A 57671-nucleotide genomic window follows, 5' to 3' on the forward strand; every position below is an offset into this window, starting at 1 on the left:
CGTGGCCATGTCGCCCTCCCGTATTCCTGTGGTTCTGCGGGTCGGCGAGCGGTCCCCTCGTGGACCGTCTTGCGCCGATGCCGCCACCCACACGGATGCTCGCGCCATCCGGTTCAGGGCAAGTTCGAATCCGTCCGGGCTGTCCGTCGCGGTACGGCGATGAACCGATTCGGTACGGCGTCCGTGTGGGTGCCGGACCTGTGCACGAGCCCGGTCCACACCGAATACGAGGTGGAGCGAACATGGTGCAGAGAGCGCGGATCGCGATCGCGGTGATCGGCCTGGCGGCGCTGACCGCGTGCGGGGAGGCCACGGGGGCGGGCGGCACCGCGAGCGCGCCGACCCAGGGGGCGTCCGTGGCCGCGTCGGTCACCGCGACCGCGGACCCGGGCCCGCAGGTCATCGAGGTCAGCCCGGTGCCGCCGCCGACCGTGGCGAAGACGCAGCGCCGCGTCCAGATCTTCAGCGGGCGGTCCGACGTCCCCGTCTCCGGTAGCCCGGACCGCGGTCAGGGCAGCAACGTGGTGGCGTTGCGGGCCATGGAGCAGCCTGACATCGGCACGTACGTCGCGGACGGCCAGGGCAGGACGCTCTACCGGTTCGACAAGGACTCGGCGAAGCCACCGAAGGCGACCTGCGCGGGTGACTGCGCCAGGACCTGGCCCCCGTTGCTCATCTCGTCACCCGGCCGGATCTATCCCGACGGCGTCGACCCCCAACTCGTCGGGTACGTCGAGCGCGCCGACGGCACCTGCCAGGTGACCGTCGGCGGCTGGCCGGTCTACCTGTTCGCCAAGGACACCGCGCCCGGCGAGATCCGGGGCCAGGGAGTCGGCGGCACCTGGTTCGCGGTCGCCCCGACCGGCGCGAAGACGAAGCCGCTACCGGAGGTCGTCACCGTGCCCACCCCCACCGCCCGCTGAGATCGTGGAGTCGACGATGAGCCCGGACGGCGCGTCCGACAGCCCGGCGGTCACCGGCGCGGGGGCAGCCCTGCGGGCACCCCGCTGGAAGCCGGCTCCTGGGCCGCAGTGGGGGCCGGCGGCGACCGTGCCGACGGCGAGACGCTGGCGGCCCGCTCCGAAACTCGTGGTGGCCGTCGCGGTTCCGGTCGTCCTCCTGGTCGTCGCGGGGACGGTCGTGGCCGTGACCCGGCCCGACCTCCCGCGACAGAAGGTCCTCGACACGGCCGCCCTGCAACGCCAGGTGCTGACCGTGCTCCGGGCCGACTACGGGCTGAACGCGGACACCGTCGCCTGCCCGGTCGACCAGCCGGTCATCGAGGGCCACCGGTTCACCTGCACCGCCGAGGTGGACGGGGCTACCGTCACGACCTGGGTGACGGTCCGGTCCACGGGCCAGTTGGAGGTCGCGCGCCCGAAGTAGCCGGCCAGGGCGGGCGGGTTCGCTGCCGGGCCGGCCGGGTCGGTAAGAGTTCGTCACGAGGCTGGTAACTGGCCGACCGTAGCGTCGGGGCCGGGCCGATCGCCGGTTGCCGGACGTGCCGGTGGCGGGCCCGCTCGTAGACCAGCTCGTTAAGGACCAGGCACCAGCGATGACAACGGCTCCCCACACCTGTGCGGCGTCCGCCCGGACTCCCGCGCTTGACGAGTTGATGGCCGAGAACTTCGGGCCGCTGCTCACCTTCGTCGAGAGGCTCGTGGTGGACCACCACCTCGCCGAGGACATCGTGCAGGAGACGTTCATCCACGCCTGGCAGAAGGGCGCCCGCCTCCGCCCCATCGAGGTCCCGATCGGCGACTGGTTGATGACGGTGGCGCGTGACCTGGCCGTCGCGTCGCTGCGGGAGGTCGCCGTCGGGCGGGAGAGGATCGAGCCGGAGGTCGACGCTGCCCAACCGGACCACGCGGACGCCGCCGTCGCCGCGGCCGAGGCGGTCTCGATGCTGCGCCGGCTGTCCGTCGAGCACCGCGCGGTGCTGCTGCACACCTACCTGGCGGGACGGACCACCCACCAGACGGCCCGTGCGCTGGGCGTCCCGGTCCGGACCGTCCGTTCCCGGCATCAGGACGCGCTCCACACCCTGCGGACGAGCCGCCCGGCGGCCTGACCGGGCCGGTTCGCCCGCCAGCTCAGGCGGGGGAGCGCAACCGCGAACCGGAGGCGTCAACGATCCGTTTCGCGCCGTGCACGGTGACCCCGGTCAGCCGGATGCCCCCCAACGTCTCGGGGATGTGCGGATCGGTGGCGAGGACGCCGTCGCGGACGTCGAGCCCGAGCATCGTCCGCAGGAAGAGCAGGGGCGCCCCGCTGGCCCACGCCTGGGGGTTGCAGGCGGTGGGGTAGGGCACGGGTCGTCGGCCCAGTGACCGGTCGTACCCGGAGAACGCCTCGGGCAGGCGGTAGTCGAAGTGGGCCGCCGCTTCGAGCAACGCCATCGCGATGCGGTTGGCCTCGTGCCGGTGGCCGTACCGGGCGAGCCCGGCGGCGATGATCGAATTGTCGTGCGGCCACACGGTCCCGAGGTGGTAGCCGATCGGGTTGTACCCCACGTCCGTGGTCGACAGCGTCCGTACGCCCCAGCCGGAGAACATCTCGTCGGACATCAGCTGCCGCGCCACCAGGGCCGCCCGCTCGGGCGGAACGATCCCACTCCACAGCAGGTGGCCCATGTTCGAGGTCATCGAGTCGATGGGGCGTTTCTCCGCGTCCAGGCCGATCGCGTAGTAGCCACCGCGCTGTGGCAGCCAGTAGTCACGGTTGAACCGCTCCCGCAGATCGGCGGCCTCGGTCCGCAGCCGTCGCGCCAACGGGGCGTCGGCCCACGGCCCGTCGGCGAGTTCCGCGGCGCGTACCTTCGCGTCGTAGGTGTAGCCCTGGATCTCGCAGGTGGCGACCGGCAGGTCGGGGAGCCTGCTGTCGGCGAACTGCACGCCGTCCGGCGAGTCGCGCCAACACTGGTTGCGCATGCCGTTCGGAGAGCGCGTGCCGTACTCGACGTACCCGTCACCGTCGCGGTCCCCGAACTCGTCGATCCACCGCAGCGCCGCGTCGGCGTTGGGCCGCAACTGCCGCACCAACGCGTCGTCGCCGGTCCACCGCCAGTACTCGGAGAGCAGGATCAGCCAGAGCTGGGTGGTGTCGGCAGCGCCGAAGCAGGGGCCGTAGGGCTCGATGCCGAGCTGCGTCAGCTCACCGGAGCGGAACTCGTGCAGGATCTTGCCGGGGTCCTGGTCGCTGAAGTCGTCGACGACGGTGCCCTGGTGCGCGGCGAGAGCGACCAGCGCCCCGCGCGCGACGTCCGGACCGCAGGTGATGCTCTGGTACGCCGTGATCAGCGTGTCCCGGCCGAACAGAGTCAGGAACCAGGGCATGCCGGCGGCCAGCAGCACGACCTTCTGGCCGTTGATCTCCTTGACGATGCGCATCGACACCAGGTCGACGGCCGTCTTGTGGTAGACGTTGCGCAACAGCTCCGAATCCGCGCTGAGATCCGGTTTGTTGGTCGTCCACCGCGATGCCACGTCGTCGGGGTCGGTGGCGTGTGCCTCGCCGAAGACACGGCTGGTCGGCTGGAAGTCCGTACCCTGACAGTTCAGCAGCACGCGCACCTCGCACCCCCAGGTGTCGCCGCGCTCCAGGCGCACTTCCCAGGCCAGCGAGTCGCCCTCGACCCGGTCGGCCGGGGGACTGGCCTCGACGGTGGTGCCGGCCGACCAGCCCGAGTTCCGGTAGGAGAAGAGCAGGGCGGAGCCGTCCCGCCGGTGGTTCCGTCGGATATCGGCGAGCCGGCTCCGCCCCGCTCGCTTGATTTCGAAGAGGTCGGCGAAGTCCACGCCGACATCCAGCCGCAGGCGTACGGAGACCGGTTCGACGCCGAAGTACTGCAACTCGATCCGCTCGTACATGCCGTCCCCGACGAACCGCTCCCGGCGCAGCCCGATGCCGTTCGCCCGCAGGTTCGGTAGCTCCGGGTTGGCGAGGAAGAAGGCCGCGGAGTAGGCGTCGACGGTGCTGGCGCTGAGCACCAGCGGGGCGTGTCCGTCGAGCGTCATCTCCCAACGGCTGAGGTAACGGGTGTCGTCGTGCACCAGTCCCGCAATGGAATCGGCGGGCACGTCGCCGACAGCATTGGACAACATGAAGGTTCGGCCCTCGAATATGCCAACGGAATCGGAGCCGAGTTCCGGAGGCATGTCACGGTTGGCTCCGCCGTGAGGGCGTTCCTGCTGTTTCGTCGGCCGAGAATTCATGGCACCCGCACCTCCCCGTTGGCAGGGGCGGCCCCGCCGTACACGCTCGCAGTCTAGGAGCCGAAAGGGCAGTCTCGCGGCCGTATCGCCTGGAATCCACGGAGTCGGCGAAAAAGCGACGAACGGCGTCGGAGAGGCCCTGCCTCGTGTATTCCGCGCAGTGACATTTCTATTGTCGGGTGCCGTGCTCCACCGTTTCGTCCGGATCGCGTCTCGGTGACGGGTCGTCCTCGGCCGCGCACCCGTAGACTGGCAAGCTCGGTGGTGGCGGCGGGTACGGCGAAACAGGAGATTGAATTGTCGATTTCGACCGATGCCCGCCACGGAGAAGACGGACCCCGGCCGACCGACGGCAGCCTGCGTTTCGAGATCCTGGGTCCCCTGCGACTGTGGCGTGACGGTGTCGAGGTGGACGTCGGCCCCCGACAGCAGGGCCGCCTGCTGGCCCTGCTCCTCGCCCGCGCGGGGCGACCGGTCAGCGCGACCGACCTCATCGAACTGGTCTGGGGTGAGGACGCTCCGGCCAGCGCCACGAACGTCATCCACAAGTACGTCGGCGCGCTGCGGCGGCTGATGGAACCCTCGCTCCCGCTGCGCGCTTCCGGCACGTACCTGCGGCGGCACGGTAGTGGCTACCTCTTCGCGCCCGCGCCCGGCTCGCTGGACCTGTTCCGCTTCCGTGAGCTCGTCGGGGCCGCCCGCGCCAAGCTCACGGCCGGCGACCGTCACGCGGCGCTGGATCGGTACGCCCAGGCCCTGGGGCTGTGGCGCGGGCCCGCCGGTGACACGTACGCCCACGGCACCACCTCGATGTCGATCTTCGCGGCGCTCGATCAGGAATTCCTCGACGGGTGCGTGCCGGCGGCCGAACTCGCCATGTCACTGGACCGGCCGACGCGGTTGCTCCGGCCCCTCCGGCTGGCCGCCTCGATGGCGCCGTTCCACGAGCCGGTGCAGGCGAGTCTCATCGCCACGCTCGGGGCGAGCGGCCACCAGGCCGAGGCGCTGGGGCTCTTCCGGACCGTCCGCACCCGTCTCGTCGAGGAGCTGGGCATCGATCCGGGCGAGGCGCTCCAGGCCGCGCACCGGCGCGTCCTGGCGGGGACGGCGACCTCGGTGCCGAACGGCCAGACCGGCCCAGAGACGCGGCGGCGCGACCGCTCGTGGCCGGTGCCGCTGGTGCGTCCGGCGCAGCTCCCACCCGATCTCCCCGCCTTCGTCGGACGTACCGCCGAACTCGCGACTCTCGCCGGAATGTGCGAGTACACGGCCGACGCGCGCGGGACGGGTCCGCTGGTTGTCGCACTCGACGGAATGGGCGGCGTGGGCAAGTCCACGCTGGCCGCGCACTTCGCCCACCTGGTCGCCGGGGAGTTCACCGACGGCCAGCTCTACCTCGACCTGCGCGCGGAGCAGCCCGAGACCGACAGCCTCTCGGCCAGCGATGCGCTCGGATCCCTGCTGTCGTCGCAGGGTTTCCACATGTCCAGCGTCCCGGAGACGCTCGCCGCACGGGTCGGCATCTACCGGAGCCTCACCGCCGGCCGGAAGTTGCTCGTGTTCCTCGACAACGCGCTCGACGCCGCCCAGGTGCGCCCCTTGCTGCCCAACTCCCCGGAGTGTCTGGTTCTGGTGACCAGCCGCAGTCCGCTCGTCGATCTCGCCGTCCGCGACGGAGCCCACCTGCTGCATCTCGATCCTCCGGACATGCCGACCGCCCGAAGGCTGGTCCAGCGCCGGCTGAAGGACGCGCCGAACCGCTCCCCGGCGGGCAGCGCTGAGGTGTCCGACACCCTCGACGAGATCATCGAGATGTGTGGGCGCCTGCCCCTCGCGTTGGCGATCCTGGCCGGCCGGTTGAGCGCGCGTCCGCGACTCGCTCTGGAGGACGTCGCCGCGGAACTCCGGGACGGCGCGCGGCGACTCACCGCCTTCTCCGGCAACCACGGCGGATGCGATCCGCGTGCCGCCTTCGCCTGGTCGTACCGTCAGCTCAGCCCGGACGCGGCACGGCTCTTCCGGCTGTCCTCCGCGGCCATGGCGGCCGGCGTTTCGGCCGAGGCCTTCGCCAGCATGTCCCAGACCCCGCTGGAGCAGACGCGGGCCATGGTGCGCGAACTCGCCGAGGCGGCCCTGCTCGACGAGGACGACCGGGGCCGGTTCACCTCGCACGTCCTCGTCCGGGCGTACGCGCAGGAGCTGATCCTGGCGGCGGAGTCGGTCCGCGACCGGGAGGCGGCGATCGACCGACTTCTGCACCACTACCTGCACAGCAGCCACCAGGCCGCGCTGCGGCTGGTACCGACGAGCCCGGCGGCTGCCCCCACTCCGGCCCCGGCCGGCGTCATCGCCGAGCGACCCGGTTCGTACGAGGCCGCGATGCGGTGGTTCGACGATCACCGGGAGGTCCTGTTCGAGGCGGTTCGCCGTGCGGCGGAGGGCGACTTCGGTGTCCCACCCTGGCGGCTGGCTCTCACCATCTGGCCGTGGTTGCGGCTCACCGGGCGGTTCCACGACTGGCAGGACGTGATGCGGGTGGCTCTGCGGGCTGCCAACGGCAGCGGGGATGACCTGGGTGCGGCCCACGCTATGTGGAGTCTGGCCGATTCCTGCTTCCACTTCGCCAGCTACGACGAGGCACTCGACCTGCTCACCCGCGCCCGAGAGATCTTCACCGAGCGCGGCATGATCGCGGAGTTGGGCGGCGTCCACAGTGCCCTGCACCGGATCCACAGTCAGCTCGGCCGGCACGAGCGGGCACTCGCGGAGAACGAGCGAGCACTGTCCCTCTACCGGGCCGCCGGCTTCGAGCAGGGCGAGATCTGGGCGTGCGTGGCCCGGGGCCGGACATTGGTCCGACTCGGTGCTCCCGGCGAGGCCATGGGGTGCCTCGACGAGGCGCTGGCCCAGAGCGAGAAGGTCGGACCAGGGACGGACGAACCGGCGATCCGCATTCTGATCGCCGAGTGCCTGGCGTTGCTGGGGCACCAGAGCCACGCTCGGGACCAGCTCGAGCAGGGCCTCCGAGCGGCCGTCGAGGCGCACAGTCGGATCGACGTCTTCGAGGCGTCCGCCCAGCTCTGCGGGACCCTGCTGGATCTCGACGATGTGCCCGGCGCCTGTCAGGCCTGGCGGGGGGCCTGCGACGCCATGCACGCCATGCAGAACGGCGGGACCCGTCGCATGCGGGACACGGTCTGCGACCTGGGGGACAGGCTCCTCGAGGTCACCCCCTTCGCCTCGCGATCCGAGGACACGCAGCGGTGACGCGTGTTCCCGGGGATGGGCGTGCCGCTCTGCGGTCGACCGCCTGACCAGGGCTTTAATGGGTCGGACCGACCATGTCGGTCGATTGCGCGGCACTCGGTCGGTTGAGCGTGTTATCGATAACATGCTATGTTCCGGCGCGGGGAGTGAAGGGCACGCTCCCAGTCACTGCAGTCAGTCGGCGCAGGCATGCCGAGGGCCCGCCCTCCCGCCGCCGCACCGATCGGTGACCAGTCCGGGCCGCTCCGCCACTGCCAGGCGACCGCGCGGTCGTCGGACGCCCCCCCGGTCCGGCCGCATTCCCCGCATTCCATGCCCCGTCGCGGACAACCCGGCAGCGACGGTACGGCCCGTACACCACCCGTGTACGCCGCACCGGCCGCACGAGCACGTCGGCCCGCAACGGAAGGACGTCCTGTCACGGCACCTCGTCGGTCGGCCCTCGTCCCGCCCGCGCGGGCGAGCACCCCACCCGGCACGAACCGGCTCGAGGTGCATGTCGTACGCACGATCAACGGCAAGGAGTCGAGCAATGGTCAGACGGAGACAACTACTGACGTTCGTCGCGGCCGCGGCGGTTCTCGTCGTGGCTACCGGCGGCGCGTTGACCGCCGGGTTCCGCGGCGAGGCGGCGGCTGCCACGAACGGCACCCTGGCGGCGACCGCGGGCTGCGGTAAGGCGCCCACCCTCACCAACGGGACACGCACGATCACCAGCAGCGGCCAGAGCCGCACCTACATCCTCCAGATCCCGAGCGGTTACGACCGGAACCGCCAGTACCGCCTGGTCTTCGGTTTCCACTGGCTGAACGGATCGGCCAACAACGTCGCCTCGGCCGGCTACTACGGCCTCGCGCCGCTGTCGAACAACAGCACGATCTTCGTCGCGCCGCAGGGCATCAACGCCGGGTGGGCCAACACCAACGGGCGGGACCTGACCCTCTTCGACGACATCTCCAGGCAGGTCGAGAACGACCTCTGCGTCGACACGACGCAGCGTTTCGCCCTGGGCTGGAGCTACGGCGGGGCCATGAGTTACGCGGTGGCCTGTGCCCGACCCAACGTCATCCGCGCGGTCGCGGTGCTCTCCGGCGCGAACCTCAGCGGCTGTAGCGGCGGCACCCAGCCGGTTCCGTACTTCGGCATCCACGGCATCCACGACAGCGTGCTCAACATCTCGCAGGGTCGGGCTTTGCGCGACACGTTCGTGCGGAACAACGGCTGCACGGCACAGAGCCCACGCGAGCCCAGCCAGGGCAGCCTGACCCACATCACCACCACCTACTCCGGCTGCCGCTCGGGGTACCCGGTGCAGTGGGCCGCGTTCGACGGCGACCACACCCCGAGCCCGGTCGACGGGTCGGGCAGCCCCAACGACTCGCGGACCTGGACCTCGGGTGAGATCTGGCGGTTCTTCAGCCAGTTCCAGTCGACGACTCCGCCCACCACGCCGCCGCCGACCACGCCCCCGCCCACGACGCCGCCGCCGACCACCCCGCCGCCGACGACGCCGCCGCCGACCACCCCGCCGCCGACCGGTGAGCCGGGCACCTGCGCCGCCACCTATCGGGCGATCAACAGCTGGCCGGGCGGGTTCCAGGGCGAGTTCACCGTCACCAACGGGACGTCCGGCACGATCAACGGCTGGACGGTGCGCCTGACCCTGGCCAATGGCCAGGCCATCAGCAGCCTCTGGAGCGGTGTCAACACCGGGACCACCGGCAACGTCACCGTGCGCAACGCCGACTACAACGGCACGCTCGCGCCGAACGCCTCGACGACCTTCGGATTCACCGCCACCGGAGACGGCGCCACCCCGCCCGGCAACGTCACCTGCACCAGCCCCTGAGCACGGATGCCCGGGCCGGGAGTCACCGACTCCGGGCCTGGGCACCGGGGCGGGCGCGGCCGGCAGTCCGTCGATGAATCCTCGCGAGCACGGCTGCGGCAGCGGGGAAGACGCGGCGCTTTATGCGCGAATGTCGATGTTAGCGTCAGTCATTCTGGGTTGCCGAGTACGTCGGCCCGGGTTGTCGGGCGGTGGGTGGCCGGGCAGCAGGCGTGCGACCGGCGTCAATGGTCGGACCCGACGGGTCGGCCCTGCTTTACGCGGATGTTACGTCTTGACGAACAGCATGTTATCGCTCACAGTCGATGGTCAAGGACGACGTCGGGTGCGATGTACCGCCGGCCGACTTCGTCGACCGTCAATCCGACACTGTCCGCAGCACGCAGGGATCGTGTTAACGCGAACATTCCCGCCGTGTGCGCCCGGTCGCGTGTCGTGGTGCGCCTAGCTTCGGGGAGCCGTTCGGCTCCCTGTGATTGAGGAGGAACATGTCCGCCATTGATACGACCCCGGCGATAGCGCCGCCCTCGCGGCGGCGAGGGCGGTTGGTACGAGCGGCAGCCGCCAGCGTGGCGGCGGTGGTGGTCGCTGGCGCCGCCGCGATGGCGGTGTCGTCGCCCGCGGCTGCGGCGACCGTCGACACGAGCGCGTGGTACGTCCTGGTGAACCGCAACAGTGGCAAGGCGTTGGACGTCTACAACCTGGCCACGAACGACGGTGCGCGGATCACGCAGTGGACGCGTAACAACGGCAACCAGCAGCAGTGGCAGTTCGTGGACTCGGGTAGTGGTTACTACCGGGTCAAGTCGCGGTTGTCCGGCAAGGTGCTGGATGTTTCCGGCCGGTCGACGGCCAACGGCGGGGCGATCGTGCAGTGGTCGGACAACAACGGGACCAACCAGCAGTTCCGGCTGGCCGACTCGGACAGTGGGTACGTGCGGTTGATCAACCGCAACAGCAACAAGGTCATGGAGGTGCAGGGCGCCTCGACGGCCGACGGTGGCAACATCGTGCAGTACGACGACTGGAACGGCACCAACCAGCAGTGGCAGTTCGTCCGCGTCGACGGCGGGGGCAACCCCACCACGCCGCCGCCCACCACGCCGCCCCCGGGTGGCACCTGTGACCTGCCGTCGTCGTACCGGTGGTCGTCGACCGGGGCGTTGGCGCAGCCGAAGTCGGGCTGGGTGTCACTCAAGGACTTCACCGTCGCCCCCTACAACGGCCGGCAACTCGTCTACGCCACCACCCACGACTTCGGTTCGTCGTGGGGGTCGATGAACTTCGGTCTGTTCACCAACTGGTCGGAGATGGGCTCGGCCAGCCAGAACACCATGAACAGCGGCACCGTCGCGCCGACCCTGTTCTACTTCGCGCCCAAGAACATCTGGGTCCTGGCCTACCAGTGGGGCGGTGCCGCGTTCTCCTACCGCACCTCCACCGACCCCACCAACGCCAACGGCTGGTCCGCCGCCCAGACCCTGTTCAGCGGCAGCATCACCGGCTCCGGCACCGGCCCGATCGACCAGACCCTGATCGCCGACGACCAGAACATGTACCTCTTCTTCGCCGGCGACAACGGCAAGATCTACCGCGCCAGCATGCCGATCGGGAACTTCCCCAGCAGCTTCGGCTCCAGCTACACGACCATCATGAGCGACTCCACCAACAACCTCTTCGAAGCGCCCCAGGTCTACAAGCTCCAAGGCCAGAACAAGTACCTCATGATCGTCGAGGCCATCGGCGGCCAGGGCCGCTACTTCCGCTCCTTCACCGCCACCAGCCTCAACGGCAGCTGGACCCCCCAGGCCGCCACCGAGAGCAACCCCTTCGCCGGCAAGGCCAACAGCGGCGCCACCTGGACCAACGACATCAGCCACGGCGAGTTGATCCGCACCAGCGCCGACCAGACCTTCACCGTCAACCCCTGCAACCTCCAACTGCTCTACCAGGGCCGATCGCCCTCCTCCAACGGCGTCGACTACGGCCTACTGCCGTACCGACCGGGCGTGCTCACCCTGCAACGCTGACCTGACGCACGACCGAGGGGCGGGCCCGGCACCACGCCGAGCCCGCCCCGCGTCACGTCCACCGGCCCCCGTCTCTGCCAGGCTGGGGCATGCCCTTGAGCGCACACCACCTCAGAACGTCAGTCGCCGTGTCCGATATCGCACGGGCGGTCGCCTTCTACGAAGGCAGGCTGGGCCTGCGGGCGCTGCGGTCCGCGCCCAGCGCCCACATCCCCGACGGCAGCCGCATCTACGCCTCCGGCGGCGGACCGGCCCTCAACGTGTACCAGTCGGTCACCGCCGGGACGACCGAGGCGACGCTGGCGACGTGGTACGTCGACGACCTCGACGAGATCGTCGACGAACTCATGGCCGCCGGCGTCGACCCCGTGCGCTACGAGCAGTTCGAGCACGACCCGAAGGGGATCACCGCGCGGGCCGGAGGTGGGCGTATCGCCTGGATCCAGGACCCGGACGGCAACACGTTCGCCATCGAGGCGGATGTCTGACCGACCGCCGTTCCCCTGGCGCTGGCGCTCACAGATTCCGTTCCACCTCGGTCAGCCGGTCGCTGAGAAATGCCCGTTCGACGTCGTTGTCGGTGAGGGTCAAGGCCTCCTCGTAGGCCGTCCGGGCCTGCCGCCACTGCCCCAACTGGCGCAGGAAGTCGGCCCGGGCGGCACTCAGGTATCCGTACGTGGCCAGGGCCGGGTCGGCGAGCAGTGGGTCGAGCGCGTCGAGGCCGGCCCGGGGTCCGTCGCGCAGCCCGATCGCGACCGCCCGGTTGAGATCGACCACGGGGGAGGGCCAGATCCGGAACAGGGTGTCGTAGAGCGCGACGATCTGGGCCCAGTCGGTGTCCTGCCAGCTCGGCGCCGCAGCGTGCAGGGCGGCGATCGCCGCCTCCAACGCGTACCGCGTCGGAGGCCGTCGACGCAGCGCGTCGGCGACCAGAGCCCGGCCCTCGGCGATGAGCTGCCGGTCCCAGCGCGAGCGGTCCTGCTCGGACAGCAGCACCAGACGCCCGTCCGCGGCTCTGCGGGCGTCCTGGCGGGCGGCGTTGAGCAGGAGCAACGCGAGCAGTGCGCTGATCTCGGCGTTGGTCGGCATCAGCAGGTGCAGCATGCGGGCCAGCCCGACCGCGCTGTCCACCAGGTCCTGGCGGACCAGCTGGGCGCCGAGCGGCGCCGTGTGGCCGGTGGTGAAGATCAGGTGGACGACCTCCAGGACCGCGCTCACCCGCTCCTCCAGCTGGTCCGGGCCCGGCACCCGGTACGGGATGCGGGCCGCGGCGATCTTCTTCTTGGCCCGGGTGATGCGGGCGGCCATGGTGGCCGGCTGCACGAGAAACGCGCGGGCCACCTCGGGCGTGGACAGCCCGCACACCAGACGCAGCGTCAGGGCGACCTGGGCGTCCCGGGCCAGGGCCGGGTGTGAGCAGGTGAAGATGAGGCGCAGCCGGTCGTCGACGAGACCGTCCTCCGGCCCCGGCGTGGTCTCGTCGGCCACGAGCAGGGGCATCTTGCGACGGAACACCGACGCGCGGCGCAGGACGTCGCGGGCCCGGTTACGCGCGATGGTGGTCAACCAGGCGCCCGGCCGGTCCGGGATGCCGGTCTGCGTCCAGGTCTCCAGGGCCCGGGCGAACGCGTCCTGGGTGCACTCCTCGGCCAGGTCGAGGTCGCGGGTCAGGTGGGCCGTGGTGCTGAACACCTGGGCCCAGTCGCGGCGGTGCGCCTGGGCGACCGCCGCGACGACCTCGTCCTTCGTTCGTGGGTCGGTCACGTCAACCGTGGTCGACCACCGGGCGGATCTCCACACCGCTGTGCGACGCGCGCACCTCGGGGAGCAGTTTCGCCAACGACAGCACCTCGTCCAGGTCGGTGGCCTCGATCAGGTAGTAGCCGCCGAGCGCCTCCTTGGTCTCCAGGAACGGGCCGTCGGTCGTCGTGATCTGCCCCATCGAGTCCGAGCGCAGCGTGGTGGCCGTGGGCGACATCTCCAACTGCTTTCCGTCGATGATCTGAGTCCCAGCCTTCTCGGCGAACGCCGCGTGCGCGGCGTCGTGTGCCTTCCACTGCTCGTCGGTCATCGCCTCCCACTGCTGGGCGTCGCCGTAGATCAGAATCATGTACTTGGCCATGGCTCAAGTCCCGTCCGTGTGCCGGCCCCCTCGGTGGTGGGCCCCTACACTACGACGGCTCGGGCGGGCGGTAGATCGACAGCCATGCCGCACAGTTCGATCCTGGACTTCGCGGCGATCGGGCTACGGCTGGTTCCCGACGATGCCCTACACCTGAGCGCCCTCGTCCGACACGATCTCGACGTACCCGTCGGCGCCGTGCACCCGGATCCGCTGCCCGTTCCGGATGAGCCTGGTCGCGTCCGGCACGCCGACGACGGCGGGCAGGCCGTACTCCCGGGCGATGACCGCCCCGTGGGTCATGAGGCCACCCACCTCGGTGACCAGTCCGGCGACCGCCACGAACAGCGGCGACCAGCTCGGGTCGGTGTACGCGGTGACCAGGATGTCGCCCGGTTCCAGGTCGGCCTCGGCCAGGTCGGGAAGGACGCGGGCGCGACCCTCGACGATCCCGTCGGAGACGCCGAGACCGACAAGCGCGCCGGCCGGCACGTCATCGCGTCGGTACGCCCCGGAGATGCCCTCTCCCTCCGAGGTGAGCACCCGCGGCGGGGTGAGCCTCTGGTGCGTCCGGAACGCCTCCCTGCGCCGCTCGACGAGGTGATCGTCGATCCGGTGCGTCCGCACGAAGTCGTGCAGCTCGGCGAAGGTGAGGTAGAAGATGTCGTCGATCTGGCGCAGCACGCCCGCCCGCAGGAGGCGTTCCGCCTCCCGCAGCAGGGCCTGCTTGTACACGAGGTAGCGGCTGATGATCGCGTACTTCGGGTACTCCCGGTACCCGATGAAGGTGCGAACCCGGTCGATCATCCGTGCGGTCTCGTCGGCCTTGCGCACCCCGTCCGGCAGGGCACGCAGGCGTTCCAGCAGCTCCTCGCGCTTGCGCTGGGCCTCCTCGCGCCCCTGCGCGAAGCGCCGTGCGGCCGCGCCGCGCTCGTGCAACCTGATGTTGTCGAGGATCAGGGGTACGAGCGTGGTGGGGCGTTCGGCCCAGCGCGGCCTCGTGATGTCGATCTCGCCGACGCAGCGCATCCCGTACCGGTCGAGATAGGCCCGGATGGCGTCGCGCGCCTGGCTGCCGCCCGGCAGTCTCGGCAGCTCGTCGAGGAAGCCGTCGTCGTCGACGTCCCGCAGGAACGCCACCACCTCGGGGTACGGGCGGATCGCGTCCGCGACGTCGAGCAGCGCCAGGCCCATCTCCGACGTGATGTTGCCGGGGGCCGACAGGGTGAGGGTGTCGGCGGCGTTCCGCTCACCCAGCCAACCGGCGAGCTGTTCGTTGAGCCACCAGGTGGCCTCCATCCCCGCCATGATCGCCTGCATGCTCAATGGATCGGCGAGCAGCCGCTTGTGCTCCTCGAATGCCGTGAGCAGGAAGTCGAACAGTGCCGGTCCGGTCACCGTCGCGATGTCACGCCGCAGCGCGGCGAGGGACGTCCGGCTGCGCTCGACCAGTTCGGTGACGATGGCCGGATCGTTCTCGATCGTGGCCGGCGCGCCGCCCAGCCGGGGGACACGGGGAGCGTCGTCGGTCAGCGTCGGTACGAAGTCGGGGCGGGCGAGCAGGGTCTCCAGCGCGTCCCGGGTCAACGGATCTGACCTGCCCGCCATCTCGAGGAAGCCGGCGCGGCTCGCGGGCGACGCCAGGATTCCGGTGGCGTCCACGAAGAGCCGCCCACCGGCCTCGTGCATCGGCGCCATCGCCGTGAGCTGCCACATGGACAGCCCCAGCGGCTTCATGGCGTCGGTCATCATCTGCTGATGTCCCACGGACAGGTAGACGTGGTTCGCCCCGTCCCCGGCGGCGGCGGGTACCGGGAACAGCGTGGTGATCGGCCGGCTCTGGACGATCTGGGCGTCGCCGTCGGACAGGCACCACTCGATGTCCTGCGGGCAACCGAAGGCCGCCTCGATGCGCCGCCCCACCCGTACCAGTCGCAGGACCTGGTCGTCCGTCAGCGCCGGCTGGCCCTGCCGGTCCGCGCTGATCGTCTGTCGGTCGGTGCCGCCGCCGGGGAGGGCGTTGATGGCGAGGCGCTTGACGGCGATCGACCGGTCGACGATCGCGTCGTCGCGCACCCGGTAGGCGTCCGGGTTCACGAGCCCGGAGACCAGCGCCTCGCCGAGACCGAAGCTGGCCTCCACGGAGGCGACCTTCCGGTTGGACGTGACCGGATCGGCCGTGAACAGCACGCCGGCCGCCTGCGGGAACACCATCTTCTGCACCACGACCGCGAGGTGGACCGTCCGGTGGTCGATGCCGTTGCGCTGCCGGTAGCTGACGGCCCGCTCGGTGAAGAGCGAGGCCCAGCACCGGCTGACGTGCGCGAGGACGGCCTCCGCGCCCCGGACGTTCAGGTAGGTGTCCTGCTGGCCCGCGAAGGAGGCCGTCGCGAGGTCCTCCGCGGTGGCGCTGGACCGGACGGCGTAGGCCGTGTCGGCGCCGTGGCGGCGCAGGGCCGCGCCGATCGCCGTCACCACCTCGTCGGGCGGGACGATGGCTTCGATGATTCGGCGGATCTCCGCGCTGAGGTCGCGGATCGTGTCCCGGTCGTCCGCCGCGAGGCGCGACAGGCGGTCGAGGTGATCAGCCATCGCGGGCGCCTCGGCCACGACCCGTCGGAACGCGTCGGTCGTCACACAGAAGCCGGGCGGTACGCGGACGCCGTCGATCCGTGTCAGCGCCCCCAGTCGGGCGCCCTTGCCGCCGACGAGCGCGACCTGCGTCTCGTCGACCTCGTCGAGATCCCACACGTACCGGTCCGTCATCGCGCCACCTCGGCCCGCACGGTCGGCGTGAACACTCGCGTCCTGCACAACACACCCACGTGGTGCCCCGATTCTTCGCATCGTTCCGTCTCCGGCCGACGATTCTGCGTCACGACCGGGGTCTTGCGGCAAGGCCCCGGTCGCGATATACGTTTAAGTGGGAGCGGATACCGGTGGCGTTTTCCGGCCACGAATGAAAATCGCGAAAGAGCGGCGCGGTCCCGCCCCGAAAGCACGAGAGGGAGCTGCCGTGACAGCGGTCAGGCAAATCCTCTTCGTCCAGGGCGCCGGCCCCGGCACGTACGACGAGTGGGACAGCCGGATGGTCGACAGCCTGCGGCGCGAGCTCGGTGACTCGTACGACGTCCGCTATCCACGCCTGCCCGACGAGGGCGATCCGCGCTACGCCACCTGGAGCGCCGCCGTTCGCCGGGAGATCGCGGCCCTGGACGACGGCGCGGTCGTGATCGGCCATTCGGTGGGCGGGGCGATTCTCGCGCACGTGCTCGCCGAGCGGCCACCGGAGCGTGAGCTGGCGCTGATCGTCCTGGTCGCAGCTCCGTTCGTCGGAGCGGGCGGTTGGCCCGGCGACGAGTTCGAGTTGCCGGGCGACCTCGGTGCCAGGCTGCCGCGCGGCGTGCCGGTGCGGGTGTTCCACGGCCTCGGGGACGAGACGGTGCCGCCGTCGCACGCCGATCGTTACGCGCGGGCGCTGCCGCAGGCGCTCCTGTACCGGCTCCCGGGGCGCGACCATCAGCTCGACGACGACCTCGGCGAGGTGGCGCGGGTGATCACCCGGGACGTCGCGTCCGCACGCTGACCCCACTCCGTCAGGCGGGGCGGTGGACATCACTTTGACGGGTGTGGCTAATAGGATTAGCCTCTAGCTAAGACGATTAGCTAGGAGGCTTCGATGACCGAGTACCTGAACGTGGACGGCGGCACCCTGGCGTACGAGGTGACCGGCGCCGGGCCGCTCGTCGTGCTTGCCCACGGCATGGGTGACAGCCGCGAGGCGTACCGCTTCGTTGTGCCGCGCCTGGCGGCCGCCGGCTACCGGGTGGCCGCGGTCGACCTGCGCGGTTGTGGCGAGTCGAGCGTCGGATGGCGCTCCTACAGTCGCACCGACATCGCGGGTGATCTGCTCGCCATCATCCGCCACCTGGGCGGCCCGGCCGTGCTGGTCGGTCACTCGATCTCCGGCGGGGCCGCCACCATCGCCGCCGCCCGTGCCCCCGAGTTGGTCGCCGGCGTCGTCGAACTGGCCCCCTTCACCCGCAAGCAGTCGATCAAGCTGGGTGACCTGCGGGTCTCCCGTTACCGCAGGGGCATCGCCCGGCTGCTCGGCACCGGCCTGTTCGGCAGCGTCCGGCTCTGGCGCAGCTATCTCGACGTGGCCTACCCGGGCCGCAAGCCGGCCGACTGGGCCGCCCGCACGGCCCGGATCGACGCCATGATGCGCGAGCCCGGCCGGATGGCGGCGATGCGTGGGATGGGTCGGTCGGCGCCGACCGACGCCGGGGCGCAACTGGGTAACGTCCGCTGTCCGGTCCTGATCGTCGAGGGCGCGCTCGACCCGGACTGGGCCGACCCGCGCGCCGAGGGCGAGGCCATCGTGGCCGCGCTGCCGAGCGGGCGGGGGCGGCTCGAGATGGTCGAGGGCGCGGGTCACTACCCGCACGTGCAGTACCCCGACGAGGTGGTGACCCTCTTGCTCGCCTTCCTGGGCGCGCACGCCCCCGCCTGATCGGCGGTCAGGCCAGCAGTTGCTCCCGCATCCGCGCGCCCAGGTTGAACCGTCCCACCGGATGTCCGGCGTGCGGATCGTGGACGTCGAGGCTGTTGTTGCGGCGCATCAGCGCGCGGACCGGCGGCGGCAGTCGCGGTGGGTCGTCCATGGCCGCGAGGATCTGCGCGGCGCTCGCGATCAGTCGATCGACCAGGGCTGCCCCGTCGGTGTCCACCCGCACCCGGCCGTACTCCCAGCCGGCGGTGGTGAGGTCGAGCACCTCGAACATGTGGGTCACCAGCGGCGCCGGATCGGTCACCCGATCGAGCCGGGCCGCGCGACCGCCGACCACCGCGACAGCGGCGGCCACCTGTGCGTACGGGTGGAAGCCGCAGGGCAGCGCGAACAGCGGCCAGCGCAGTCCGGGGCCGGCCTCCGACCACAGTTGCCGGTAGTTGCGCCGGTGCACGAGGAGTCGCCGGCCCGTCCGACGGTGGATGTCCTGGGCCTGCGCCCGAAGATCGAGGTGTGCCTCGTCGGCGACCTGGTGCAGGACCCGGGCCGCGACCACCAGCCCGTCGTCCCCGCTCAGCATCCCGGTCGCCGCCTCGACCTGCGCGGGGAACGGGGTCCGTGCCCGCGGGCCGTATCCGTGCTGGAGGTCTCGCAGCAGCGTCTGCTGCCGCTCCGGGTCGAGCTGGATCCGCCCGCCGCCCAGCAGCCGCTGGAGCCAACGCATGTCGCCTCGTTTCAGCAGAGCCGTCCCGAACTGTCGCCATGCTATGCGGCGGGGGATCATCGCGTGTCGCAGGGGTGTGTGGTGAAGGCGAAATCCACATTCCAGCGTGTCATTTAGTGAGGCCTATCTATATTGACGTCTATCGCCGACCGGGGACAGGATCTCGGCACCACCACCACCGCGATCTCCCTTGGGAGGCGTCATGTCCCGTCCCCGCCTGCCGCTCCTGCGGGCAGCCGCCCGAGTGGCCGCACTCGCCACGGCCACCGTCGGCGTCCTGCTCGCCGTCACCACACCCGCCAGCGCCGCGGTCCCCTCCGGCCGCTACGTCGCGCTGGGCGACTCGTACACCGCAGGTCCCCTGATCCCGACCCAGGTGGACCTCAACTGTCTACGGTCGAACCGCAACTATCCCTCCCTGGTGGCCGCGGCCGCCGGCTCGACGTCGTTCGCGGACGTGAGCTGCTCCGGGGCCACGACCGACGACATCCTCTACGGCGGCAGTGGTCAACTGGGCATCAACCTGCCACCGCAGCTCAACGCGGTCACCTCGAGCACGTCGTTGGTGACGGTGCAGATCGGCGGCAACGACATCGGCTTCTCCGGCATCATCGGCGAGTGCGCGGAGGCGAGCCTCAGCAGTCCCCTCGGCTCGCCGTGCAAGAACCGGTACACGGCCGGCGGCACCGACCAGTTGCAGGCCCGGATCGCGGCGACGGTGCCGAAGGTGACCACCGTGCTCCAGTCGATCCGCCGGGCCGCGCCCAGCGCGCGCGTCGTCGTCCTCGGCTATCCGGCGATCCTGCCCGACAGCGGGTACGGCTGCTGGCCGGTGGTGCCGATCGCGTACCAGGACGTGCCGTACCTGCGTGGCATCGAGAAGTCGCTCAACGCCATGCTGGCCAGCGCCGCGGGCGCGAACGGCGCCACCTACGCCGACGTCTACACGCCGTCGATCGGTCGGGACGCGTGCAAGAGCAGCGGCACCCGTTGGGTCGAGGGCCTGGTGCCGCAGAACTCCGCCGCGCCCTTTCACCCGAACGCCCGTGGTGAGCAGGGCATGAGCACCGCGCTGCTCGCCACCCTGAGCTGACCGGGCGCGACCGCCGCAGCCGGCCCCGCCGTACGACGGCGGGGCCGGACCGTCCGCACCGCCACCGCCGGGCACTGTCGGAGGTCCGTGCCAGGATCCTCGCCGTGGCTGGATGGGTGTACAACGACCGCCCCGCGGGCGTCCGCTTCCTGACCGAGCGGGTCGCCGAGCCGGGGCGCGCCGAGATCGAGGCCGAGATCTGGGACTGGGTCGTGCGCGGCTCCGACGACCCCGACGACTTCGTGGACTACCTCGACGGGGACGACGAGCGACACGGCGCCACCGACGACGACCTGAGATCGGCGTACGAGAGGGCGCTGACCGCCCGCCGCGAGCAGCAGCAGGGTTGGGGCGCGGTGCGCAGCAACCTGAACCGCGCGTTCGCCGAGCTCACCGAGGTCGGCGTGGTGGCCCGGGAAAACTTCAGCTGCTGCGGCACCTGCGCGTCCGCCGAGATCCACGACGAGCGCGACGACTCGCGGCACTGGCAGGGCTACCTGTGGTACCACCAGCAGGACACGGAGTCGCTGCTCGCCAGCGAGGACGGCGAGGTCTACCTCGGCTACGGCGTCTATCCGGCGGCGGATTTCGACGAGGCCGCCTACTCGGCCCTGCCGGAGGCCGAGCAGCAGGCCCGTTACCAGGCCGACCTGGAACGCCTACTGGACGAGGTCGCCTTCCCGATGCTCCGCCGGCACGGCATGCGGGTGGAGTGGAACCGCAGGCAGTCGCAGCGGGTCCGGGTGACCGGCGCGCAGTGGTACGCGCCCCTGCCGAGCGTCTGAGGCGGGTCGCGCGCCAGCCCTCACCGCCGTCGGTGGTCGTTGAGGCGGGCGGCCTGGCGGGTCAGGTGGTCCCGCTCGGCCAGGTTGGCCGCCTTACGGGCCGCCTCGGCGTAGAGCCGCGCCGCCGTCGCCAGGTCACCGGCGCGTTCGTGCAGGTACGCGGCCACCGCCGTGTACCGGGGCAGCGAGTCGTCCAACGCGGCGAGGGCCGCCAGCCCGGCTCGGGCACCGTCGGCCGCGCCGACCGCCACGGCGCGGTTGAGCCGGACGACCGGGCTGTCGGTCAGGCGTGCGAGCTCGTCGTACCACTCGACGATCTGCACCCAGTCGGTCTCCTCGGCGGTGGGAGCGTCGGCGTGCAGCGCCGCGATGGCGGCCTGCGCCTGGAACTCGCCGAGCCGGTCGCGGGCGAGGGCCGCCTGGAGGACGCCGACGCCCTCGGCGATGGCGGTCGTGTCCCATCGGTCGCGGTCCTGCTCCGCGAGCGGCACCAGGCTGCCGTCGGGGGCGATCCGGCTGGCACGGCGGGCGTGGTGCAGCAGCATGAGGGCGAGCAGTCCCGCCACCTCGGGATGGTCGATGGCGACCGCGAGCTGCCGGGTGAGCCGGATGGCCTCGGCGGCGAGGTCGACGGCACCGGTGTAGCCCTCGTTGAACACCAGGTAGAGCACGCGCAGCACGGTGGTCACGTCGCCGGGCTGGTCGAATCGTACGGTGGAGACGGTGCGTTTGGCCCGGCTGATGCGCTGCGCCATGGTCGCCTCGGGCACCAGGTAGGCCTGGGCGATCTGCCGGGTGGTCAGCCCTCCGACGGCGCGCAACGTGAGCGCGACCGCCGACGACGGCGTCAGCGAGGGGTGGGCGCAGAGGAAGTAGAGCGCAAGGGTGTCGTCCACCCCGCTCGTGGGACCGGGCGTCGGCTCGGTGTCCACGACGTCCTCCCGACGACGACGGGCGGCGTCCGCGCGGGCGGTGTCGAGGAACCGACGCCACGCCACGGTGATCAGCCAACCCTTCGGGTCGCACGGCGGGTCGGCCGGCCAGACGCGAACGGCCTCCACAAGCGCATCCTGTACGGCGTCCTCGGCCGCCGCGAAGTCAGCTCCGCGGCGGACGAGAACGGCGAGCACGCTCGGCGTGAGGCTCCGGAGCAGTGCCTGGTCCATCGCGCAGGTCACTCCGTGATGGTGGGCGGCTCGGTGAGGAAGGGGCGTACCTCGAGCCACTCGTGGATCGGCTTACCGCCCGCGCCCGGCGCGGCCGACAGCTCGCCCGCCAGCTCGACGGCGCGTTCGTAGCTGTCGACGTCGATCACCATCCAGCCGGCGATGAGGTCCTTGGTCTCGGCGAACGGGCCGTCGGTGACCGGCGGGCGTCCCTCTCCGTCGTAGCGGACCCAGGCTCCCTCGGGGGCGAGCGCCTGGCCTTCGATGAACTCGCCGCTCTTTTCCAGCCGGGCGGCGAAGTCGTGCATGTACCGCACGTGCGCCGTGATCTCCTCCGGCGTCCACTGGTCCATCGGCACGTCGTTCACTCCGACCGGACCGCCCCGGTAGTGCTTCAACAGCAGGTACTTCATCGTCGTGTTCCTCCTCGCTGGCGCGACCCGTTCCGGTCACGTTCACCCCGGGGACGACGCCGGGTGGTGGTTCTCGACATCATCGCCGAAAAAATCTTGGCGATGTCGCGGTCGGCACTGCTACCGAGGACCGGGTGGCCCGGTGCTGCCCCGGACGACGAGCGCCGTACTGAGCTCGTACCGTTCCTGGGGCAGCGCGTGATTGTCGGCCAGCGTCAACGCGAGGCGGGCGGCGGTGGCCCCGATCTCGGTGAACGGTTGTCGCACCGTGGTCAGTGGTGGCGACGTCCAGGTCGCCTGGTCCACGTCGTCGAACCCGACGACGCTGAGGTCCTCGGGGATCCGCCAGCCGACGTCGTGTGCCGCCGCGTAGACGCCGAGGGCCTGCAGGTCGTTGCCGCAGACGATGGCGGTGGGTGGTTCGGGCAGGGCCAGCAACTCGCGGCCGAGGTCCCGGCCGGCCACGAAACTGAAGACCCCCTGCCGTTCGAGGCTGTCATCGAAGCCGATGCCGGCATGATCCAGCGCGGCGCGGAAGCCGTCCAGGCGGGCCCGCGCCGCCAGGTCCTGCACCGGCCCGGTGAGTACCCCGATCCGCCGGTGGCCGAGGTCGAGAAGGTGCCGGGTGGCGGCGAGGGCGCCGCTCCAGTTGTTCGACCCGACGGCGGGGGTGGGGAAGTGTTCGCCGCCCGGGTCGATGGCGACCAGCGGTATGCCCATGGCGGCCAACTGCCGGCCGTGTTCGGCGGTGACGAGAGAACAGACCGCGATGACAGCGGTCGGATGCCGCAGCAGCAGAGGCTCCATCCAGGGCAGCCCCGCCGTCACGCGGTGGCGGAGGTCGACGAACCCGACGGTGCAGTGCCGCGCGTCGGCGACCTCCTGGATGCCGCGCAGGATCTCCAGCGCGATCGAGGGCAGCATGTGGTGAAAGAGCACCTCGACGCAGCGGGTTCTCACGGCGTGCTCCGGTCGGCGGTAGCCGTGGTCGCGCAACAGCGCCTCCACCCGCTGCCGGGTCTGTTCACCCACCCCGGCCCGGCCGTTGAGGACCTTGGACACGGTGGGCGGGGACACGCCGGCGAGCTCGGCGATCGTGGCGACGGGCAGGTCACCCCGCAGTGGCTTGCGGGGGCGGCGCCGCCGGCTCTCGTCGCTCACACGGCGAGTCTACGATCGCGGCACCGGTCGTTCAGCCGGGCGGACGCGCCATGGGACGGTAGTCGAACCAGTCGAAGGCCGCGACGCCGTCGGTCACGTACATGCCGATGACCCGGCCGGTGAAGCCGCCGGCGACCTCGGTGGAGAGGTAGCGTCCGTCGAGTTCGGCCAGCAGCACCCGACCCTCGGTGCTCTCCACCTCGAACGTGATCATGTCGCTGGTGGCGGCGCGTACCCCGAAGGGTTCGTCGGTGGCGGCGAGGCCGGCGGCGGACGTCACGGTCGGCGGGTAGAGATCGTGGGTCCGGGTAGCGATCGTCAGGATGAGCGGACCACGGGGTACGTCGAGCGTCGCGAAGACCTGCCGGAACGGTCCCACCCGGCCGAGCACGCGGACGACGGCGTCCTGGACCTCGAGGTCGTAGTGGTGCGCCTCGTCGATGCGCAGGGTGAGTCCGGCCGTGCCGCCGCCCGGATCGACTCGCACGCTGGCGCGGCAGTCATGGTGGCGTTGGCGGGCCGCCACGATCGTCGCGCCGGCGCGGTCCAGCGTCGTACCGGTGGCGTGCAGGGTGAGCCATCCGGGCCGCTCGGTCAACGACCAGGCCGCGTCGGGACGGGAGCGGGGCGAGACCCACCCGGGTGCGAGGCTGGTCGTGTCGAAGTCGTCGCGGTGCGCGCCCGGATCGGGTGGGGCGGCCAGGGCCGGCGGGCTGCCGGCGGGTGCGGCGGTGACCTCTCGGACGGGGTCGATCACGGGCCAGCCGTCGACCCAGCGGACCGGCACGAGGAACGTCTCGCGTCCGAGCACGTGGAAGGGCGGCCACTGGCCCTTCGGCCGGATCCCCAGCAGGACCATCCACCAACTGCCGTCCGCAGCCTGCACCAGGTCGGCGTGCCCGGCCGCCTGGACGGGCAGGTCAGTGCTCCGGTGGGTGAGGATCGGGTTGGTCGGCGCGGGCTCGAACGGCCCCCGAGGGCTGCGGGACCGGGCGACCGAGACGGCGTGACCGGTGTGGGTGCCGCCCTCGGAGAGCAGCAGGTACCACCATTCGCCGATCCGGTACAGGTGCGGCGCCTCCGGGTACTGCCCTCCGGTGCCGGACCAGAGCGCGATCGGACCCTCCCGCACCCGGCCCGTGTCCGGGTCGATCCGGTAGCCGTCCACTCCCGAGGTCGTCAGCCAGCAGGTGCCGTCATCGTCCCAGGCCAGGGACGGGTCGACGTGCGGCAGGTCGAGGTAGACCGGCTCCGACCATGGGCCGGTGGGATCCGCCGCGGTGACGATGAGATGCCGGCCAAGGCTGACGTTGGTGGTGATCACCCAGAAGCGGCCGTCGTGGTGGCGGATGGTCGGCGCGAAGATGCCTCCGGACGCGTCGGCGTCGGGCGGGATCTGCAACTGGCTGGCACGGTCGAGGACGTTACCGATCTGTCGCCAGTGGACCAGGTCCCGGCTGTGCAGGAGCGGCACCCCGGGGAAGTACTCGAAGCTCGAGCAGACGAGGTAGTAATCCTCGCCGACCCGGCAGACGCTCGGGTCAGGGTAGAAGCCGGGTACGACCGGGTTGTCGTAGCCCGCAACGGCCGACGAGCCTGAGGACACAGCTGCCACCTCCGAGCGGTCGGTGCCGAGATGTCGCGGTTTGTTCGCGATAACATCTCGTGGCTCCGGATGGTACGAACGAGCTGCGTCGATGGCAAGGTGTCCGGGCGGCCCGCCGGTGGCGCGCCCCTGCGCGCCGATCCGAAACATGGTCGTCATCTATTGACGAGCAGCGTCGTCATCTACGAAGGTCTATGGAGGATGTATGGCGCGCCGCCGGGAGCCCGGTGCGCCGGGTCTCGGCTGTGAACGTTGCCAGAGGGTGCGAGCGGGCCGCGCCTGTTAACGCTAACAGCGAGCGCCCACCACGCGTCCCGGCCACCGCCGACCGTCCCCGCCAGGACTCGAACGGCAATCCGGCCGTGGGCACGTCCCCGCCATCGCGCCAATTCCGGCGGCGTCTCCAGCGGCGCCGTCCCCACCTGCGTGAGGTATCTGGCCTGCGCAGATTGGAGAGACCATGTCCGAAGTGACACGAAGAAACGTGCTACGCGCCGGTGCCGTGGGCGCCGGCGCCGCGCTGCTACCGGTCGCGTGGTCCGCCGTCGCCCGCGCCGGCTCGGTCGCGCCGCCGCAGGTGCTCGCCGCCAACGACATGGCTCTGTGGTACGACGAGCCGGCGGGCACCGACTGGCTCCGCGCGCTGCCGATCGGCAACGGGCGTCTCGGCGCGATGGTGTTCGGCAACGTCGACACCGAACGGCTGCAACTCAACGAGGACACCGTCTGGGCCGGCGGCCCGTACGACTCGGCCAACACCCGGGGCGCGGCCAACCTCGCCGAGATCCGGCGGCGGGTCTTCGCCGACCAGTGGACGTCGGCGCAGGACCTGATCAACCAGACGATGATGGGGAACCCGGGCGGTCAGCTCGCCTACCAGCCGGTGGGCAACCTGCGTCTCGCCTTCGGTTCCGCCAGCGGCGCGTCGCAGTACAACCGGACGCTCGACCTGACCACCGCCACCGTCACCACCACGTACGTCCTCAACGGCGTCCGACACCAGCGCGAGGTGTTCGCCAGCGCGCCCGACGGGGTGATCGTGCTCCGGTTGACCGCGGACCGCGCCAACTCGATCACGTTCAACGCCACCTTCGACAGCCCACAACGCACGACGATGTCGAGCCCCGACGCCGCCACGATCGCGGTCGACGGCATCTCCGGAGCCATGGAGGGCGTCAACGGGTCGGTGCGCTTCCTGGCGCTGGCCTCCGCCGCCGCGACGGGCGGGACGGTCAGCAGCTCGGGCGGCACCCTGCGCGTCTCCGGGGCCACGAGCGTGACCGTCCTGATCTCGATCGGGTCCAGCTACGTCAACTACCGCACGGTCAACGGCGACTACCAGGGCATCGCGCGTACCCGCCTCAGCGCCGCCCGCGGGGCGAGCTACGACCAGCTGCGCGGCCGCCATCTCGCCGACTACCAGGCCCTGTTCAACCGGGTGACCATCGACCTCGGGCGGACGGCAGCGGCCGACCAACCGACCGACGTGCGGATCGCCCAGCACGGGAGCACCAACGATCCGCAGTTCTCGGCCCTGCTGTTCCAGTTCGGCCGGTACCTGCTGATCTCCTCCTCGCGTCCGGGCACGCAACCGGCGAACCTGCAGGGCATCTGGAACGACTCCATGACGCCGCCGTGGGACTCGAAGTACACGATCAACGCCAACCTGCCGATGAACTACTGGCCCGCCGACACCACGAACCTGGCCGAGTGTTTCCTGCCGGTCTTCGACATGATCAAGGATTTGACGGCCACCGGTGCCCGCGTCGCCCAGGCGCAGTACGGCGCGGGCGGCTGGGTCACCCACCACAACACCGACGCGTGGCGGGGCGCCTCGGTCGTCGACGGCGCGTTGTGGGGGATGTGGCAGACCGGCGGGGCCTGGCTGTCCACGCTGATCTGGGAGCACTACCTGTTCACCGGCGACGCCGGTTTCCTGGCGGCCAACTATCCGGCGCTCAAGGGCGCGGCCCAGTTCTTCCTCGACACCCTGGTCGCTCACCCGTCGCTCGGTTACCTGGTCACCAACCCGTCGAACTCGCCCGAGTTGCCGCACCACTCGAACGCCAGCGTCTGCGCCGGGCCCACGATGGACAACCAGATCCTGCGGGACCTGTTCGACGCCGTGGCCCGGGCCAGCGAGGTGCTGGGCGTGGACACCACGTTCCGCTCCCAGGTGCGGACGGCGCGGGACCGGCTGGCCCCGATGAAGGTCGGCTCCCGTGGCAACGTGCAGGAGTGGCTCGCCGACTGGGTCGAGACCGAACGCAACCACCGACACGTCTCCCACCTGTACGGCCTGCATCCCAGCAACCAGATCACCAAGCGCGGCACCCCGCAGCTCTACGAGGCCGCCCGCCGGACGCTGGAACTGCGCGGCGACGACGGGACCGGCTGGTCCCTCGCCTGGAAGATCAATTACTGGGCCCGGCTGGAGGACGGAACCCGTGCCTACAAGCTCCTGAAGGACCTCGTCCGCACCGACCGGCTCGCGCCGAACATGTTCGACCTGCACCCACCGTTCCAGATCGACGGCAACTTCGGCGCGACGTCCGGCGTCGCCGAGATGCTGCTGCACAGCCACAACGGCGAGCTGCACCTGCTCCCCGCGCTGCCGAGCGCCTGGCCCACCGGCCAGGTCGCCGGCCTGCGCGGGCGCGGCGGTTACACCGTCGGCGTGGCCTGGACCAGTGGGCAGGCCGACGAGATCAGCCTCCGCGCCGACCGGGACGGCACCGTACGCCTGCGCGCCCGCCTCTTCACCGGGTCCTTCACGCTCGTCGACGTCGCCGACGGCAGCACACCCAGCACCACCCGACCCGAAACGGATGTCGTGCAACTCACCGTCCGCGCCGGTCACACCTATCGCGCGGCCCGGCCCGGTGTGACACCGTCACCGACGCTGACCAGCACGCCCTCGCCCACCGTCTCGCCGACCCCGAGTCCGACCGACACACCGAGCCCGATCCCGACGCCGACGCCGACCGTGTCGAGCACACCCTCGCCGTCCGGCGCGCGGGCGACGTACACGGTGACGAACGCCTGGTCGGGTGGGTTCCAGGGCTCGGTCACGGTGACCGCCGGAGCGACGGCGATCCGTGGCTGGACGGTCTCCTGGACCTTCCCCAACGGGCAGGCGATCAGCCAGATCTGGGGCGGCACGCACACCCAGAGCGGCGCGAGTGTGCGGGTGACGAACGTGGACTACAACGGGTCGTTGCCGGCCGGTGGCTCCACCACGTTCGGCTTCCTCGCCACCTCGACGGGGACCAACAACCCGCCGACCGACATCACCTGCACGACCACCTGACCCGCGCGTTCCCGCCCGCCGCCGGCCCCGCGCCGGCGGCGGGCCGGGCGTGTCGCCCAACCGTGGTCTACCCCGCCGCGCCGGCGTCCGTGCCTCGGGCCCTCGTGCGCCACCGCCATCGTCGCCACACGGCGACCACGAATGCCACGGCGACGAGGAGGGTGACGGCGCCCTTCCAGGCGCGCTCGAACCACGGTCGGTCGGTGCCGAACGCCGCCTCGCCGCTCGCCATGACCCACACGCCCACCCACGCCCACTCCCAGCCGCGCGGCCAGGAGAAATCCTGCGGCGGATCGGTGAACGCGCCGACCGCGGTGACTGCCGCACCGACGACGAAGAACAGCGGTACGCCGATATCCGTGACGAACTCCCAGGGCGACACGTCCCGATCATCGCTGGTGGGTGCACGGCCCACCAGAGCGTGCTTCAGGAGACCGCCGCGCGCACCAGCTCGACGATCCGCTTCTCCACCTCGGGGCTCCACGCGCGCAGGGCGTACGACACCGGCCAGAGGTCGCCGTCGTCGAGGTTGGCCGGGTCCTGGAAGCCCAGCGTCGAGTACCGGTAGTTGAACTTGCCGGAGTCCTGATAGAAGACGACGATCTTGTCGGCGGCGTTCGCGTACGCGGGCATCCCGTACCACGTCTTCGGCGACAGCTCGGGCGCGGCGGTGGTGACCGCCACGTGCACCCGCTCGGCGAGCGCGCGGTCGTCCGGCGCCATCTGCGCGATCCGGTCGAGGACCGCCTGCAACCCGTCGGCCTTCTTGGCGCCCTTCTTGCCCTCGGCGCGCAGCTCTGCCGCACGCTCCTTCATCGCGGCACGCTCCTCGGCGCTGAAGCCGGCGGAATCGGTCGTGGAGGACTTCTCGGACATGTCGGGCTCCCTCTCGCTCGTCGTGGTTCGGCATCCTGCCGGCCACCTGGGAAAAGGCTAGGCCCGGACAGCGCCCGGGAGCTTCTTGATTCCTGACCGGCTCGGGGCGGGGTGCGCCGGGCGGGACCTCCGGGTCGCTTCGCCGAGCGCCTATGCTCGGACCCGGGTCAGGGCGCGTCCCCGGCGGGGCAGGGATCGATTCGAGGGCGGCGGATGAACATCGGGGAGATCGCCCGACGGGCGGGGGTGTCCCGCAGCACGGTCTCGTACGTGCTCAGCGGCAAGCGGACGGTGTCGGAGGCGACCCGGCAGCGGATCCAGGCGGTCATCGACGAGCTGGACTACCGGCCGAACGCCAGCGCCCGTGCGCTGAAGGAGGGGCGTACGCGCACCCTCGGGCTGGTGATCCCACCGGCCAGCCAACGATTGACCGACATGCAGTTGGGCTTCGTCGCCAGCGTCGTCGAGGCCGCCGCCCGACACGACCTCGACGTGCTGCTGTCCCCGTCGGGAGGCGACCACGACCGTTCGTTCGAGCGGATCGTCACCGGGCGTCGCGTCGACGGCGTCGTGCTGATGGAGATCCGGTTGGAGGACGACCGGGTGACCCGGCTGGCTCGCGCTGGTCTGCCGTTCGTCACGATCGGTCGCACGGCCGAGGCGCACGGCATGAGCTGGGTCGACATCGACTACGCCGGGTTGATCGCACGCTGCGTGCACCACCTGGCCGACCTGGGGCACCGCCACGTGGCCCTGGTGAACCGCTCCGCCGAGCTGGTGGCGGCGGGTTACGGTCCGAGCCACCGAGCCCTGGCCGGCTTCCAGGCGGCGGTGGCGGAGCGGGGCCTCGCCGGCATCGACGTCTGCTGCGGCGACGACACCGCCTCCGGCGAGGCCTGCGTGGAGCAGTTGCTCGTCACACATCCGGAGGTCACGGCCGTGGCCACCATCAACGAGGCGGCGCTGCCCGGGATGCAGCGCGCGCTGACCGGCGCCGGGTTGGCCGTGCCGGCGGACTTCTCCGTCACCGGCGTCGCCGCCCAGCACTGGGCAGAGGACTTCCGGCCGGCGCTGACCGCCGCGGACGTACCCATGCGGGACATGGGCGCGGAGGCGGTGTCACTGCTGCTGGAGATCATCGCGGCCCCCGGCAGCGTGCCGCGGCACCGCCTGTACAGCCCACCCATCTCGCTGCGGTCCAGCACGGGCCCGGTCCGGGCTCGCTGATCCGGCCCGCTCCCGCCGGCCGCGCGACCACGGCGGCCGCGCGACCACGGCGGCCGCGCGACCACGGCGGCCGCGCGACCACGGCGGCCGTACGGCACCACGCCGGCCATGCGCGAACACGGCGGCCGTACGGCACCACGCTGGCCACGCGCGAACACGGCGGCCGCGCGTGACCATGCCGGCCGCGCGTGACCACGTTGGCCACGCGCGAACACGCTGGCCCGGTCAGCGCCGCGCGGCCCGGCGCTCCTGCTGGGCGGCGGCGAGGATGAGGTAGCTGCTGGCGGTCCAGGTGTACGCGCGGTCGCGCAGCCCCGCGCCGGTCTCGGCGTCGAAGTTCTCCGCGAAGCCCGATTTCTCGCAGAGCGCGAGGAAGCGCTGGCTGATGTCGTCGGCGATCGCGGTGTGCCCGGCCCGCCGCAGGCCGTCCTCGACCAGCACGGTGGAGGGCGCCCAGATCGGGCCCCGCCAGTAGCCGTCGGCGAGGTAGTGGGTCGAGTCCGTCGGCTCGGTCGCCAGCCCGTGGGTGGTGAGGTGGGCCTCGACGCCCCGGGCCAGCGCGTCGGTGATCGGGGTGGGCAGGTCGGCGCCGAGCGCGACCGGCATCAGGTCGAGCAGGCTACGGCTGGTCCGCCGCTGCCCGGTGTGCGGGCTGCGGGCGGCGAAACGCTCACCGTCCCACAGCTCCCGGAGCATCGCCGCCCGGATCCGGTCGGCCTCCCGGGACCACCGGTCGGCCTCTTCGCCCAGCTCGGTGGCGAGGTCGGCCAGGCAGTCCAACTGCGAGACGAGGAATGCGGCCAGATCGGCGGTCTGCAGGACCCGGTGGTCGTCGAACGTGGTGGCGTTGTCCCAGCCGCTGTCGTTGCCGTGCTGGTAGTGCGGTAGCTCCTGGCCGGGTGCGCGGCGCGCGTCCAGCCAGAATCCGGTCCACCGGGCCAGCCGGTCGTACGTCTGCGCGAGCGCCGTCCGATCCGGTGGGTGGGGGAGACGTCGGCGCAGGTGCCGCAGCGCCCAGCCGTGGATCGGGGGTTTGACGTAGTTGTGCAGGACCTCGGAGTGGGTGACCGAGTCGGGGAGGGCGCCCGCGGCGTCCTGGTGGTCGAAGGGCAGGTGGAACTGGTGCCAGGCCAGCTCCGGCTCGCCGGCCGCCAGGGCGATCGCGTTGAAGCAGTGGTCCCAGCTCCACACCTTGTCCATCCAGTGCTTGGACATCAGGACGGCGGGTCGGGTGACGAAGCCCGCCGGGTCGACGGTGGCGGACCACAGCACGTACGCGGCCAGTTCGGCGGCCGGGGTGTCCTCGCCGCGCCACGGCGCGACCGCGTCGACGAACGCGGCGAACTCGGCGCTCCGGTCGTGGCACACCTGGTCGAAGGCGACGGCCGTGGCGTAGGGCTGGCGCGCGGTGGCGTACTCCTCGATGGCGATCTCCCAGGGCTCGTCACCGGCGAGGTCCAGGGACCGGTCGGCGGTGCCGAGCGCCTCGACGCCGTCGGCGCGGCGCAGCGCGCCGGCCAGGACCGTGACCCGGTAGCGACGCCCGGTCTCGTACGAGGTGAAGACGTGCGAGCCGTCGACCGGGTCGCGGTAGAGGTAGCTGCCGCTGAACGGGGTGAGCGTGTCCGCCGCCGCGGCGATCCGCAGGCCGAGCTGCCGGCCCCGGATCCGCAGGGTGTCCGGTCCGTCGAAGACGGCCTCGACCCGACCGGGACCGGCATGCCAGGTCAGCAGCGCGGGCGTGGCGACGACGGTGGTGTCCGGGGCGCCGGGGCAGAGGCGTAGCACCGGGTGCAGCCCGGTCTGGTGCGACACCAGGTGCAGGTCGTCGGCGTACGTCTTCTCGGCGACCACGGGGGAGATGTTGAGCCAGGATCCCCGATAGCTGAACGGGATGTCCTGGATGGCGAACTCCGGACCGGGCGGGGCGACAGTCATGGGTGGCGGCTGCCTTTCTGTGGTGCGGGTGGTCAGTCCTTGACGGCGCCGGCGGTCACGCCCATCGAGACGTACCGCTGAGCCAGGATCAACAGCACGGCTGCGGGGACGGAGGCGACCACAGCGGTGGCCATGATGGCGTTCCACTGCTGGTTGTTGTTGCCGATGTAGTGGTAGATGCCGAGGGTGATCGGTTGGTGGTCGCCGCCACCGGCGAGGGTCGAGGCGAAGATGAAGTCCGACCAGGACCACAGGAACGCGAACAGCGACACCGTGACGATCGAGTTGCGGCTGACCGGCAGCACGATCGACCAGAAGGTGCGTAGCTGGCCCGCGCCGTCGACCACGGCGGCCTGGAGCAGCTCGTCGGGGATGCCCGACATGAAGGCCGTGAAGATCAGTACGGCGAACGGCACCGCGAGTGTGGTGTCGGCCAGGATCAGGCCGGGCAGCGTGTTCAGGACGCCGAGGGTGAGGTAGATGGCGTAGAAGCCCATCGCCATGATGATCCCGGGGATCATCTGGGCGATCAGCAGCAGGAAGCTCAGCACCGGGCCGCCGGGTGGGCGCAGCTTCGCGAGCGCGTATCCCGCGGGGGCGGCGAGCGCCACCGTCAGCGCCACCGTCCCGAGGCCGACCACGAAGCTGGTGCCGAGGTAGGGGAGCTGCTGGTCGAGGACGGCCCGGTAGCCGTCCAGCGTGCCGTTCGTCGGGAACAGGTGCGGCGGGCTGGCCCGCATGTCCTGGTCCCGGGTGAACGACACGTTGATCATCCAGTAGACGGGGAAGAGCATCAGCCCGGTCAGCGCCAGGCCGACGAGGGTCTTCCACCAGACTCGACGCGGTGACGTGGTCATCGTAGGTGCTGCCTCCGTTGGAACCGGATGTAGACGAGCCCGGCGACCAGCGCCAGCACGATGAGCAGGTTGCCGACGGCCGCGCCCGGCCCGAACTCGGGCAGCAGGTTGCCGAAGCCCAGGCGGTAGGACCAGGTGGCGAGCGTGGCGGAGGAGCCGCTGGGGCCGCCCCTGGTCATGATCCAGATGATGTCGAAGACCTTCAGCGTGTAGATCAGCCCGAGCAGCAGCGTGATCGCGGAGACCGGGCGCAGCAGCGGGAACGTGATCGACCAGAACCGTTGCCAGCCGGTCGCGCCGTCGAGCGCGGACGCCTCGTACACCTCGACCGGGATCGCCTGCAGGCCGCTGTAGAGCACCACCAGGTTGAAGGGGATCCCGATCCAGATGTTGGCGATGATCACCGACGTGAGCGACCACGTCGGCGACGTGAGCCAGTTGACCGGGTCGACCCCCACCACGCCGAGCGCGGCGTTGACCAGGCCCGAGTCGCTGTTGAGCAGCCACGACCAGGTCGAGGCGGACACGATCAGGGGCAGCAGCCACGGTACGAGGATCAGCGCCCGCAGGGTGCCCGACAGCGGGAAGTGCTGGCGGAAGAAGAGCGCCAGGGCCATGCCGATGCCGAACTGGAAGACGAGCGACGCGCCGGTGAACACCAGGGTGTGCGTCAACGTCGGCCAGAACGCCGGATCGGTCAGGACGGTGCGGTAGTTGTCCAGGCCGGCGAAGGGCGCGCCACCCTGCACGAAGGACCGGACGGTGTACTCGCGCAGGCTCAGCTCGACGTTGCGATAGAGCGGGTAGGCGTAGAAGGCCAGCAGGTAGACGACCGTCGGCGCCAGGAAGCACCACGCCAGCCAGCGGCCGGGTCGACGGGTACGGGGCGCGGCGGGCCCGGGTGGGGCGGCGTCGGCCGCCCCACCGTCGCTCCGCGTGGTACTGGAGGTCTGCGTCGTGGGGGTCATGTCGTCGCGTCGGCGCGCTTACTTGCTCGCGGCCGTGGCCTGCGCGGCGGTCAGCGCCTCCTGCGGCGACTTCCCACCGCTCAGAGCCGCCTGCACGGCGCTCCACAGGGGCTCGGAGATCTTCGGGTACTTCGTGCCGAGGTTGTCGCCGGTGCGACCCTTGGCCGCCCGGACCGCCTCGACCCAGACCTTGAGCTTGGGGTTCTCGGTGGCCTGCCGGTCCTGCACGGCGGCCACCGGTGCGACGTAGGAGAGGGTGGTGTCGGTGGTCAGGAGGTTGTCGGCGCTGGTCAGGCAGGTGACGAGCTGCTGCGACGTCGCGTACCGGCCGGTTTTCTTCTGTACCGGGATGGAGACGAACTCACCACCGGTCGGCGCCGGGGCCGGCCCACCCGCGCTGGCCGGAATCGCGATGGTGCCGTACGAGAAGCCGAGCTTCTCGGCGTTGGCGAGCTGCCAGGTGCCGTTCTCGGCGAACGCGAAGTCGCCGGTGGCGAACTCCTGCCAGCTCGTGGTCTGGGTGTTGTTGATGACGGAGTTCGGGGCCAGCCCCTGCTTCAGCCAGTCGCTCCACAGCGTCAGCGCGGAGACCGCCTGTGGCGAGTCGAGGCTGGTCAGCTGCGCACCCGAGCCCCAGAACCAGGGCAGGAACTGGAAGCTGCCCTCCTCGGTGCCGATTGCGGAGAAGGTGATGCCCTTCTTGCCCTTGGCCTTGACCTTCGTGAGCGCCGTGGTCAGCGACGTCCAGTCGGTGACCGAGGCCGGGTCGACGCCGGCGGCGGTCAGCAGGTCCTTGTTGTAGTAGAGCGCGAGCGTGTTGGCGCCGATCGGCACGCCGTACGTCTTGCCGCCACTCTGTCCCGCGCCGAGCAGGTTCTTCTCCATGCTCGAGGTGTCCAGCTTGTTCTCCTCGGTCGTGGTGAGCGCGCCGGCCTCGGCCAGGGTCGAGATGACCGGGTTGTCGACGATCAGCACGTCCGGCGAGTTGCCCTGCTGGGCCGCGAGCAGCGCCTTGTTGGTCAGGTCGGTGGTGTCGTAGCCGGTCCGCTCGACCGTCACGCCCGCCGAGGTTCCGCACTTCTTGAGCAGGGCGACCCAGTCGGAGTCGTCGGCGAACTGGGGGTACGGGTCCCAGACGAGGTAGGCGCCGCCGCCACCGTCGTCGTTGCCGGAGCCTCCGGACGACGAGCAGGCGCTGGTCGTCACGGCGGCGAGTGCTATCACGGCCACGGCGGCCAGTCGCCGCCGTCGGTTGAGTCGTGTCATGTGCTGCCTCACTTCAACTCGATCGGGTGGTGGGGTCGTGGGTTGACCGTCGCGGGCCGGACCGGGTCCGACCATGAGGCGAACCGATTCGACGAACCGGTTCGCACGAAGATAGGACCGTCCGTGTTCGGTGGTCAAGAGTTGGCCGGCAGCCCTCGTGAGGAGCACCGGGAAACACCGGCTTTACCGGACCGTCACTTCATTGACATGAGTGAGTCTCCGACCTACGATCCGAGCGAATCGATTCGCAAGCGCAGCCCTCCGGAGAGCGTCCCCCGCGCCCCACCAAGGAGCCGCCCGTGAAAACCCCGTCCCGCAGCAGGCCCGGCCGAGCGCGCGCGCTCGTCGCCCGACTCGCCGTCGGCCTGCTCGCCGCCACCACGGCCGTCACCGTCGCCGCGTCCCCCGCCCAGGCCGCCGACGAGTCGATAAGCGTGAACTTCTCCACGACCACCGGCACACCGACCTACCGTGCGTCCGGCTGGATCTACGGCATGACCGAGAACGCCAGCGGCCCACCCGACCACTTCTACCGCGACGTCAACTTCCGCTACATGCGGGCCGGCGGCGCGCAACTGCCCGGCAGTGGCTGGGTCGGCGGAAACTACGACCGCCGCTGGAACGCCACCCTCGCCCAGGCCCGCCGGACCGTCGCCCTCGGCGGGCAGTTCATCCTGCTGCCGCACGACCTGTGGGGCGCCGACGGTGCCGGCATCTCGCGCTTTCCCGGCGACAACGGCAACTGGACGGACTACGACAACTTCCTGAACCGCGTCATCGGCGACGTCCGGGCTTCCGGCCTGACCGTGCAGTGGGACATCTGGAACGAACCCAACATCACCATCTTCTGGAACCGGCCGATCTCCCAGTACCTCGAGCTCTGGCGACGCACGTACCAGCGGCTCCGCACGGAGTTCCCCAACCAGCTCATCGTCGGGCCGAGCTGCGCCTGCGTGCCGTCGACCTCGCACGCGTTCTGGAACCAGTACCTCGACTTCGTCCGCTCGACGAACACCGTGCCGGACATCATCAGCTGGCACTCCCTGCCGGGTGACCCGGTCGCCAACGTCGCGGCCGCCAACGCCACCCTCGATCCGCGCGGAATCGCGCACCCCCGCCCGTACCAGATCAACGAGTACGGGGCGTCCAACGAGCAGAACCCGGCCGACGGCGCCTGGTACATCTCGCGTCTGGAGCGGGCCAAGGCGGACGGTCTGCGCGCCAACTGGGCCAGCGCCGGCAACCTGCACAACGACCTCGGCAACCTGTTGGTCCGCAACTCGGCCGGCCAGCACCAGCCCAAGGGGGAGTGGTGGGTCTACCGCTACTACGCCTCCCAGGCCGGGGAGATCGTGGCGGTGACCGGCAGCCAGTCCTACGACGCGTACGCCACGAAGGCGAGCGGGGTGGCGAAGGTCCTGGTCGGCGGCGGTCGTACGACCGGAAACCTGGCCGTCAACCTGCAACGTCTCGACACGACGAGCGGCGTGGTGCAGAACAACCAGGTGCGGGTGCTCACGCAGCGCATCCCGTACAACAACGGTGGCGCGGTGCAGGGGCCCATCACGGTCTCGAACACCGTCGTCAACCTGTCCAACAACAACGCCACGGTGAACCTGCCGTACGGCAACCAGAACGACACGTACACGGTGACCCTGCTGCCGCCCTCCGAGGCGGGCTTCCAGTCGGTGGCGGTGGCCCAGCACTCCCAGCAGTGCCTGGACAACACCAACCTGAGCACCGCCGACGGCAACGCGCAGCAGCAGTTCTACTGCGAGGGCGGTGACCAGCAGCTCTGGAACTTCCGGCCGGTCGCCGGCGTGGCCAACACGTACACGGTGGTCAACCAGCAGAGCGGCAAGTGTCTCGACGTCAGCGGCGCTTCCACCGCCAACTCCGCCGCAGTGATCCAGCGGACCTGCCAGAACGCGACGAACCAGCAGTTCGCCCTCCGGAAGGTGACCTACTCCGGCAACGATGCGCACGACTACCAACTCGTGGCCCGGCACAGCGGCAAGTGTGTCGACGTCAACGGGGTCTCCACGGCGGCCCGCGCGTCGGTCATCCAGTGGCCCTGCAACGCGGTCACCCAGGGCAGCCCGCTAAACCAGACCTGGCGTCTCTGGGGTCGGTAGGCGACGCGCGTGAACCCCGGCGGTGGCCGCCGGCACGGACGGCCACCGCCGGATTCCCGCCGACCGGGCTTTCATTGACACTGATCAAAATCCGCTCCTACGATCGCTACGAATCGATTCGCCCGCCCCGCCACCACCCTGCGGCGCGTCGGCACACCCCGTGCGCTGCCACGACTCTCCAGGAGCCACCCTGTGCGTACCCCGTCCCCCACCGGGCCCGGCCTGGCCCGCGATCCCATCCCGAGACGTCGCCCCGGGCGCCTGGCCATGCTGGCCGGCGCGTTGGCCGGCGCCCTCGTCCTCGTCACCGTCGGCGCCACGGCCGGTGCCTCGTCGTCAGCCGCGGAGGCCGCGGCGATGGCGGCGGCCATCGCGCCGGGGCAGAGCACCACCATCGTCGGCGCGGCCTCCGGCCGGTGCCTGGAGGTCCCCAACTCCAGCACCGCCAACGGCACCCAGACCCAGCTCTGGGACTGCAACGGCGCGGCCGGCCAGACCTGGACCTGGACGTCGAGCAAACAGCTCTCGGTGTACGGCAACAAGTGCCTGGACGCCTCCGGCCGCGGCACCACCAACGGCACCCAGGCGATCATCTGGGACTGCAACGGCCAGACCAACCAGCAGTGGAACGTCAACAGCAACGGCACCATCACCGGAGTGCAGTCCGGGCTGTGCCTCGACGCCAACGGGGCCGGCACCGCGAACGGCACCAAGGTCATCCTCTGGGCCTGCAACGGTGGCGCCAACCAGCAGTGGGCCTCGCCGACCACCCCGCCGACCAGCGTCCCGCCGACCACCGCGCCGCCGACCAGCCCGCCGCCGGGCGGTGCGCGCCCGTGTGACATCTACGCCTCCGGTGGCACCCCGTGCGTGGCGGCCCACAGCACCACGCGGGCCCTCTACGGGACGTACGCCGGCAACCTCTACCAGGTCCGGCGCTCGTCGGACAACACGACCCGCAACATCGGGCTGACCGGTACGGGCGGCACCGCCAACGCGGCGACGCAGGACTCGTTCTGCGCCGGCACGACCTGCGTGATCACGGTCGTCTTCGACCAGTCCGGGCGCGGTAACGACCTCTGGTACCAGGGATCGAGCGTGGTTCCGGGCTCGCCGCAGAGCAGGCCGGCCACGGCGACCACCGAGTCCCTGACGGTGGGCGGCAGCAAGGCGTACTCGCTCTACATCAACCCGGGCAACAGCTACTGGCGGGACGGTCACCTGACCGGCGTGCCGACCGGCGCCGCGCCCGAGGGCATGTACATGGTGACCAGCGGCACGCACGTCAACAGCGGCTGCTGCTTCGACTACGGCAACAGCGAGACGACCCGCAAGGCCGACGCCGCCGGTGCGATGGACGCCATCAACTTCGGCAAGCAGTGCTGGTTCGGCGGCTGCTCGGGCAGCGGCCCGTGGGTGCAGGCCGACCTGGAGTGGGGTCTGTTCCCGGGTGGCAGCAGCTCGTGGAACCCGAACCAGCGGGCGTTCACCAGCAAGTTCGTCACCGCGACGCTGAAGAACAACGGCACGTCCCGCTTCGCGATGAAGGGCAGTGACGCGCAGTCCGGTGGCCTGTACACGCTGTGGGACGGCTCGCTGCCGTCCGGCTACAGCCCGATGAAGAAGCAGGGCGCGATCATCCTGGGCAGCGGCGGCGACTGCTGCAAGCCCGACGGCGGCGCGAACCTCAGCGCCGGCACGTTCTACGAGGGCGCGATGGTCGCGGGCTACCCGTCCGACGCGACCGAGAACGCGGTCCAGTCCAACGTGGTGAGCGCCGGCTACCGCTGACGACGATCAGGACACCGAGTCCCCCGCCGGCCGCACGGCCGGCGGGGGACCGACCTCGCTCAGCGCGATTCGTACGATCTCCAGCAGGTCGCGGCCCGGGTGGTCAATCCAGTGCTGCATGGCGACGCGCAGGGCGGCCAGGAAGGTCGCGGTCAGCAGGCGGGCGCGCAGCGCCACCTCGGCGCCGGTGAGGCGATGCGCGAGCTCGGCCGCCAACTCGCGCTCGATCGCGGTGTACGCCGCGACCTGGTGCGCGGCCAGGCCCGGGTGCCCGCGCAACTGCCGGCGTCGGGTCAGCCAGTCGTGGTCGCGGTCGCGCGCCGACTCCGCGGTGAAGTGTTCGGCCGCCCGGCCCAGCACGGTCCACGGCGGCTCACCGCCCGGCCGTTCGCGCACCAACTGCAACAGGCGGCGCAGGCGCACGGTGTCGCCGTAGAAGAGCGCCTCCTCCTTGTTCGAGAAGTAGTTCGAGAATGTCCGCCGGGAGACGTTGGCGGCGTCGGCGATCGCCTCGACGGTCACGCTGTCGGGGCCCTGCTCGGCCGCGAGGCGTAGGGCTGACTCGTGCAGGGCCAGGCGGGTGGCCGCCTTCTTGCGCTCCCGCAGGCCGGTGATCTCGTCCATCGTCGTCAGCGTACGTCGAGTGACCGGCTTCTCAATGGGCAAACTTGCCGACTGGGCAAGATCGGTAGATGCTTGCGTGAGGCAACCAACTCAGGCGCGCGGATGTCCGTACCCGAGGCCGCCGCGTACGCCTGGTTGTCGTCCTGGAACCCACGACAAGCGGGAGGCCGCGCGATGAGCGCACCCACCACCACGCCCGGCGCCGAGCCGATGAGCCATCGGCAGACCCTCGAGGCGCTCAGCGGCCTGCTGCTGGTGCTCTTCGTCGCGATGTTGAGCAGCACGGTCGTCTCGACCGCGCTTCCCAAGATCATTGGCGCGTTGAACGGCTCCCAGACCCAGTACACCTGGGTGGTCACCGCGACCCTGCTCACGGCGACGGCCACCACCCCGATCTGGGGCAAGCTCGCCGACCTGTTCAACAAGAAGCTCCTCATCCAGGTCGCCATCGTGGTGTTCCTGTTGGGCTCCGTCATCGCCGGCTTCTCGCAGAGCGCCGGCCAGCTCATCGCGGCCCGTGCGTTCCAGGGCATCGGCGTCGGCGGCCTGCAGGCTCTCGTCCAGGTGGCGATCGCCGCCATGATCCCGCCCCGCGAGCGCGGCCGCTACAACGGCTACCTCGGCGGCGTCATGGCGGTGGCGACCGTCGGCGGCCCGCTGCTCGGCGGCCTCATCGTCGACACGTCCTGGCTCGGCTGGCGCTGGTGCTTCTTCGTGGGCGTGCCGGTCGCCGTCGTCGCGCTGATCCTGCTCCAGGTGACTCTGCACCTGCCGACGTTCCGACGGGACAACGTCAAGATCGACTACCTGGGCGCGAGCCTGATCGCCGCCGGCGTGAGCGTGCTGCTGATCTGGATCTCCTTCGTCGACAGCTCGTTCGCCTGGGTCTCGTGGCAGAGCGCGGCCATGGTGGCCGGCTCGCTCCTCCTGCTCGCCCTCGCGGTCTGGGTCGAATCGCGGGCGGCCGAGCCGGTCGTCCCGCTCGCCATCGTGCGCCAGCACACCACCGCCCTGGCCATCCTGGGCAGCCTCGCGGTCGGCATGGCCATGTTCGGTGGCGCGGTCTTCCTCGGCCAGTACTTCCAGATCGGCCGGGGTTACAGCCCGACGGAGGCCGGCCTCCTCACCATCCCGTTGATGGCCGGAGTCCTCGGCTCCTCGATCGTCGCCGGCCGGCTGATCACCCGGACCGGGCGGATCAAGCCGTACATCGTCGCCGGTTCGATCACCCTGGTCGTCGGGTTCGGCCTGCTCGGCACCATCGACCACGAGACGTCTCTGGTGCTCGTCGGCGTCGGCATGTTCATCGTCGGCACCGGCGTCGGCATGACCATGCAGAACCTCGTCCTGGCCGTCCAGAACACGGTGGCCCTCAAGGACATCGGCGCGGCCAGCTCCAGCGTCGCGTTCTTCCGGTCGCTCGGCGGCGCGGTCGGCGTCTCGGTGCTCGGCGCCGTGCTGGCCCACCGGGTCACCGACCAGATCACGCGCGACCTGGCCGCCGCCGGGATCCCCACCTCCGGCAGCGGTGGCGACAGCAACCTCAACATCACCGCGCTGCCCGACGGAGTTCAGCACATCGTGCGCGCCGCGTACGGCGACGCCACCGGCCACATCTTCCTCATCTCCGCGGCCATCGGGGTGGTCGGCGTCATCGCGGCGCTCCTGCTCCGGCCGGTCACCCTGCGGACCAGCCTCGACCTGCCGGACGCCGCCACGTCGACGGCTCTGGCCGCCGACGCGGTCGACGGAGCGCCCGCGTTCGACCAGGTCGCCGCCGATTCCACGGCGAACGCGGCGCCCGAGCGGCGCTGACCTCTGCAGAGCACAGAATCAGGGGCCGCCACCGTCACGACGGTGGCGGCCCCTGATCCGAGGGCCTGTTTCACAAGGACTGGCCGGCCTGCGGCGGGGTCCGGACGACGACCGGCGGCGTGGCCTTGCCGGATCGTCGTCCAGGCCCCGCCTCGGCTCGACCGCCCCGGTGAAACAGGCCCTACGACCGAATCGAGACGCCTGTGGGAATCGCCGAGCTGACGGCGTCGAGGCCGGTCACGCCCGGCCGGCGGGCCGCTCCGGCGCGCCGGGCCGTGCGGGAGCTGCTGCTGGTCGCCACGCTGTTCCTCCTCTACAAGGGGGCGCGGATGGTGGTGGCCGGTCGGGTGGCCACGGCGCTGGCCAACGGCGAGTCCGTCTGGCATCTGGAGCGGCTGCTGCGCCTGCCCGACGAGGCCGTCGTCCAGCACCCCGTGCTCTCGCACACCCTGCTGGCGCACCTGGCCAACGGCTACTACGCGTACGTGCACTTCCCGGCCACGGCCGTCACCCTGGTCTGGCTCTACCTGCGGCACCCGGCGCGCTACCTGCGCACCCGCCGTACGCTCGCCGTGCTCACCGCGGCGGCCCTGGCAGTGCACGTCGTGGTCCCGCTGGCGCCGCCCCGGCTGACCGCGCTGACGGCCTTGGTGGACACCGGCAGCCGGTACGGGCCCTCCGTCTACGGGCCGCCCGACACTGACGCGCTCAGCAACCAGTACGCGGCCATGCCGTCCCTGCACGTCGGGTGGGCGCTGGCCGTCGCCGTCGCGCTCGTTTCGGTGACCCGTGGACGCCTACGGTGGCTGTGGCTGACCCATCCGCTCGTCACCATGCTCGTCGTCGTGGCCACCGGCAACCACTACTGGCTCGACGCTGTGGTGGCGGCGGCGATGCTCGGCGTCGTCCAGCTGGCGCTGCCGGCGTCGGCACCCCCGGCCGACGCCCAGCCCGACATCAGCCCACCGGTACGCCGTACTCCCGCTCGGTGAACAGGTCGACGTCGCGCGGACCCAGCTTGGCGGCCCGGCGGGCGTGCAGGGCGAGTTGCCGACGTGCCTCACCGAGGCGGCGGATCCCGGTCGTCATCTCGTCGGACGCCTCGAACGGCTCCCTCCCGCTGGCCTGCAACGCGGCCGCCAGCACGGCGTTGTACGCGGTCATCAGCCCGTTGGCGAGCGCGATGCCGTCCTGGTCCCCACGCGTCCAGATCTCCGACCACGCGGCCTCCACGGTGACCATGTCCCGGGCCAGCCAGTCGTGCAGCCCCATCGGCCCCAGCGGCTTGTGCCCGCCGAGCAGGTCGTTGCCCGCCTCGGGCAGCCCCGACCGCCAGTACCGGGTCTGCCGCAGCGCCTCGACCTTGTGGGCGAGGCGGAGCGCGCCGGACAGGACCAGGACGTACGCCCGCTGAAGCTCGGCCCGCTCGCGTTGGCGTCGCTTGACCCGGCTGTGCGTCCACACGACCAGGAGTGAGGCGCAGGCGGTGATCGCGGAGCCGAGCAGAGCGGCCAGGGTTGAGTTCACGCCGACATGATGCCTGCCGCCGATTGGTGTCGCCGCGCGGGATCGGACCCGGTCCGGTTCTCCCCGGGCGGGCTTCGTCGGCGTCCTCCGTTACGGCTTGACGAACGGCATGTTATCGCTCACAGTCGATGTCGAGGCGACCGCACCCACGGCTCACCGGGCGAGCCATCCGCTTCGGGCCCGCACCATCCGGACGTCCCCTCCGGGCAAGCGGACGTCGCCATCAGCACCTGTCACCAGCCGCCGGCGACGCGCGGCAGATGTCGCGCGCCCGCGAGGGCGTCGTCCCGAACGTCCTTCCCGCGCGCCACCAACGCTGCCACCGACCGAGAGGGATCCGCCCATGAGAACAAGGTTCGCACTGCTGGCCGCCGCGTTGGCGACGGCGCTGGCGACGATGACGGCCGTGGTCACGGTCGCCACCCCGGCGTCGGCCGCGACCCTCACCCAGGTAACCAACTTCGGCACGAACCCGACGAACCTGCAGATGCACCTGTACGTGCCGGACCGGGTAGCGGCGCGTCCGGCTCTCCTGCTCGCCCTGCACTACTGCACCGGCAGCGGCCCGGCCGTGCACACCGGCTTCGGGCTCAGCTCGCTGGCCGACCGCTACGGCTACATCGTCATCTACCCGTCCGTGACCCGGAGCAGCAAGTGCTGGGACGTCTCCTCCCCGCAGGCCCTGCGCCGCGACGGCGGCAGCGACCCGGTCGGCCTCAAGTCGATGGTCGACTACGTCCGGAGTCGCTACCCGGTCGACCCGGACCGCATCGGTGTGGCCGGCTTCTCCTCCGGCGCCATGATGACCAACGTGATGGTCGGCCTCTACCCCGACCTGTTCAACGCCGGCGTCAGCTCCTCGGGCGTTCCGTTCGGTTGCTTCGCGACCACCAACGGCGCGGAGTGGAACAGCGAGTGCTCCGGCGGGCGGATCGTGAAGACCCCGCAGCAGTGGGGCGATCTGGTGCGCAACGCGTACCCCGGCTACACCGGCAAGCGTCCCCGCTTCCAGATCTGGCACGGCACCACGGACACCACGCTGAGCTACGTCAACTTCGGCGAGCAGATCAAGCAGTGGACCAACGTGCAGGGCGTGTCCCAGACCCCCAGCTACACCGACTACCCGCAGACCAGCGCCACCAGGACGCGTTACGGCGGCACCGGCGGCACCGCGCCGGTCGAGGCGATCAGCTTCCAGGGGTACGGCCACTCCATCCCGTTCGACGCCGCGCAGGCGATCCGGTTCCTCGGCTTCGACACCACCAGCGGCACGACGCCTCCGACGACGACACCTCCGACGACGCCGCCCCCGGGCGGCACGACCGGGGCGTTGCGCAACTCCGCCGCCGGCCGCTGCCTGGACGTCCCGGCGCAGTCGCGCACGAACGGTACCCAGGTCGCGTTGTGGGACTGCAACGGCGGCGCGAACCAGCAGTGGGCCTCGACGGCGGGCCGGCAACTCCAGGTGTACGGGACGAAGTGCCTGGACGCCGAGGGCGCCGCGACGACGGCGGGCACGCGGGTGATCATCTGGGACTGCACCGGGGGCGCGAACCAGCAGTGGAACCTCAACACGGACGGCTCCGTCACCGGTGTGCAGTCCGGACTGTGCCTCGCGCCGAACGCCGGTGGAACCGCCAACAGCACCCAGGTGGTGCTCGCGACCTGCAACGGCGGCAACGGTCAGAAGTGGACGCGCGGTTGAGGCGTACCCGATGGTGGTGAGCCGGAACGCGGCCTGAACCACCGGTGTGGCCCGGCCCGGGACGTTCCCGGGTCGGGCCACACGGCGTGCGCGGACCTTCGTGACCGCCGCCGTCGCGTCGCGGGGCGGCGGTCACGCGCTCTCAGCGGTAGCCGGCGGCGACGATGTTCGCCTGCACCGCGTTCTCGGCCGCGTCGGACGGGTAGCCCGCCACCATCGCGCCCTCGTAGAACGTACCGACGCTCTGGTTGGAGTTGTCGATGCAGCAGTCCCCGCCGCTGCCGAGGATGATCGCGCCCTGCTTCCTCATCGGGCTGTACCCGCGTGGCAGCGACCCGTCATAGAGGGTGTAAAGGCCGCCGGACTGGGCGTTGCTGCCCTTGATGGCGAAGCGTGAGGTGCCGTTGTTCTTCAGGGTGGCGGTGACGAACTTGCTGGTGAAGGCCCGCTGGTTGCTGTTCCAGGAGCTGCTGCCGCCGGGGTAGAGGCCGTACTCCAGGTCGGCCTGCACCCAGGGGCCGGAGCCGGAGCAGCCACCGAACCAGCAACTGGTGCCGAAGTAGATCGCGTCCATCGCGCCCGCGCCGTCGGCCCGGCGGGTGGTCTCGCTGTTGCCGTAGTCGAAGCAGCAGCCGCTGTTGACGTGGGTGCCGCTGGTCACCATGTACATGCCCTCGGGCGCGGCGCCGGTCGGGATGCCGGTCAGGTGACCGTCCCGCCAGTAGCTGCTGTTGCCGTTGATGTAGAGCGAGTAGACCTTGTTCCCGCCGACCGTCAACGACTCCCTGGTCGCGACCGCCGGTTGTACGGCGCCACCGATGCCACCGGCCCCCTGGTAGCCGAGGTTGTTGCCACGCCCCGACTGGTCGTAGATGACCGTGATGACGCATGTGGTGTTCGCGCAGAAGCTGTCCTGGGTGGCGGAGTTGGCGCGTCCGCCCGCGCTGAGGACGCCGATGGCACGGGTGGTGTTGTCCGAGGATCGGCGTACCTGGTAGAGCGAGCCGTTGTAGGAGGCGTACAGGGCGCGGGTGGTGCTGTGCGCCGCGACGCAGGGCGTGCCGCCCGCCGCGTAGATGTCGCAGGGCAGCGTCGTGCTCGGTGGGGGAGTGGTGGGCGGCGGCGTGGTGGGCGGTGGTGTGGTGGGTGGCGGCGTCGTCGGAGGCGGCGTGGTGGGCGGGGGCGTGGTGGGCGGGGGCGTCGTCGGGTCCACCACGCCGTTGCAGGTGACGCCGTTGAGGGCGAAGGAGGTCGGCGTCGGGTTGCTGCCGGTCCAACTGCCGTTGAAGCCGAAGCTGGTGCTGCCGTTGGTTCCGATGCTGCCGTTGTAGGCGGCGTTGGTGACGCTCACCTGGGCGCCGGCCTGGGTGAAGCTGCCGTTCCAGAGCTGGGTGACGGTCTGGCCGGCGGCGAAGTTCCAGTTCAGCCGCCACCCGTTGATGGCGTCGCCCACGTTGGTGATGGTGACGTTGGCGCCGAAGCCGCCCTGCCACTGGGAGCTGACCGCGTAGGTGACCTGGCAGCCGGCGGCGGCCGCCGAGGCGCCCGTCTGAGCGGCGGCGGCGCCGACGAGCACGAGGGTGGCGGCCGCGGCGACGAGCGCCGGTCGCCGATGTCGGATGTCTTGGGTTCGCACGTTCTCTCCTCAAGGGTGGGAGTTGGCGGTGTGCGGGCCCCGCCCCGTTCACCCTGCTCGGGCCCGGACTCTGAGCAGGGGGACGACGGGACGGGGCCCGGTCCGCGGGCGCGTACGGCGTCGCCGGAACCGTCCGGCGCGGGATTGACCGCGCGGACGGTGGGGTCGGCGGGCCGGGCGCGACGGGTACGCGGTGGTGCGGTCGCCGCCCGCGACCCGGCCCGGGGTCGCGGTGACGGCGGTGGCTGTGGCCTGGAGCGATTGTGGGAAGGCCGATCGACGGCACGGCTCCGGCCGATCGAGGTGATGCCGACCTGCGGGCGCCGCTGGTCAGGCATCCGTCGTCCGGCCCTCGGCACGGGTCGCCCGGTGGTGAGCTCGGGCCGTCCCGTGTCGGCCACGCTCCGCCCGCCCGCGCCGCGAACGACGTAGACCGCGGCCGGGGCCAGCAGTTGGGAGGCACCGGTGACGGTCAGTTATCGACGGCCGTCGTTACGTTAGCGTTAACAGGCGGCCCTGTCCATAGACGGTTATCGGTGGCTTTTCCGACCGTCGGTCGGTTCTGGGCGCCGCCGCCCCTGTTCAGGGAGCGAGCGAGGTGCCGGTCCGGGTGTTCCGCGCGGCGCGTGCCCGCGAGCGTGCCCTGGCCGAGTGCTCAGGACGCCTCGCGGACCCGCGGGTCGGCGAGCCACACGTCGGCGAGGTCGCTGAGCGCGACACCGAGGACCTCGCTGAGGCAGACCACGGTGCCGAAGGCGGGCGCCGGGAGCCGACCCACCTCGATCTTGCGCAGGGTCTCCGGTGACATGCCGGCGGCGAGGGCGACCTCGGCGAGACTGCGGCCCCCCCGCGCGACCCGCAGCGCCGCGCCAAGGCGTTGCCCCGCGGCGATCTGCTCCGGTGTGAGCGGTGGCCGAACCATGTGAGCAGGATAGTTCCGCCGCTGGAGGCCGGCAATGTCGACCCGCCGGACGCCCGCACGGCGTGGTATAAATATACCGCACCGGATGGGGAGGGTTTGTCGTGATCGAGCTGAAGTCTGCCGCGGAGATCGACCGGATGGCCGTGACCGGCCAGTTCGTCGGCGAACTGCTGGCCGAGCTGCGGACGGTGGCCGCTGTCGGCGTCAACCTGATGGAGATCGAGCACCACGCCCGCCGCCGCATCGCCGAGCGTGGCGCCGAATCGTGCTATTGGGACTACACGCCGTCGTTCGGTCGTGGGCCCTTCCGTAACGTCCTGTGCCTCTCGGTCAACGACGCGGTGCTGCACGGCCTGCCGCACGACTACCTCCTGCGCGACGGTGACCTGCTGAGCATCGACATGGCGGTCGAGATCGACGGCTGGGCCGCCGACTCGGCGCTGTCGTTCGTCGTCGGCGCTCCCGCCCCGGCCGACCTGAAGCTGATCGAGGCCACCGAGGTCGCGCTGAAGGCCGGCGTCGACGCCGCCCGACCGGGCAACCAGCTCGGCGACATCTCCGCCGCCATCGGCGAGGTCGCCCACCGCTACGGCTATCGGGTCAACAACGAGTTCGGTGGGCACGGCATCGGTCGCACCATGCACGAGGCCCCGCACGTGCCCAACAACGGCCGTCCCGGCCGGGGCATGACACTCAAACCCGGCCTGACGCTCGCGATCGAGCCGTGGTTGTGCCGGACCACCGACAAGATCAAATTTGACCAGGACGGCTGGACGATCCGATCCTCGGACGGTTCGCGCTCGGCCCACTCCGAGCACACCATCGCGGTCACCGAGTCCGGTCCCCGGGTGCTGACGTCCCGCCCCGGGGAGGACCCGGAGCGGGACCGTCGCAGCGGACAGTCGGCCACGGCGTCCTAACCGTTGGTGAAAGGAAGGGCCCCCTGTTAACAGACGTCTGCTAATAGGGGGCCCTTCCTTTCACGCGCCGTGGCGGGCAGGCGGGGGCGGCGTCAGCGCAGGCCTGCGAAGAGGTCGTCCTCGGGAACGGGCGCGTCGGTGGTGTCCCGCACCCGGACGAAGGTCTCCATGCCCATCAACTCGGTGAACCGCTCCTGGCCGAGCTGGAGGAAAAAGATGTTCTCGGTCTGGCTGGCGTGCGCGGCCAGGGCCGCGAACTTCTGCGCACCGTGGGCGCGGGTGTCGACCCAGGTGGTGATCTCGTCGTCGGGGAGACCCAGCTCCGGCATATCCGACGACTCGTCCGGGTCGGCCCACTCGACGCCAAGTTCCTTCATGACCCGGCCGAACTCCTCGAACGCCGTGCGGGGCACGGTGGTCCAGTAGACCTTCGCGGGGACGTCGGTCTGCGCCACGGCGGCCATGGTGATGCGGTGCGCCTGGATGTGGTCGGGGTGGCCGTAGAAGCCGTTCTCGTCGTAGGTGACGACGACGTCCGGCCGGTACCGGCGGATCAGCTCCGCGAGCCGGTCCGCGGCCTGCGCCACCGGCGTCGTCCAGAAGGAGCCGGGCTGGTCGTTCGTCGACCAGCCCATCATCCCGGAGTCGGCGTAGCCGAGCGTCTCCAGGTGGGTGATTCCCAAGGTGGCCGCGCTGACCTCCAGCTCGGCCTGACGCATCGCCACGACGGCGGCCGGGTCGTGACCGGGCTCGCCGGGCTTGACCCCGCCCGGCCCGTCGCCGCACCGCCCGTCCGTACAGGTCACGAGGACCGTGGTGACACCCTCGGCGGCGTACCGGGCGAGGACGCCACCGGTGCTCGTCGCCTCGTCGTCGGGGTGCGCGTGCACCGCCATCAGGGTCAGGGATCGCTCAGCCATGTCACCACCCTACGACCAGCATCGGACCTGGGTGGGGGCCGACGGCGTACGGCGGCGCATCTTAACCATCCGCCGGCCGGGCCCCGGTCTCCTTGCCCAACGCGCCGCCGGGCGGCTCGGGGCTTCGTACGCTCTCCCCAGGGTGGGCGCACTCCGGGCGCGGCCCCCAGGCTTGACCAACCGATGAAGGGTGCCGGCCATGGCGCTGTTCGACGACGTACGACAGATCGACGCCGGGGTCCTGAACGTCGGGTACGTCGATGCCGGCCCGCCGGACGGGCCGCCCGTGATCCTGCTGCACGGCTGGCCGTACGACATCCACAGCTTTGCCGAGGTCGTGCCGCTGCTCACCGACGCCGGCCACCGGGTCGTCGTGCCGTACCTGCGGGGTTACGGCACGACCCGGTTCCTCGCCGACGACGCCGTGCGCAACGGTGAGCCGGCCGCCATGGGGCTCGACCTCGTCGCCCTCATGGACGCCCTGGGCATCGACAGCGCGAAACTCGCCGGATTCGACTGGGGAGCGCGTACGGCCGACGTCGTGGCCGCGTTGTGGCCCGAGCGCTGTGCGGGTCTGGTGTCGGTGAGCGGTTACCTGATCGACGGTCAGGAGTCGGGCCGGGTGCCGCTGCCGCCGAAGGCCGAGTTCTCCTGGTGGTACCAGTACTACTTCGCCACCGAGCGCGGCCGGCAGGGGTACGACCGCAACCGCCGCGACTTCGCCCGGCTCATCTGGCAGACGGCATCGCCGAAATGGACGTTCGACGACGCGACGTTCGACCGCAGCGCGGCGGCGTTCGACAATCCCGACCACGTCGACATCGTGATCCACAACTATCGGTGGCGGCTGGCCCTGGCCGAGGGTGAACCGCAGTACGCCGAGGTGGAGAAGCGCCTCGCCGGCAAGCCGAAGATCACGGTGCCCAGCATCACCCTGGAGGGTGACGCCAACGGCGCGCCCCACCTGGACGCCAGCGTCTACGGCAAGCAGTTCTCCGGCCGGTACGAGCACCGGACCGTCGGTGGCGGCGTCGGGCACAACCTGCCCCAGGAGGCGCCGCGGGCGTTCGCCGACGCGGTCCTCGAGGTGTGAGGCCGGGCCGTGTGGCGGGTGCCATCCGGTCCGGCTCGCGTCACGAGGTGATCCGGAAGGTGGCGTCCTGCCGGTCCGTGGCACCCGAGCTGGCGCTCAGCGGGTCGATGCGCAGCAGGTAGTTGTAGTGCCGGAGGTAGCGGGTCGGGTAGTTGTAGGAGCGGAACGACGTCCAGGACGCGTCGGCCAGCCCGGCGGTGCGGTAGAAGGTCGCGTCGGCCCGGAACACCGAGGTGTTGTCAGTGACTTCCAGCCGTACCTCGTAGTTGTAGTGGCGCAGGAAGTACCCGGGCTTGTTCACCGACTCGAACGACACCCCGGCCGAGTCGGCGAGGCCGGGAACCATCCGCCACAACTGGTCCTGGTACGGGTCGAACGGGTACGTGTCGACGCGGGCCACGTAGTTGTAGTGCCGCACGTAGCGGTCCGGCAGGTTGGAGGACTTCAGTCGGACCCAGTTCGGCGTACCCCACCGCGCGACGAGACCGGCGTACTCCGCGTCGGTGATGCCGGTCATCGACCCGTGCTTCGAGTTCAACGGCGGCGTGTAGTCGCGCTGGTTCAGCGGCGTCCAGGAGTTGCCGCCGATGGCGGTGGTCGACCAGGCGTAGAAGTCGTTGTTGACCGGGCTGTACGAGTCGCCCCACAACCGCCAGCCGCTACCGTCGACCGCCTTGACCAGCAGCGGCGCCTCGATGCCGCTGCCCTGCAGCAGTCCCGAGGTGTACGTGGTGAAGCTGTTCGGGGCGGCGGTGCTGGACCGGGCGCCGTACAGGTTCCCGTTGGCGAGGTTCTTGTAGTACAGGTAGGTGGTGCCGCCGTCGACGACGACGTCGCCGTCGAGGACCCCGAAGCCCGGACTGAAGAACACCTGCGGCGAGCTGACCGTCCGGAAGTCGCTGGTGTAGTTGACCAGGAGGACGTCCTGGCCGTTGTTCGCCGAGTAGACGATGGCGTACTGGCCGCGCGCCGCGTCCCAGAAGGCGGTCGGCGCCCAGGTGTGGGTGTTCAGGGTGTGCATCCGGATCCGGCGGTAGCCGGTGAAGCTGGTCAGGTCGGTCGAGTCCCACACGTGCAGGTACTGGCTGGTCTGGTTCCAGTTGGTGCCCTTGAGGTCGGTGGCCAGCACCACGAAGGCGCCGTCCTGCTTGCGGAAGACGAACGGGTCCCGCAGACCCAACTGCCCGGCGGTCGGCGTGACGACGGGGTTGTTCTGGTTCAGCGGCGTCCAGTTGAGACCGTCACGGCTGACCGCGAGGTGCAGTCCGTAGTCCGCTCCCAGGCCCTGCGGCGACTCGGTGAAGTAGGCCATGACGTAGGAGGTGTTCGGCGCGGCGAGGGCGGTGCGGGGCAGGCTCAGCGCGCCGGTGGCGGCAGCGGCGGTGGACAGCGCGCCCAGGGTGAACGCGCGTCGGGTCAGAGGCACGGTCGGCGACCTTTCTGCGGCGGCGAGCGCGAGCATTTCATTCGAGCCCATCGATGTGATCGTTAACATACGACGTCCTCCGACACGCCTGCAACCCCTCGCCAGCGCGCCGCTGTCAGTGGCCGGCGGCCGCCCGTCCGCGCCGCCGTCGACCCGGCGTCGAGGTCGGCGCCGGGCGTTCGACGCGGGTCGGATCGCCCCGCACGAGGTCGTCGTGGATGCGCCACCTGGCTGTGGTGACCGCGCGGCGGGCCACCTCGTCGCCCCGCTCGACACGCTGGCGCAGCAGTTCCAGAGCGATGCGCCGGTTCTGACTGAACTGCCGCTCGTCGTCCACCACGACGACGAGACCCGACGGGCGGTGGGTGGCGCGTACCGCCGTGCTGGCCTTGTTCCGGTGCTGGCCGCCGGGACCGCCGGTGCGGCAGCCGACGATCTCGACGTCGGCCTCGGCGAACGTCGTCGGGGGAACGTCGCTCGGCGGCGGTTGCGCCGTCACGTACCAGTTCTTTCGACCCGCGCTCGTCCGGTAGGGGCTGGGCGCCTGCCAGCACAACGTCCCCGTCCAGGAGGCGGCGAACGCCTCGACGTCGACGCCGGACAGCCGGATCAGCGCCGACCGGTAGGTGCCGGGCCGGTCGCCGGGCACCACGTGGACCCGCTGGACCGCCACGCCCTGCCGGGTGGCGTCACCCTCCAGACGGCGCAGCAGGTGGGCCAGCGCCCACCCGCACTCCCGCGGCCCACGGCCGGCGGACAGCAACAGAGCCTGGCTCACGACCGACCCCGCCCGCGACGCTGATCCCGCCGGTCCGAGCGAGGCGCGGCCCCGACATCCGGCGTCTTGTAGGTGACCAGGGGGATCGTGGTGGCCACCGGCGTGGCGAGCTGGTGGGCGACGAGATCGCCGATCACCTGCTCGATCCGCTTGTACGCGGTGGGCGCCTCCTCGAAGAGCAACTGCCGGTCGCCGCACACCACCAGCGAACCCACCGGGGTACGCCGTAGCTCCTCGACCGTGTGCTTGGCCCGGCCCCGGCGCAGCGCGTCGGCGCGGGACATCTTGCGACCCGCGCCGTGCGCCACCGAGTGGTTGGCGTCCGCCCCGGCGTGGGCGGCCACCAGGTACGACGCGGTGCCCCGCGTACCGGCGACGAGCACATCGCGACCGTCACCCGGCGCCGCTCCCTTGCGGTGCAGGTAGACGCCGTCGCGCACCTCGACCAGGTTGTGGCACTGGTCGACGACCGGCTCGGTCGGTTCGGCCCCCAGGGCGTACGCGACCCGGGCGGCCAGCAGCCGCCGGTTGAGCGAGCCCCAGCGCACCGCCTCGTCGTGTCGGGTCAGGTAGGCGGCCGGGTCGGGTGCGGGGCCCGCCCCGTGCGTCTCGGTGTGCGTCCGCAGGATCCGCTCACCCAGGCCCCGCGAACCGCTGTGCACGACCAGGACGAGGTCACCGGTTGCCAGCCCGAGGCGGTCGGCGTGCTCCGGCGCGAAGACGGTGTCGACGCGGGCCAGCTCCACGAAGTGGTTGCCGCGGCCGACCGTACCGAGCCCGTCCAGGTGGCCGGCGGGAACGTCACCCGCGAGGACGGCCCAGGCGGGGTCGTCGGCGTCCCGCTCCGGGTCCAGCGCGCGGTCGAGGTCGGGGAACCGGGCGGCCAGCCGCTCGGGTACGACGCGCCGGAGTCGAATCGGGAAGACGGCGATACCGCAGCCGATGTCGGAGCCGACCAGGAACGGGTACAGGACCGTCGACGCCATGGCCGCGCCGATCGGGGCGCCCTTGCCCGGGTGCAGGTCCGGCATGCCGGCGACGTGGACCATGCCGTCGAGGGCCGCCACCTGCCGGCACTGGTCGAGCGCGGCGGACTCGATCCAGCTCGCGGCGGACGCGAACACGGTGACGGTGGCGGGGGTGGACAGGGACAGGGACTCCCCAGGGGAGTGGTGCTCGGACAACGACGCTCATTTCTCGCTGAGTCGCAAGTGGACGGACGGCGGTACGGCGCCGGGCGGCGTGAAATGGCCTCGGCGCGGTCCTCAGGTGGTGTCCGTCAGTACGTCATGGGCACCACTGTGGCGACGTCCGTGGCGCACGGCAACTGGTTATCGTGAGCGGTGGACACCGTCGGCCTCGCACCGATTGACGCTGTCCGTCATCTGTCGGATGGGTGATGGCCCGGGACGCGGCTCGCCCGTCATCATCCGGGAATGCTGACAGGGCGTGACGGCACGCTCGCCGAGGCCCGCGCCGCGCTGGTGCGGGCCGATGGCGCCGTCCTGATCGGTCCGGCGGGGGTGGGTCGCACGGCCCTCGCTCGCGCGGTGGTCGCCGACCTGCCGCCGCGACTGTTCGCCACGGTGTGGATCACCGCCACCGAGGCGAGCAAGGAGGTGCCCTTCGGCGCGCTCGGTCGACTCCTCGCGGGCGGTCACCCCGCCCTGCACCCGGCCCTGGTGCACAGCACCGTGCTGACCAGCCTCGTCGAGCGGTGCGGCCCGGCCCGCACGCCCGTCCTGGTCGTCGACGACGCCCACCTGCTCGACGGGCCGTCCGCCGGTGTGCTGCTCGGCCTCGTGCAGGCCCGAGCGGTCCGGGCCCTGCTCACCGTCCGGTCGGGGGTCCCGGTGCCCGACGCCGTCGTCGCGCTGTGGAAGGACGTCGGACTGTCCCGACTGGTGGTGCCCGCCCTGACCGAGGCCGAGGTCGGCGCGCTGGCGGCGGAGCGGTTGGCAGGTCCGGTCAGCCGCTCCACCACCCACCTGCTGTGGCAGTGGACCGGCGGACTGCCACATCTGGCGGTGGCGTTGCTCGACCACGGGCAGGAGGTCGGTTCGCTGGCCCGCGACAGCGACCAGTGGCGCTGGCGCGCCGGCCTGGCGGTGCCCGCACAGCTGGCGGACCTGCTCGACCGGGAGCTGGACCAGGTCGGCCGCCCCGGTGAGGAGGCGCTGGCCGCGATGGCGCTCGGCGGGCCGCTGCCGCTGCCCGTCGCGGAGGCCGCCGCGTCGGCGGAGCTGCTCGCCGACCTCGAACAGCTCGGTATGCTGCGCAGCGAGCAGCGCGGCGACGAGGTCCTGGTGCGGTTGCGCGATCCGATGCTCGGCGCGGCGGTACGCCGACGCATGTCACCCGCCCGGCGTCGCCGCATCGCCGCCACGCTGCTGACCGGCGCACGGCAGGCCACGCCGCGCGGCTCGCACGCGGTGGCCCGCGCGCTCTGGGCGGTGCACGCCGGGCAACCGGTTGACCCGCCGGAGCTGGTGCGGTCTGCCGGCCTGTGCCTGTACGCCGACCCGGAGGCCTCGGAACAGTTGGCCCGGCGAGCGTGGCAGGAGGGTGGTGGGGCGTCGGCGGCGGTCGCGCTCAGCGCCGCCCTCGCCGAGCAGGGCCGCGCCGTCGAGGCGTACGAGACGCTGCGGACCGCCGCCCGGGACGCCGACGCGGCCGGTGACCCGACCGCCCGGGTGACGGTGGGGGTGGCCCTGGCCGCGCATCGCCTCTGGGTCGGGCGGGAGCCCGGACAGGCGTACGACGACCTGCGACGACTGCGCGCGGAAGCCGATGCGGCCGGTGACTCTGCCGGCCGGGCGGAGTTGGCCGCGCTCGGCGTGCTGGTCCAGCTGTTCAGCGGCGAGTCGGCGGGGGTGCTGGCGAGCGCCCGTCAGCTCCTGGGCGAGTCACTCCCGCGCGGCGCGCGGCTTCGGGTCATGTTGGCGTCGGTCGTGGCGCTGGTGCTGGCCGGCCGCACGGAAGAGGCGGTACGGGTGGGCCGCACGGTGGTCGAGGCGGTCGAGCGGTCCGGCTCGTCGGCCATGCCGCAGATCCGTGGCATGGCCGGGGCGGCGCTGGCACTGGCCGAGCTGTGGCGTCAGCCCACCCCGACCGGTCCGGTCACCGACCCGGCCACCGGTCGGTGGCCGCTGCCCCCGGACCCGCTCGTCTCCGGTCTGTCCCCCACCGCCTGGCCCCTCTTCGACGGGTACGCCCAGCGGGTCAGCGGGGATCGAGCGGGCGCCATCAGCCGGCTCCGGGACGCCGTCGCCCAACAGGCCGGCGGCAACGGCATGTTCCGCGCCGAGGCAACCGGCTGGCTGGCCGTCACGCTGGCCGAGGACGGCCGCCCGGACGAGGCGGAGTCGGTGCTACGGGAGCACCCCGTCGACGCGGTCGCGCTGGTCCCGGGGCTGCGCCCGTGGGCGCTGGCGGCGGTCGCCGCGGCGACCGGTCGGCGCGCTCGGGCGGGCGAGCTGATGGACGAGGCGATCGTCGTCGCGCACGCCTCCGGGAGTTGGTTGGTGGAACTGGGCTATCTCATCTACGCCGCGCACCTGGATCCGGTCGCCGGTCCGGCCCGCTACGCGGACCGCATCGCCGAGGCTCTCGTCCACGTGGACGCCGAGCGGCTCGTGGCCGCCGGCCGGGCGGTGATCGCGCTGGCCGGACGCGATCCCACCGTGATCCTGGAGCACGCGCACCGCCTGGTGGACATGAACATGACCGGCGAGGCGCTGAAGGTGGCCGGAGAGGTCGGCCGGCGGGCCGGGGTCACCGACACCGTCCGGCTCGCCGTCGACCTGCGTGCCCGGCTGCGATCGGCGGTGCGGGACGACCCCGCGAGGGTGGCGGGGCTGACCGCGCGCGAGCGGCAGGTCGCCGGGCTCGCCGCCCGGGGCCTGTCCGACCGGGAGATCGCCGAGGCGTTGGTGCTGTCGGTGCGTACCGTGCAGACACATCTGGGACGGGCCTACCGCAAGCTGGCGGTGACCTCCCGGCGGGACCTGTCGGACGCCTTACGACCGGCGGGCTGAGGCCACCGGCGGTGGCCGAGGCGCGACGTGCGCCCCGGCCACCGCCCCTAGGAGTTCTTCGTGTAGCAGGTGACCCGGCCATTGGAGTCCTCACGGCAGTCCGCGCCCTTGGCGCCGAGGACGTTGATGCTGCCGACCAGGAACGTGAAGCCCAATCCGGTCAGGATGCCGATGCCGACCTTCTTGGCGACCTCGGCGAAGTTGGCCGTGACGTCGAGCCGGAAGCTGACCGGCGCGTACCGGATCTGCTCCCACAACTCGGCGATGCGCGGGTCCTGGCCGGTGATGCTGAAGTCGTCGCTGCTGTGATCGTCGGTCACCCGGCCGGTGGCGACGGCCACGAACACCTGCTTGTGCTGGTCCACGACGTTCGGGCCGGCGGCGAAACTCCAGCTGTGGCTGAGGAAGCCGTTCTCGTGTACGTGCCCCTGGAACCAGTAGTGGCCGTCGCTGGCCATCCGCAGCCAGGCCGTGCCCTTCACGCTCGACGGCAGCAGGCTGCCGGAGAACGTCTCGGTCCACTCCTGTTCCAGCCGGTCCATCGCCACCCTTGTCGACCCGGCCGGATGCCCGACCTGCGCGCCCACCTGACGCAGCGTCAGCGGCGCACGGATGTCGAGGTACCGGCCGGCGGCGGTACGGACGCTGGCCATGACCTCACTCCCTCGACTTCCAGAAGTGGGTGGTCCCGTTCTCGTCCTTGTACGCGTGGACCTTGCCCGGCTGGCCGAAGAACGCGACCCACCCGGCGACCACCGCGCCGAAGATCACCACCGGAATCCACTTCAGGATGTTGCCGATCAGCTCTGCCACGTTCATCGACACGCTCAGCCGGAAGTTCACGCTGGCCGTGCTGAGCTGATCCCAGTACTGCGCGATCCGCGGGTCCTGCCCGTGCTCGGCGAAGTCGTCGCTGCTGTGGTTGTCCGACACCTTGCCGCTCGCGGAGAAGACGAAGGC

47 protein-coding genes (2 of these 47 running past the window's edge) are annotated in these 57671 nt (G+C 71.2%); 21 read left to right on the top strand and 26 right to left on the bottom strand.

Features of this window, described 5'->3' with window-relative positions:
* A protein-coding gene (locus ACQP03_RS10665; RefSeq protein ID WP_007457407.1) for a WXG100 family type VII secretion target crosses the window boundary here: on the bottom strand, positions 1 to 9 show its start. It extends 288 nt beyond the left edge of the window; 9 of the gene's 297 nt are visible here — the first part of the coding sequence; its start codon is at positions 7 to 9; its stop codon lies off the left edge, out of view.
* A 233-nt stretch (positions 10 to 242) separates the two neighbouring features.
* Between ACQP03_RS10665 and ACQP03_RS10670 the strand changes: the two genes are divergently transcribed.
* From ACQP03_RS10670 to ACQP03_RS10680, 3 genes are all read left to right on the top strand, one after another.
* A complete protein-coding gene (locus tag ACQP03_RS10670; RefSeq protein ID WP_357171476.1) occupies positions 243 to 923 on the top strand; it encodes a hypothetical protein in 681 nt (226 codons plus the stop codon).
* Between the two features lie 16 nt (positions 924 to 939).
* Positions 940 to 1386 (top strand): DUF4333 domain-containing protein, encoded by a 447-nt coding sequence (locus ACQP03_RS10675; RefSeq protein WP_357171477.1) that lies wholly within the window; start codon positions 940 to 942, stop codon positions 1384 to 1386.
* A 169-nt stretch (positions 1387 to 1555) separates the two neighbouring features.
* Positions 1556 to 2071, top strand: coding sequence for a sigma-70 family RNA polymerase sigma factor (locus ACQP03_RS10680; RefSeq protein WP_357120577.1), 516 nt, complete (start codon positions 1556 to 1558; stop codon positions 2069 to 2071).
* 22 nt (positions 2072 to 2093) lie between these two features.
* Here ACQP03_RS10680 and ACQP03_RS10685 read toward each other — a convergent pair whose 3' ends face one another.
* Positions 2094 to 4103, bottom strand: a complete 2010-nt coding sequence (locus tag ACQP03_RS10685) for an amylo-alpha-1,6-glucosidase (RefSeq protein ID WP_433460839.1) — start codon at positions 4101 to 4103, stop codon at positions 2094 to 2096.
* A 408-nt stretch (positions 4104 to 4511) separates the two neighbouring features.
* On the opposite strand from ACQP03_RS10685, the gene ACQP03_RS10690 reads away from it, so the two are divergent.
* The 4 genes from ACQP03_RS10690 (at position 4512) to ACQP03_RS10705 (ending at position 11848) form a co-directional block, all read left to right on the top strand.
* The gene (locus ACQP03_RS10690) at positions 4512 to 7481 is read left to right on the top strand and encodes an AfsR/SARP family transcriptional regulator (protein WP_357171479.1); all 2970 of its coding nucleotides are present in this window, start codon (positions 4512 to 4514) and stop codon (positions 7479 to 7481) included.
* 532 nt (positions 7482 to 8013) lie between these two features.
* Positions 8014 to 9330, top strand: coding sequence for a cellulose binding domain-containing protein (locus tag ACQP03_RS10695; protein WP_357120568.1), 1317 nt, complete (start codon positions 8014 to 8016; stop codon positions 9328 to 9330).
* Between the two features lie 488 nt (positions 9331 to 9818).
* Positions 9819 to 11360 carry a non-reducing end alpha-L-arabinofuranosidase family hydrolase gene (locus ACQP03_RS10700; RefSeq protein ID WP_357171480.1) on the top strand — a complete coding sequence of 514 codons (1542 nt, stop codon included), beginning with the start codon at positions 9819 to 9821 and terminating at the stop codon, positions 11358 to 11360.
* A gap of 128 nt (positions 11361 to 11488) precedes the next feature.
* Positions 11489 to 11848 (top strand): VOC family protein, encoded by a 360-nt coding sequence (locus tag ACQP03_RS10705; RefSeq protein WP_357120562.1) that lies wholly within the window; start codon positions 11489 to 11491, stop codon positions 11846 to 11848.
* Positions 11849 to 11876: 28 nt separating this feature from the next.
* On the opposite strand, the gene ACQP03_RS10710 is transcribed toward ACQP03_RS10705, so the two are convergent.
* From ACQP03_RS10710 to rph, 3 genes are all read right to left on the bottom strand, one after another.
* Positions 11877 to 13052 (bottom strand): RNA polymerase sigma factor, encoded by a 1176-nt coding sequence (locus ACQP03_RS10710; RefSeq protein WP_396832280.1) that lies wholly within the window; start codon positions 13050 to 13052, stop codon positions 11877 to 11879.
* Between the two features lie 73 nt (positions 13053 to 13125).
* Positions 13126 to 13482 carry a YciI family protein gene (locus ACQP03_RS10715; RefSeq protein WP_357120556.1) on the bottom strand — a complete coding sequence of 119 codons (357 nt, stop codon included), beginning with the start codon at positions 13480 to 13482 and terminating at the stop codon, positions 13126 to 13128.
* Positions 13483 to 13629: 147 nt separating this feature from the next.
* Positions 13630 to 16248 carry a rifamycin-inactivating phosphotransferase gene (gene rph, locus ACQP03_RS10720; protein WP_357396601.1) on the bottom strand — a complete coding sequence of 873 codons (2619 nt, stop codon included), beginning with the start codon at positions 16246 to 16248 and terminating at the stop codon, positions 13630 to 13632.
* 250 nt (positions 16249 to 16498) lie between these two features.
* On the opposite strand from rph, the gene ACQP03_RS10725 reads away from it, so the two are divergent.
* Both ACQP03_RS10725 and ACQP03_RS10730 read left to right on the top strand, forming a co-directional pair.
* Complete coding sequence (locus tag ACQP03_RS10725; protein ID WP_357120550.1) at positions 16499 to 17068, top strand: alpha/beta fold hydrolase; 570 nt, start codon at positions 16499 to 16501, stop codon at positions 17066 to 17068.
* A gap of 93 nt (positions 17069 to 17161) precedes the next feature.
* Positions 17162 to 17995, top strand: a complete 834-nt coding sequence (locus ACQP03_RS10730; RefSeq protein ID WP_357120547.1) for an alpha/beta fold hydrolase — start codon at positions 17162 to 17164, stop codon at positions 17993 to 17995.
* Between the two features lie 7 nt (positions 17996 to 18002).
* Here the strand turns inward: ACQP03_RS10730 and ACQP03_RS10735 are convergent, their stop codons facing one another.
* Positions 18003 to 18716: a hypothetical protein gene (locus ACQP03_RS10735; protein ID WP_357120544.1), complete on the bottom strand. Its 714-nt coding sequence runs from the start codon at positions 18714 to 18716 to the stop codon at positions 18003 to 18005.
* 202 nt (positions 18717 to 18918) lie between these two features.
* Between ACQP03_RS10735 and ACQP03_RS10740 the strand changes: the two genes are divergently transcribed.
* Positions 18919 to 19809: an SGNH/GDSL hydrolase family protein gene (locus ACQP03_RS10740; protein WP_357120540.1), complete on the top strand. Its 891-nt coding sequence runs from the start codon at positions 18919 to 18921 to the stop codon at positions 19807 to 19809.
* 104 nt (positions 19810 to 19913) lie between these two features.
* Positions 19914 to 20594 (top strand): DUF6891 domain-containing protein, encoded by a 681-nt coding sequence (locus ACQP03_RS10745; RefSeq protein ID WP_357396607.1) that lies wholly within the window; start codon positions 19914 to 19916, stop codon positions 20592 to 20594.
* Positions 20595 to 20614: 20 nt separating this feature from the next.
* On the opposite strand, the gene ACQP03_RS10750 is transcribed toward ACQP03_RS10745, so the two are convergent.
* The 4 genes from ACQP03_RS10750 to ACQP03_RS10765 all read right to left on the bottom strand — a co-directional run bounded on the left by ACQP03_RS10750 (position 20615) and on the right by ACQP03_RS10765 (position 24940).
* The gene (locus ACQP03_RS10750; protein WP_357396649.1) at positions 20615 to 21760 is read right to left on the bottom strand and encodes an RNA polymerase sigma factor; all 1146 of its coding nucleotides are present in this window, start codon (positions 21758 to 21760) and stop codon (positions 20615 to 20617) included.
* An 8-nt stretch (positions 21761 to 21768) separates the two neighbouring features.
* Entirely contained in the window at positions 21769 to 22173 is a 405-nt protein-coding gene (locus ACQP03_RS10755; protein WP_357120534.1) for a YciI family protein, read from the bottom strand.
* Positions 22174 to 22293: 120 nt separating this feature from the next.
* Complete coding sequence (locus ACQP03_RS10760; RefSeq protein ID WP_357120530.1) at positions 22294 to 23334, bottom strand: LacI family DNA-binding transcriptional regulator; 1041 nt, start codon at positions 23332 to 23334, stop codon at positions 22294 to 22296.
* Positions 23335 to 23365: 31 nt separating this feature from the next.
* On the bottom strand, positions 23366 to 24940 hold the full coding sequence (locus tag ACQP03_RS10765) for a glycoside hydrolase family 43 protein (protein ID WP_357120527.1): 1575 nt from the start codon (positions 24938 to 24940) through the stop codon (positions 23366 to 23368).
* Between the two features lie 460 nt (positions 24941 to 25400).
* Here ACQP03_RS10765 and ACQP03_RS10770 point away from each other — a divergent pair, with 460 nt between their 5' ends.
* On the top strand, positions 25401 to 28250 hold the full coding sequence (locus ACQP03_RS10770; RefSeq protein ID WP_357396611.1) for a glycosyl hydrolase family 95 catalytic domain-containing protein: 2850 nt from the start codon (positions 25401 to 25403) through the stop codon (positions 28248 to 28250).
* A 67-nt stretch (positions 28251 to 28317) separates the two neighbouring features.
* Here ACQP03_RS10770 and ACQP03_RS10775 read toward each other — a convergent pair whose 3' ends face one another.
* Together ACQP03_RS10775 and ACQP03_RS10780 are read right to left on the bottom strand one after the other, a co-directional pair.
* On the bottom strand, positions 28318 to 28665 hold the full coding sequence (locus tag ACQP03_RS10775; RefSeq protein WP_357120520.1) for a hypothetical protein: 348 nt from the start codon (positions 28663 to 28665) through the stop codon (positions 28318 to 28320).
* An 11-nt stretch (positions 28666 to 28676) separates the two neighbouring features.
* Positions 28677 to 29126, bottom strand: a complete 450-nt coding sequence (locus ACQP03_RS10780) for an iron chaperone (RefSeq protein ID WP_357396613.1) — start codon at positions 29124 to 29126, stop codon at positions 28677 to 28679.
* Between the two features lie 213 nt (positions 29127 to 29339).
* Between ACQP03_RS10780 and ACQP03_RS10785 the strand changes: the two genes are divergently transcribed.
* Positions 29340 to 30353, top strand: coding sequence for a LacI family DNA-binding transcriptional regulator (locus tag ACQP03_RS10785; protein WP_357120513.1), 1014 nt, complete (start codon positions 29340 to 29342; stop codon positions 30351 to 30353).
* A gap of 225 nt (positions 30354 to 30578) precedes the next feature.
* Here ACQP03_RS10785 and ACQP03_RS10790 read toward each other — a convergent pair whose 3' ends face one another.
* Genes ACQP03_RS10790 through ACQP03_RS10805 form a run of 4 tightly spaced genes read right to left on the bottom strand, consistent with a single transcriptional unit; the run spans position 30579 to position 35382 of the window.
* Complete coding sequence (locus ACQP03_RS10790; RefSeq protein ID WP_357120510.1) at positions 30579 to 32291, bottom strand: amylo-alpha-1,6-glucosidase; 1713 nt, start codon at positions 32289 to 32291, stop codon at positions 30579 to 30581.
* A 32-nt stretch (positions 32292 to 32323) separates the two neighbouring features.
* Positions 32324 to 33148, bottom strand: a complete 825-nt coding sequence (locus tag ACQP03_RS10795) for a carbohydrate ABC transporter permease (protein WP_357171492.1) — start codon at positions 33146 to 33148, stop codon at positions 32324 to 32326.
* Complete coding sequence (locus ACQP03_RS10800; RefSeq protein WP_357120504.1) at positions 33145 to 34116, bottom strand: carbohydrate ABC transporter permease; 972 nt, start codon at positions 34114 to 34116, stop codon at positions 33145 to 33147. The genes ACQP03_RS10795 and ACQP03_RS10800 overlap by 4 nt, the downstream gene beginning before the upstream one ends.
* Before the next feature lie 18 nt (positions 34117 to 34134).
* Positions 34135 to 35382: a sugar ABC transporter substrate-binding protein gene (locus ACQP03_RS10805; protein WP_357120501.1), complete on the bottom strand. Its 1248-nt coding sequence runs from the start codon at positions 35380 to 35382 to the stop codon at positions 34135 to 34137.
* A gap of 299 nt (positions 35383 to 35681) precedes the next feature.
* On the opposite strand from ACQP03_RS10805, the gene ACQP03_RS10810 reads away from it, so the two are divergent.
* Together ACQP03_RS10810 and ACQP03_RS10815 are read left to right on the top strand one after the other, a co-directional pair.
* The gene (locus ACQP03_RS10810) at positions 35682 to 37517 is read left to right on the top strand and encodes an RICIN domain-containing protein (RefSeq protein ID WP_357396619.1); all 1836 of its coding nucleotides are present in this window, start codon (positions 35682 to 35684) and stop codon (positions 37515 to 37517) included.
* A 192-nt stretch (positions 37518 to 37709) separates the two neighbouring features.
* Complete coding sequence (locus ACQP03_RS10815; protein ID WP_357120495.1) at positions 37710 to 39308, top strand: arabinofuranosidase catalytic domain-containing protein; 1599 nt, start codon at positions 37710 to 37712, stop codon at positions 39306 to 39308.
* 6 nt (positions 39309 to 39314) lie between these two features.
* Here the strand turns inward: ACQP03_RS10815 and ACQP03_RS10820 are convergent, their stop codons facing one another.
* Complete coding sequence (locus ACQP03_RS10820; protein WP_357120492.1) at positions 39315 to 39932, bottom strand: TetR/AcrR family transcriptional regulator; 618 nt, start codon at positions 39930 to 39932, stop codon at positions 39315 to 39317.
* Positions 39933 to 40106: 174 nt separating this feature from the next.
* Between ACQP03_RS10820 and ACQP03_RS10825 the strand changes: the two genes are divergently transcribed.
* Positions 40107 to 41747 (top strand): MDR family MFS transporter, encoded by a 1641-nt coding sequence (locus ACQP03_RS10825; protein ID WP_357120489.1) that lies wholly within the window; start codon positions 40107 to 40109, stop codon positions 41745 to 41747.
* A gap of 203 nt (positions 41748 to 41950) precedes the next feature.
* Entirely contained in the window at positions 41951 to 42739 is a 789-nt protein-coding gene (locus ACQP03_RS10830; protein ID WP_357120486.1) for a phosphatase PAP2 family protein, read from the top strand.
* Here the strand turns inward: ACQP03_RS10830 and ACQP03_RS10835 are convergent.
* Entirely contained in the window at positions 42705 to 43274 is a 570-nt protein-coding gene (locus ACQP03_RS10835) for a hypothetical protein (RefSeq protein WP_357120483.1), read from the bottom strand. The genes ACQP03_RS10830 and ACQP03_RS10835 overlap by 35 nt on opposite strands.
* Before the next feature lie 343 nt (positions 43275 to 43617).
* On the opposite strand from ACQP03_RS10835, the gene ACQP03_RS10840 reads away from it, so the two are divergent.
* Positions 43618 to 44979, top strand: coding sequence for an extracellular catalytic domain type 1 short-chain-length polyhydroxyalkanoate depolymerase (locus ACQP03_RS10840; RefSeq protein ID WP_357120480.1), 1362 nt, complete (start codon positions 43618 to 43620; stop codon positions 44977 to 44979).
* A 142-nt stretch (positions 44980 to 45121) separates the two neighbouring features.
* Here the strand turns inward: ACQP03_RS10840 and ACQP03_RS10845 are convergent, their stop codons facing one another.
* Both ACQP03_RS10845 and ACQP03_RS10850 read right to left on the bottom strand, forming a co-directional pair.
* Complete coding sequence (locus ACQP03_RS10845; protein WP_357120477.1) at positions 45122 to 46615, bottom strand: arabinofuranosidase catalytic domain-containing protein; 1494 nt, start codon at positions 46613 to 46615, stop codon at positions 45122 to 45124.
* A gap of 655 nt (positions 46616 to 47270) precedes the next feature.
* Positions 47271 to 47537 carry a helix-turn-helix domain-containing protein gene (locus ACQP03_RS10850; protein WP_357120474.1) on the bottom strand — a complete coding sequence of 89 codons (267 nt, stop codon included), beginning with the start codon at positions 47535 to 47537 and terminating at the stop codon, positions 47271 to 47273.
* Positions 47538 to 47638: 101 nt separating this feature from the next.
* On the opposite strand from ACQP03_RS10850, the gene map reads away from it, so the two are divergent.
* Positions 47639 to 48457, top strand: coding sequence for a type I methionyl aminopeptidase (gene map / locus ACQP03_RS10855; protein WP_357120471.1), 819 nt, complete (start codon positions 47639 to 47641; stop codon positions 48455 to 48457).
* A 92-nt stretch (positions 48458 to 48549) separates the two neighbouring features.
* On the opposite strand, the gene ACQP03_RS10860 is transcribed toward map, so the two are convergent.
* On the bottom strand, positions 48550 to 49377 hold the full coding sequence (locus ACQP03_RS10860) for a PIG-L family deacetylase (protein ID WP_357171494.1): 828 nt from the start codon (positions 49375 to 49377) through the stop codon (positions 48550 to 48552).
* A gap of 199 nt (positions 49378 to 49576) precedes the next feature.
* Between ACQP03_RS10860 and ACQP03_RS10865 the strand changes: the two genes are divergently transcribed.
* Positions 49577 to 50470: an alpha/beta fold hydrolase gene (locus ACQP03_RS10865; RefSeq protein WP_433460840.1), complete on the top strand. Its 894-nt coding sequence runs from the start codon at positions 49577 to 49579 to the stop codon at positions 50468 to 50470.
* A 40-nt stretch (positions 50471 to 50510) separates the two neighbouring features.
* Here the strand turns inward: ACQP03_RS10865 and ACQP03_RS10870 are convergent, their stop codons facing one another.
* The 3 genes from ACQP03_RS10870 to ACQP03_RS10880 all read right to left on the bottom strand — a co-directional run bounded on the left by ACQP03_RS10870 (position 50511) and on the right by ACQP03_RS10880 (position 53858).
* Entirely contained in the window at positions 50511 to 51947 is a 1437-nt protein-coding gene (locus tag ACQP03_RS10870) for a glycoside hydrolase family 43 protein (RefSeq protein ID WP_357171496.1), read from the bottom strand.
* Positions 51948 to 52011: 64 nt separating this feature from the next.
* Positions 52012 to 52674, bottom strand: coding sequence for a peptide chain release factor H (gene prfH, locus ACQP03_RS10875; RefSeq protein WP_357171497.1), 663 nt, complete (start codon positions 52672 to 52674; stop codon positions 52012 to 52014).
* Entirely contained in the window at positions 52671 to 53858 is a 1188-nt protein-coding gene (locus ACQP03_RS10880) for an RNA ligase RtcB family protein (RefSeq protein ID WP_357120456.1), read from the bottom strand. The genes prfH and ACQP03_RS10880 overlap by 4 nt, the downstream gene beginning before the upstream one ends.
* A 252-nt stretch (positions 53859 to 54110) precedes the next feature.
* Here ACQP03_RS10880 and ACQP03_RS10885 point away from each other — a divergent pair, with 252 nt between their 5' ends.
* Positions 54111 to 56711 carry a LuxR C-terminal-related transcriptional regulator gene (locus ACQP03_RS10885; RefSeq protein ID WP_433460841.1) on the top strand — a complete coding sequence of 867 codons (2601 nt, stop codon included), beginning with the start codon at positions 54111 to 54113 and terminating at the stop codon, positions 56709 to 56711.
* Positions 56712 to 56758: 47 nt separating this feature from the next.
* Here the strand turns inward: ACQP03_RS10885 and ACQP03_RS10890 are convergent, their stop codons facing one another.
* Entirely contained in the window at positions 56759 to 57364 is a 606-nt protein-coding gene (locus ACQP03_RS10890) for a hypothetical protein (RefSeq protein WP_357120450.1), read from the bottom strand.
* A gap of 4 nt (positions 57365 to 57368) precedes the next feature.
* On the bottom strand, positions 57369 to 57671 hold the end of the coding sequence (locus ACQP03_RS10895; protein WP_355050456.1) for a hypothetical protein. It continues 306 nt past the right edge of the window; the window shows 303 of its 609 coding nt (coding positions 307-609); its start codon lies beyond the right edge, outside the window — the gene reads right to left on this strand; the stop codon is at positions 57369 to 57371.

The sequence above is a fragment of the Micromonospora sp. CA-248212 genome (assembly GCF_050948405.1).
Classification (GTDB): domain Bacteria; phylum Actinomycetota; class Actinomycetes; order Mycobacteriales; family Micromonosporaceae; genus Micromonospora.

Bases quoted from the DNA above. Each gene is read 5' to 3' on its own strand.
- ACQP03_RS10865 (WP_433460840.1), top strand. From the start codon at position 49,577: ATGGCGCTGTTCGACGACGTACGACAGATCGACGCCGGGGTCCTGAAC.
- rph (WP_357396601.1), bottom strand. From the start codon at position 16,248: ATGACGGACCGGTACGTGTGGGATCTCGACGAGGTCGACGAGACGCAG.
- ACQP03_RS10800 (WP_357120504.1), bottom strand. From the start codon at position 34,116: ATGACCCCCACGACGCAGACCTCCAGTACCACGCGGAGCGACGGTGGG.
- ACQP03_RS10870 (WP_357171496.1), bottom strand. From the start codon at position 51,947: ATGGGCTCGAATGAAATGCTCGCGCTCGCCGCCGCAGAAAGGTCGCCG.
- ACQP03_RS10700 (WP_357171480.1), top strand. From the start codon at position 9,819: ATGTCCGCCATTGATACGACCCCGGCGATAGCGCCGCCCTCGCGGCGG.
- ACQP03_RS10735 (WP_357120544.1), bottom strand. From the start codon at position 18,716: ATGCGTTGGCTCCAGCGGCTGCTGGGCGGCGGGCGGATCCAGCTCGAC.
- ACQP03_RS10785 (WP_357120513.1), top strand. From the start codon at position 29,340: ATGAACATCGGGGAGATCGCCCGACGGGCGGGGGTGTCCCGCAGCACG.
- ACQP03_RS10795 (WP_357171492.1), bottom strand. From the start codon at position 33,148: ATGACCACGTCACCGCGTCGAGTCTGGTGGAAGACCCTCGTCGGCCTG.
- ACQP03_RS10695 (WP_357120568.1), top strand. From the start codon at position 8,014: ATGGTCAGACGGAGACAACTACTGACGTTCGTCGCGGCCGCGGCGGTT.
- ACQP03_RS10675 (WP_357171477.1), top strand. From the start codon at position 940: ATGAGCCCGGACGGCGCGTCCGACAGCCCGGCGGTCACCGGCGCGGGG.
- ACQP03_RS10825 (WP_357120489.1), top strand. From the start codon at position 40,107: ATGAGCGCACCCACCACCACGCCCGGCGCCGAGCCGATGAGCCATCGG.
- ACQP03_RS10860 (WP_357171494.1), bottom strand. From the start codon at position 49,377: ATGGCTGAGCGATCCCTGACCCTGATGGCGGTGCACGCGCACCCCGAC.
- ACQP03_RS10715 (WP_357120556.1), bottom strand. From the start codon at position 13,482: ATGGCCAAGTACATGATTCTGATCTACGGCGACGCCCAGCAGTGGGAG.
- ACQP03_RS10780 (WP_357396613.1), bottom strand. From the start codon at position 29,126: ATGTCCGAGAAGTCCTCCACGACCGATTCCGCCGGCTTCAGCGCCGAG.
- ACQP03_RS10740 (WP_357120540.1), top strand. From the start codon at position 18,919: ATGTCCCGTCCCCGCCTGCCGCTCCTGCGGGCAGCCGCCCGAGTGGCC.
- ACQP03_RS10750 (WP_357396649.1), bottom strand. From the start codon at position 21,760: ATGGACCAGGCACTGCTCCGGAGCCTCACGCCGAGCGTGCTCGCCGTT.
- ACQP03_RS10850 (WP_357120474.1), bottom strand. From the start codon at position 47,537: ATGGTTCGGCCACCGCTCACACCGGAGCAGATCGCCGCGGGGCAACGC.
- ACQP03_RS10840 (WP_357120480.1), top strand. From the start codon at position 43,618: ATGAGAACAAGGTTCGCACTGCTGGCCGCCGCGTTGGCGACGGCGCTG.
- ACQP03_RS10770 (WP_357396611.1), top strand. From the start codon at position 25,401: ATGTCCGAAGTGACACGAAGAAACGTGCTACGCGCCGGTGCCGTGGGC.
- ACQP03_RS10680 (WP_357120577.1), top strand. From the start codon at position 1,556: ATGACAACGGCTCCCCACACCTGTGCGGCGTCCGCCCGGACTCCCGCG.
- ACQP03_RS10805 (WP_357120501.1), bottom strand. From the start codon at position 35,382: ATGACACGACTCAACCGACGGCGGCGACTGGCCGCCGTGGCCGTGATA.
- ACQP03_RS10885 (WP_433460841.1), top strand. From the start codon at position 54,111: ATGCTGACAGGGCGTGACGGCACGCTCGCCGAGGCCCGCGCCGCGCTG.
- ACQP03_RS10890 (WP_357120450.1), bottom strand. From the start codon at position 57,364: ATGGCCAGCGTCCGTACCGCCGCCGGCCGGTACCTCGACATCCGTGCG.
- ACQP03_RS10820 (WP_357120492.1), bottom strand. From the start codon at position 39,932: ATGGACGAGATCACCGGCCTGCGGGAGCGCAAGAAGGCGGCCACCCGC.
- ACQP03_RS10685 (WP_433460839.1), bottom strand. From the start codon at position 4,103: ATGTTGTCCAATGCTGTCGGCGACGTGCCCGCCGATTCCATTGCGGGA.
- ACQP03_RS10730 (WP_357120547.1), top strand. From the start codon at position 17,162: ATGACCGAGTACCTGAACGTGGACGGCGGCACCCTGGCGTACGAGGTG.
- ACQP03_RS10670 (WP_357171476.1), top strand. From the start codon at position 243: ATGGTGCAGAGAGCGCGGATCGCGATCGCGGTGATCGGCCTGGCGGCG.
- ACQP03_RS10790 (WP_357120510.1), bottom strand. From the start codon at position 32,291: ATGACTGTCGCCCCGCCCGGTCCGGAGTTCGCCATCCAGGACATCCCG.
- ACQP03_RS10755 (WP_357120534.1), bottom strand. From the start codon at position 22,173: ATGAAGTACCTGCTGTTGAAGCACTACCGGGGCGGTCCGGTCGGAGTG.